Below are 56973 nucleotides of genomic sequence, written 5' to 3'. Positions count from 1 at the left end.
CGTAATACGTTAATTATTATGACTTCTAACGTGGGTGCTGAAGCGCTTAAACGTAACTCGACGTTAGGATTCACGGCAGTTCAAGACGGGGGAGCAGAGTATTCCAACATGAAGGATAAAGTAATGGGGGAACTTAAGAAGACCTTCCGCCCAGAATTCTTGAACCGGATTGATGAAATTATTGTATTCCATTCCTTAGAAGAGAAACATATTGCGGAGATTGTTACGCTGATGTCTGAGGAACTTCGTAAACGACTACGAGAATACGATGTGGAATTCATATTAACAGATGAAGCCAAAGCGTTCTTGGCCAAAGAAGGTTATGATCCAGCCTTTGGTGCACGTCCACTTCGTAGAGCGATCCAAAAACATATTGAAGATCGTTTATCTGAAGAACTGCTCTCAGGTAAAATTAGTAAAGGCGATTCCCTAATCATTAATAAGGGAGAAGAAGGATTGATCGTTGAGAAGCAAGAACCTTCTGTTACGCAAGAATAATTAAATATAAATAAATATGATTGATTCTCGAAATAGTGCTCTTCAGTAAATGGAGGGCACTATTTCTTTTGGAAGGTAAAAGTTTGAGTTATTATTAGAAGAGATGTAAACTTTTTATGTAAACCTTACGATAATATTTATAGATGATATATCAACTTACAAAATACGGTTATATTGATTAATTGAGGAAGTGAATTATAACATGAAAAAGAAAATAATATATAAGTGTACCAGTTGTGGGCATGAGCATATAAAATGGCAAGGTTCGTGTAATGATTGTCGAGAATGGAATACGCTTGAAGAAGAAGAGACTGGCGATGTCAGTGGTGGGCAAAAAAGCATCAGTAAGAAGAAAAATGTTAAAGTAAACCGTCTAACAGATACTGTATCTCAGAACAGTGATCGGATTATCACGAAATATAATGAATTTAATCGTGTTATGGGCGGGGGTATTGTAAAAGATTCTATTACGATTATTACTGCCATTCCAGGAGCAGGGAAATCAACCCTCTTGTTGCAAATATCTGATGATATGGCGAAGCAAGGATTGAAAGTGCTATATGCTTCTGGTGAGGAAAGCGACTCTCAGATAAAAACGAGAGCAGAGCGTGTTTTGCAAGATATGCATAAAGACGTATGGGTCTACTCTGATAATAGCTTGAACAACGTTTTAGGTTGCATTGACCAAATAGACCCCGATGTTATTATCATCGATAGTATCCAAACCTTTGTATTAGATGAGTACCCTCAAAGACCTGGTTCTCCTACGCAAACCATGGAATGTGCTAATACGCTTTTGAAAATCGCCAAAGATGCGCAAAGACCAAGAGCGATTATTATGGTTGGACAGATGACCAAAGATAACGAACTAGCTGGATTGAGAGCATTAGAGCACTTGGTCGATACTGTTCTTATTCTTGAGGGAGAAGAAGGCGAAGAGTTGAAAATGCTATTTTCATCCAAAAATCGCTATGGAAGCTCTGGAGAAATAGGTTTTTTCTCAATGGGTGAGCAAGGAATGACAGCTGTCGACAATCCATCCGAATTCTTTATGACGCAAAGGGAAGATAACGATGTGATTAGTGGAAGTGCATTAACTGTCGTTAAAGAAGGTACACGACCTATCATTCTTGAGATCGAAAGCTTGGTATCATCCACGTTTATGCCGTACCCGAGTCGAATTGCTGAGTGTTTAAAGAAAGACCATGTAAATACACTTATAAGTATCATGGAACAAAGAGCCGGCATCCCTTTACACGATAAGAATGTCGTAGTCAAGACTACGGGTGGTATTCGTTTAAAAGAACAATCCTCCAACTTAGCAGCGATTATGAGTATTGTATCATCTTACAAGAATAAAGGAATTCCTAATGATACGGTTTTTATTGCCGATATAGGATTAACGGGTGAATTAAAGAAAGTGCCTACGTTAGAATTACGTATCAGAGAACTTGAACGAATGGGCTTCAAACGTGTATATGTTGCACTTAATGGATTGAAGAGTACAACCACGTTTTCTACAATAAAGGTTATTCCATGTAAGACGTTGAGCCAAGTGATCAACTCTGTATTCGGTACTTCTACGTCAAAAGGTGGACATCAACGAGCTCCTTGGGATGAGGAAGAATGATGATTACTTTCTTCTACATGATTTTTTAATAATGTTGTTCATCATCTTCTTTAAAAGGAAAGTGCTTTCCGTTATACTTAGTTGTAAGGATTTAGCATTTGAACGTTACCATTAGTTCGGTTCTCATGAATGTAAAACAGCATGAATTTTGATTGGGAATTATATAATATAAATGTTCCCTCTAAATAGATGCTCATCTCAAATAGTCGTTTTTATGAAATTTGACGACTTCGCGTATATTTTGGAGATAGCTGTGAAATGATGTCCGAATAGGGTTTGAAGGGATGGCGACATCCTAAAGGAATTGAGCTTATGGTATAACTACTGTGGCATAAGCACTTGCTGTTGCGTTAGATTAGGGGGCATTTAATGATGAAAGAGAGTAATCAAGTAGATATAATGAATGATTTACTGAGGTTAGTTGCACCTGGAACAGCCTTTAGGGATGGACTCGAAAATGTATTGCGGGCTAAGACGGGAGCACTGATCGTTGTTGGCTATAGTCCGGAGGTCATGGAGGTTGTGGATGGCGGTTTTTCAATCAACTGTGATTTCTCACCCAATTATTTATACGAGTTGGCCAAGATGGATGGAGCCATAATATTGAGTGAGGATCTCAAGCGGATCTTGTATGCCAATACTCAGTTAATCCCTGACTCCTCCATTGGATCCTCCGAAACAGGAATTCGGCATAGAACGGCAGAACGTGTGGCTAAGCAAACAGGTAAGCTGGTCGTTTCTATCTCGCAGCGGCGTAATATTATTACGTTGTATCAGGGCGCTTTACGTTATTCACTTAAAGAGATTGGTGTTATCCTTACTAAAGCCAATCAAGCCATACAGACGCTGGAGAGATATAGAGCTGTCTTGAATCAATCACTCACTAATTTATCGGCTTCTGAGTTCGAAGAACTCGTAACGATTCCAGAAGTGGTTAATGTGATTCAAAGGGTGGAAATGGTGCTCCGGATCAAGACAGAGATTAAACGTTACATTACTGAGTTAGGCAATGAGGGACGTCTCATCAGTTTGCAGATGGAAGAACTAGTAAGTAACATGGAAGTGGAAGCTTGGCTGTTATTTAGGGACTATGCACGTGATGATAATGAAGATAAAATCCGTGAGATCATTGCGGGACTCAAACGTGCTTCTGATGATGAATTACTGGATCTACACTATATCACTCGACTATTAGGGTACCCAGCGTCGTTTGTGACATCGGAGGAATCCATCGTTCCACGAGGATATAGAGTTTTAAATAAGATCCCACGATTGCCAAATGTAATCATTCATAATCTTTTGGAGCACTTCGAACAGTTGCCACAAATTATGACTGCAACCATTGAACAATTGGATGAAGTGGATGGCATTGGTGAGGTTAGAGCAAGGAATATTAAGGATGGCCTCAATCGTTTACAAGAGCAAGTATTCATTGACAGGCAGGTTTAAATGCCATACAATCAATGGATGATATGGGGTATATTTAACTAATTGAGGTGAATAAATGATAACGAAGTCAATTCCGAATATGTTTACTTTAGGTAATCTAGCCCTCGGAATGATTGCGATGATGATGGCACTGAATGAAAAATTTAGTATGGCTGCGATCATGATCATTATTGCGATGCTACTCGATGGCCTAGATGGTCGCGTGGCAAGAGCGCTTCATGTGCAAAGCGAGTTCGGGAAAGAGCTTGATTCCCTTTCGGATGTTATTTCTTTTGGTGCAGCACCTGCACTTATTATGTATATGGTTACATTGCAAGTTTTACCAGATCCAATAGCTTGGAGTGCTACAGCCATTTTCCCTATGTGTGGTGCACTACGGTTAGCTCGTTTTAATGTTCGAAAAGGGATGCCAGGTTATTTTACTGGATTACCGATTCCTGCCGCGGGTGGAGTATTAGCAACATTATCTCTTTTTCATCATGAGATTTCTGGTACTTATATGATTATTGCCATGCTTTTGCTATCTTATTTGATGGTCAGTACGGTAAGATATCCCAATTTCAAAAAAGTGGGTCTTCCGAAGAAAGTTGTTATAGGTGCACCGATTGTTATCGTAGTGGCTGTAGCGATTGCTGTTGTGTTTCCGGATCAAATATCTAAGTTAATCTTTATACCACTTGTCATATATGCGGTTTACGGTGTGAAGCAGAGTATCGAGAGATCTCTGAGACGTCGTAATCACAAGAAGAAAGAAGAAGATTCTCTTCATTCTGATCGTTAAATGAGGTCTTTCAGTCCTCTATGTATGTACAAATAAAAAGCATTTATTTCATGCCTTATGGCAGTGAGATAAATGCTTTTTTTTATGTTGGAATCATGTCGATAATACCTTTTAAGACATATTGAATAGTCCAAGAGTGGAACATTTCTTCGATTCATCTCGAACGACTTCATCCATATTAATATCAAGCAAGTTACAGAGAGCTGACAAGTAGAACATGTTACGCCCTAATTCGGTACTGATGATCTCTTTGCAGTTCTCACATAAGTGCCCATGTACATGAGTTCCTAATACTTCTTTCGTGGACGCTAGATCTGATTCTGGTTCAAATGCTTGCTTACTAGCGTGGAGTTCGATACAACCACAATCCGTAATGGCTTTGGCGACAGCCCTGTTCAATGATGCGCTACTCTGTCCATTCTTAGACATCACATCGAGTAGACTACGGTGACGGAGCAGCAGGTCGGATATTTGATCTTGGAATTCCTGTAAACTGACTGTACTCATTTTTCCAATCACCTCTATATAATTTATGAATTGAATTCATTATATGCCAGTGCAATGTTTATTTTCAACCCAAAAAGAGACACATCGAAGAAAGAATAGTATGTCTTATTCACGATTAAGAAAAATTGGGAAATTAGGGTTATGCTCCGTGAAATTGGATCATACTGGATAAAGATATCTATGAAAGCTATATATTTTGAAGGAGATGTGGGATCTGATGTTAAAAAAAGCTATTTTAGTATTCATTGGACTATGTGGTGCATGGTTTGGATATACGTTTTATCAAATGTTAGGAAAGTCATTCCCTGAATGGATAACCCTATTTGGTGAAAATGACGCTGTTCGGGGTGGTTTGGTCTTTGCGACGTTAGGCGCGATATTATTTATGTTCATCGGCTCCATGAGCTACCCAATCGTATTTAACAAATTACAAGCTATTGTCGTGTCTTTTTCTAAAATGCCGATGAATGAGTTGACTGCTGGAGCGGCAGGGCTGACAGGTGGCCTTCTGCTGGCTCTGTTACTGTATCCTAGCCTCGCATGGCTTGGGAAAGCAGGACAAATGATAGAAGTGGGTATAACTCTGATATGCGGCTACATGGGCCTTAGAGTCGGTATGGAGAAGAAAGAGGAACTTGCAACGTTATGGACCTCAGGAAGATGGGGGCGTGCTGAGTTATCCGATGAAAGAATGCTGGAGGAACATAAAATACTTGATACGAGCGTGATTATTGATGGACGGATTGCTGATATTTGCAAAACGGGTTTTATCGAGGGGACAATTGTTATTCCCGAGTTCGTACTCGAAGAGCTTCAACATATCGCAGATTCGTCAGATTTACTCAAACGTAATCGGGGGCGCAGAGGTCTTGATATTTTGAATAAAATCCAGAAAGAGTTAGCTATAAAGGTACTTATTTACGAAGGGGATTTTGAAGAAATATCAGAAGTGGATAGCAAGCTTGTTAAGTTGGCTAAAGTATTAAAGGGGAAAGTGGTCACTAACGACTACAACTTGAACAAAGTATGTGAGCTGCAAGGTGTGTCTGTCCTGAACATCAATGATCTAGCGAATGCAGTCAAACCTGTCGTTCTTCCTGGGGAAGAAATTATGGTGCAAGTGATCAAAGATGGTAAAGAACATGGACAAGGTGTCGCCTATTTAGATGATGGTACGATGATTGTCGTAGAAGGTGGACGTGAATATATTGGCTCGCTTATGGAAGTGCTAGTGACGAGTGTTCTACAGACCTCTGCGGGACGTATGATCTTTGCGAAACCAAAACTGTTGGAAAAAGCCCAGTAAAAACGGTATGATGGAGATAACTATTTCCTTACTACTTGGGAATGAAGACAGGGGTATAATTATGGACAACAGTTTGGGGATCGTTATTGTATCAGCAGGTAAAGGTTCCCGAATGGGTACCCTTGAAAGTAAACAGTACTTGTTGCTACAGGACAAGCCCATTTTGATTCATACATTAGAAGTATTCAACAGTATGCCTCAAGTCAAAGAGATTGTTCTGGTAACGGGTCAGGATGATGTGAGGCGTGTCCAAGAATGGGTACACGAGTATAAGATGGACAAGGTGATCAAGGTGATCCCCGGTGGAAGTGAGAGACAACATTCCGTATATCAGGGCCTATTAGAGATTGGGACGGAATGGGTCATGATCCATGACGGTGTACGCCCCTTTGTAGACCAAGCCGACATTGAGGCTTGTTATCAGATGGCACTTCGCACTGGCGCTGCTGTATTAGCAGTACCTGTGAAGGATACAATTAAACAAGTTGATGGATCCGGTATCATTGTCGCAACACCAGATCGTCAAAGTCTGTGGGCTATTCAGACCCCACAGACTTTTCGTGTTTCTGATCTTCTTAGGTCTCATCAAGAGGCACAGAGAAGCGGGTTTGTGGGAACGGATGACTCTATGTTAGTGGAACGAATGGGTATTCCGGTGGCTGTCGTAAAGGGGAGTTATTCCAACATCAAGATTACGACACCCGATGATTTAGAATATGCTGCATTTATAGAGATACGAAAGGGAGAGGGATAGTCATGATAAGAGTAGGACAAGGTTTTGATGTACATCAACTAGTTGAGGGCAGGCCGTGTATTATTGGTGGAGTTACGATTCCATATGAGTTAGGTTTAGTTGGACACTCGGATGCAGACGTGCTTCTGCATGCTGTCACAGATGCTATTCTTGGTGCACTTGGGCTTGGTGACATTGGTAAGCACTTCCCGGATACCGATCCTGATTATAAGGATGCCGACAGTCTCAAATTACTAGTACAGGTATGGAATCTTGCCAAAGAGAGAGGTTATCGACTTGGTAATATAGACTCCACCATTATTGCTCAGAAACCTAAGATGGCCCCTTACATTCCTCAAATGATGGAGGTCATTGCAAAGGCGCTTGATGCAGATGTCTCTCAAGTCAACGTTAAAGCAACAACGACGGAGCAGTTAGGGTTCACAGGCCGTGGCGAAGGGATTGCCGCCCAATCTGTTGTATGCTTAACCCAAAATATGCTATCATCTTGAAATATAAGTGAAGGCTTGATATATACGAAGCGGAGGAATTAGATATGACCAGTGGAGTGCGCGTGCGATATGCACCTAGTCCAACAGGACATTTACATATTGGTAATGCAAGAACAGCTCTTTTTAACTATTTATTTGCTCGTCATTTGGGCGGGAAGTTTATTATTCGCATTGAAGATACTGACGTGAAACGTAACGTTGAAGGTGGAGAAGAGAGCCAACTTAAATATTTGAAGTGGTTGGGAATAGAATGGGATGAAAGTATAGATGTAGGTGGGGCATACGGGCCGTATCGCCAGACGGAACGATTGGATATTTATCGTACCTATTGGCAGGAACTGCTGGATAAGGGTCTTGCTTATCGTTGTTACTGCACAGAAGAGGAGTTAGAACAGGAGCGGGAGGAACAGGCTGCTCGTGGGGAAACTCCACGTTATTCTGGTAAACATCGTGACTTAACAGAAGAACAACAACGTGCGTTTGAAGCGGAAGGTCGCATTGCGAGTATACGTTTTCGCGTACCGGAAGATAAGACGTATACCTTCAATGATATCGTTAAAGGAACGATTTCCTTTACTACACAGGATACAGGGGATTTCGTTATTGTAAAGAAAGATGGTATTCCAACGTATAACTTCGCGGTCGTGCTCGATGATCACTTGATGGAGATCTCCCATGTATTACGTGGAGAAGATCATGTCTCTAATACGCCGCGTCAATTGATGATCTACGAAGCTCTTGGATGGGAAGCTCCGCAATTTGGTCATATGACTTTGATTGTAAATGAGAATCATAAGAAGCTCAGTAAGAGGGATGAGTCTATTGTCCAGTTCATTGAACAGTATGATCAATTAGGCTTTCTACCAGAAGCATTATTTAACTTTATATCCTTGCTTGGATGGTCACCTGAGGGCGAGGAAGAAATGTTCGTAAAAGACGAGCTGATCACTATTTTTAACGCAGAACGTTTGTCTAAGAGTCCTGCTGTATTTGATCAAAATAAACTTGCCTTTATGAACAATCATTATATCAAACATGCGGATCCAGATCGGGTAGCTAAGCTAGCTATTCCACATCTTCAACGTACCGGTTGTTTGCCTCAGGAGTTGACTGCTGAACAGGAAGCATGGGCGAAGTCTTTGGTTGCCCTTTATCAAGAACAATTGAACTCCGCTTCTAATATTGTGGAACTGTCGGAGATGTTCTTCCGCTCCAATATCGAATTAGACGATGAAGCGAGAGCTATCCTTGCAGAAGAACAAGTACCAACTGTACTAGCGGCATTTCTTGCTAAGGTGGAAGCTACGGATGAATTTACCCCAGCTAATATGGCTGTATTAATTAAAGAAGTACAGAAAGAGACTGGATTTAAGGGCAAGCAGTTGTTCATGCCGATTCGTGTGGCGTTAACAGGTCAGACGCATGGTCGAGATTTGAACCAAACCATCTACCTTCTTGGGTTAGATCGTGTACAGAATCGTCTGAAGTCACAAATTTAGAGTTGTAGCATAACGTATGACAAGATAATTATTCTTATCTACTCCTTGTCAGTTCCTTGTCTTTTCGTTATAATACATCCAATAACTTTATGATTATATCGTGAATAATATGAATAGTTGTTAATAGCTGGGATCAGGAAAAGTACGTTACTTTGGCATTTTCCAGAGAGGATAACCGTAGGGATTTCATTTGTTTTCCCTTATGGCTGTGAGTTATCCATGTGTCGGTAATCGAAATGCACCTGTGAGCTGCAGGGCCGAGCGAAGGAGCGAATATAAGTTACTCTAGCGTTAGGCCGTGCCGGATCGTCTTCCGTTATAAGGCAATAAGAGGAGATGCATAGTCATGTTAATGTGTACGATATTAACAAGCATCTCAAGCAGAGTGGAACCACGGTAAACGTCTCTGCAGCGAAAGCTGCAGGGGCGTTTTTTGAGTTCTAAAACGATTTGCGCAGACACTATTATTCTCGCAGAACATGGAGTCCTACACTGGGTCTTTATCGAGCAGGTTCTAAATGGTCATCGTGATAAGTTAAGGTGTTATGGGGAGCACAAGGAGAGCTGAAAAGCGTCGAAGAGGGGAATAATATGTTTAAGAACATGAAATCAGATATCCAAGCGGTATTTGAGAACGATCCTGCAGCTAGACGATTATTTGAAGTTATCTTCACCTATTCGGGACTCCACGCGATTTGGGCACAAAGAGTTGCCCATGCTTTGTACAAACGTCGTTGGTTTACATTGGCACGTATTATCTCACAATGTAGCCGGTTTATGACGGGAATTGAAATTCACCCAGGTGCAACCATCGGAAAAAGATTATTTATCGATCATGGGATGGGAGTCGTGATCGGCGAGACTTGTGAAATCGGAGACGACGTGGTGATCTATCAAGGGGTAACTCTTGGAGGGACTGGCAAGGAGAAAGGGAAACGCCATCCTACCATTGGGAATAATGTTGTTATTGCATCAGGGGCCAAAGTATTGGGTTCTTTTACAGTAGGCGACCAATGTAACATTGGAGCTAACTCCGTTGTTCTGAAGGAGGTTCCATCTAATAGTACCGTGGTGGGTATCCCAGGTAGGATTGTTAAGAAGGATGGTAGACGTATTGATCGCCTAAGTCATCAATTACCGGATCCCGTCGTCGATGCAATGCGTTTACTCCAATTAGAGATTGAGGAACTACGCATGGAACTGGACCGCGTAAAGCGCGAAAGGCATCAATTACATGAACAAGAGTTATCTACTCATAGCGAATAATGTACAAGAATAAGAACGGGAGGATTATGTTCATATGGCTCTTAAAATTTATAATACGCTGACCCGAAATAAAGATCTCTTTGTACCACAGGAACCTGGTAAGGTGAAAATGTATGTATGCGGACCAACCGTGTACGACTTTATTCATATCGGAAATGCACGTCCTATGATTGTGTTTGATGTGGTTCGAACATATTTGGAGCAACTGGGTAATGAAGTGAACTACGTTGTTAACTTCACGGATATTGATGATAAGCTAATTCGTAAAGCGGAACAAACAGGCAGTACAGTACCGGAGGTAGCTGATACCTTTATCGGTGCTTACTACGAAGATCTTGAGGGTCTTGGTCTTACTCGCGCAACTTTGAATCCACGTGTAACCGAAAATATGGATTCTATCCTTGAATTTATTCAGGAGCTTGAGCAGAAGGGGTTTGCTTATGAGAATGGTGGAGATGTATTCTTCCATACTCATAAATTTAAAGATTATGGTAAGTTGTCTCACCAGAATATCGAAGAACTGCAGTTCGGCATTCGAATTGGAGTCGATGAACGTAAAGAACATCCAGAGGATTTCGTACTTTGGAAGGCAGCCAAGCCAGGAGAAATCGCTTGGTCTAGTCCATGGGGTGATGGAAGACCGGGATGGCATATTGAATGTTCAGCAATGGCTCGCAGATACCTAGGAGATACTATCGATATTCATGGCGGAGGACAGGATCTACAATTCCCACATCATGAATGTGAAGTAGCCCAGACCGAAGCATTAACAGGCGAGAAATTCGCTAATTATTGGATGCATAATGGATACATTAACATTAATAATGAAAAAATGTCCAAATCGCTAGGCAATGGTATATTGGTTAAAGATTTGCGCAAACAGTATAAATGGGAGTCCATTCGCTACTTTATGCTATCTAGCCAATATCGTAACCCACTTAATTTCAACGATGAGACAATTGATCAAGCGGAGAAGAGCACAGAACGAATCCGCAATGCTGTAGACAATGTTAAACATCGCTTGACGGCGGTAGTGGAAGATAAGGGACATAACGTTAATGAGTCTTTACAGGTCAGACTGACTGATATACTAGCTACTTATCATGCTAAAATGCAGGATGATTTCAATACACCGGATGCGATTACAGCTATATTTGAATGGGTATATGAAGCTAACGCATTATTACAGGAACCAGTAGTGAAAGCTGTCGACTTGCACGCTCTACTTCAAACCTTTAATGAGATGAATCAAGTGCTAAGACTTTATGCTGTCCATGAAGGGGAACTCATCGATGAAGAAATTGAAAATTTGATCGTCGAAAGAGTCAATGCCCGCAAGGACAAGAATTGGAGTCGTGCAGATGAAATTAGAGATCTGCTTGATTCTCGTGGAATTGTTCTAGAGGATACTGCGCAAGGAATGCGCTGGCGGCGCAAATGATGGGCGGGTCTGATAAAGAGCTACTTGGGGGAGAACAGGATCTATGGTATCCTTTTCCTCCTTCTAAGCAGCCTAAGTTAATCCCACCGATTGTATTAGCCTATATAGGGGATGCGCTTTATGAAGTAGCCGTAAGACAATACTTGATTTCCAAAGCTAATTTAAGACCGCATCATCTTCATCGTTCTGCAACTAAAATGGTGTCGGCCAAAGCACAAAGTAAAATTGTTACACATTTAGATGCTATCTTAACAGACGATGAGCGAGATGTAGTAAGACAGGGACGTAATGCGAAATCGGGAAGCGTACCGAAAAATGCGGATGTACTGGAATATCGTCATGCGACAGCGTTTGAAGCTTTAATTGGTTATTTGTACTATACGAAACAGAGTGCAAGAATGGATGAATTAATTGAATTGAGTATTAAATATATAGATGAACAGAGTTAATTTTAACTCAACAGAAGGAGGAAGAACCATGGAAAATAATGATATGATCGCAGGTAAACATTCTGTAACCGAAGCTCTTCGTTCAGGAAGAAGCATTAATAAAATATGGATCTCTGAAAATGCTCAAAAGCATTTAACACTTCCTATTATGGCGGAAGCCAAAAAACGTGGCGTTGTTATTCAACAAGTAGACAAGCGTAAACTGGATCAACTCGTTCCAGATGTGCAACATCAAGGGGTGGTTGCTCAAGTTGCACCGTACGAGTACGCGGAAGTTGATGACATTATCGCGATTGCTGAACAAAAAGGCGAGAAACCCTTTTTAATTCTACTCGATGAAATTGAAGATCCTCATAATTTGGGCTCCATCTTGCGTACGGCTGATTGTACTGGTGCACATGGTGTGATTATTCCTAAACGTAGATCAGCACAAGTTACGGCGACGGTATCCAAGACTTCTGCTGGAGCGGTTGAATATGTCCCTGTCGCTCAAGTGACTAACTTAGGGCAAACCATTGATAAGTTGAAGGAAATGGGTGTCTGGGTTGTAGGTACAGATGTTGAAGCTGTACAGGAAATCTATGAGACAGATGTGTTCGAAGGACCTGTGGCTGTGGTTATAGGCAATGAAGGTCAGGGAATGGGCCGTTTAATTAAAGAGAAATGCGATGTATTAGTAAAACTGCCAATGGCAGGTAAAATTAATTCGCTCAATGCCTCCGTGGCGGCTGGAGTAGTTATGTATGAAGTGCTGCGCAGACGTCATAACCAAGGGTAATCTTGTATGGTAGATTTGCGAGATGTGCTTCTTGTTGATGCATACAACATGATCGGTGGATGGTCTGAGCTTTCACAAATAGCGACAATCAATCTGCAGGAAGCTAGGGACCGCCTTCTTGAACGAATGGCAGATTATCAGGCATTCTCGGGCAAACATGTTATTGTAGTCTTTGATGCTTATCGTGTTCCAGGATTGGGGAAGTCCTTCTCGCAAAGCAAAATAGAAGTGTATTTCACGAAAGAAAAAGAAACAGCAGATGAGACCATTGAACGCTTGGTAGGTGAAATGACTCGGAAGAGACGTCAGATTTATGTGGCAACAAGTGATCTAATTGAGCAACATGTTATATTCGCTAAGGGAGCACTTCGGCTTTCGGCTCGTGAATTACTTATTGAGGTAGAGAATAGTGAACACGAGATTAAGAAGCGAATTGAACAAGACAACAGTAGATCTAATCGAAATACATTAGATGGTAAATTGAGTCCAGATCAGCGTAAACTATTTGAACGTTGGCGTCGCGAGTAATGGAAAGAGTATATTTTCTAATTCCTAGCGCTGGACAATGTTGTATAAATGACATTAATATGGTTGACGTTCATAGGTTACATAATATATACTGATCCTATATTTCACAGAGTAACGGTGTACCTTGCGTTGCAGCCGGGGGGATTCTGGTGAGTGTCGACCTGAAGGATTCAATGTTGTCAGAATATATGTGCCTCAGTGATGAGGACATTGTCGAAGCTTTCCGCTTAGGCGAAAGTGAAGCTCTGGAGTTCTTGATCAACAAGTATAGGAATTTTGTGCGCGCTAAAGCCAGGTCTTATTTTTTGATCGGTGCTGATCGTGAGGATATCGTCCAAGAAGGAATGATTGGTTTATACAAGTCGATACGAGATTTCAAAGGGGATAAGCAGTCCTCGTTTAAAGCCTTCGCCGAACTATGCATTACAAGACAGATCATTACGGCGATTAAGACAGCAACGAGACAGAAGCACATTCCACTGAATTCATATATATCGTTGGACAAGCCCATTTATGATGAAGATTCCGACCGGACGTTGCTCGATGTCATTTGTGGATCGCAAATCTGTGATCCTGAACAACTAATTATTAACAAAGAAGAGTTTGTTGGTCTTGAAGACAAAATGTCGGAAATTCTAAGTGATTTGGAACGTAAAGTTCTTATGTTGTACTTGGACGGTCGATCGTATCAGGAAATTTCGGTTGATCTTAAGAGGCATGTGAAATCGATTGACAACGCTCTCCAGCGTGTGAAACGTAAGTTGGAGAGATACTTAGAAGTAAGAGATAACTGAACAGACGCTTTATATAAAGGGAAGGCTCGATCTTGAGTCTTTTTTTTTCTCACAAGAAATACAATGTTTAGTCCCTGTAAGAATGACCATACTAGTGAATGATTGCAGGCAGTTAGTCATAGAGAAAATAGGGTTGAGACGGCCTATAATAAGGAATTGTGTATACTTCTATTACCTTCATTCTTTCGTTGACATGGTATGACCCATGTGATAAAGTGTTTTAGGTAGGCCTAAATTCGCGTGGTTTTAATGAATGAGAAAGCAGAAGTCATCATGTATTCTTTCTTATTCATCTCGCAGAAACGGCTTTTTCCTTTCAGCAATGAAGGTTTGAGTGTTTCTAATTGGGATCAATATAGAGTCTTCTTTAAGAAGGCATCTACGGGAGGTGTACATCATGCGGGTAATTATTACTTTGGCTTGTACAAATTGCAAGCAAAGAAACTACGCTACCACGAAGAACAAGCGGAACAACCCCGACCGCATGGAGATGAAGAAATTTTGCAAGTATTGCAACGTGCAAACTCCTCATCGCGAAACCAGATAAGATAGTCTTATTGGAGGTGTAGTCGGTCGTGAAACGCAGCTTCAAGTCTCTTTTTTCCTTTTTCTCAGAAAGCTGGGCGGAACTTAAAAAGGTTCGCTGGCCCAATCGTAAAGAACTGACGAACTATACGCTTATTGTTGTTGGAACGGTTACGTTTGTCACAATTTATTTTTGGGTACTAGACATCGGTATTTCCGCTGTGATCGAAGCGATTATTTAAGAAGGGTCCCAGGTGGCTTGATATGGAGAAAAGATGGTATGTCGTTCATACCTATTCAGGGTATGAGAATAAGGTCAAGGCCAATTTGGAAAAACGCGTTGAGTCCATGGGTATGGAAGATAAGATATTCCGCGTTCTTGTTCCTATGGAAGAAGAAATTGTAAACAAAGACGGTAAGAAAAAAACCGTTATGCGTAAAGTTTACCCCGGATATGTCATTGTCGAAATGATCCAGACTGATGATTCTTGGTATGTTGTTCGCAATACACCAGGAGTTACAGGTTTTGTAGGTTCAACAGGGTCAGGTTCTAAACCTACAGCTCTGCTTCCAGAAGAAATGGAATCAATCCTTAAACACATGGGAATGACTGAACCGAAAGCCCTAGTCGAGTTCGAACTTAAGGAATCCGTTAAGATTAAAGTCGGTCCTTTTGCGAACTTCGTTGGCACCGTGGAAGAAATTTTGGTAGACAAGAGTAAAGTTAAGGTACACGTCAACATGTTTGGACGGGAAACCCCGGTTGAGTTGGATTTCACTCAAGTGGAGAAGATTGAATAATCTCAGGTTTCTTGTGGGAGGGCAGAGATGTCCGCTTAACCACTATTGATTCAAGGAGGTGTTTTACATGGCTAAAAAGGTAATCAAAATGGTGAAACTGCAGATTCCTGCAGGTAAAGCGAATCCGGCACCGCCGGTAGGTCCAGCATTGGGTCAAGCAGGTGTCAACATTATGGCATTCTGTAAAGAGTTCAATGCGCGCACAGCTGATCAAGCTGGATTGATTATTCCAGTTGAGATCTCGGTGTTCGAAGATCGTTCCTTTACATTTATCACCAAAACTCCACCTGCTGCAGTTCTACTTCGTGTAGCTGCTAAGATTGAGAAGGGTTCTGGCGAACCTAACAAGAAAAAAGTTGCAACGGTTAAACGTGCAGTAGTACGCGAAATCGCTGAAACAAAAATGCCTGACCTTAATGCTGCATCCGTAGAGGCTGCTATGCGTATGGTTGAAGGTACTGCCCGCAGTATGGGTATCACGATCGAAGATTAATTTTAGGTTTTTCTGCTTCACGCAGGTCTGAATAAGACCGGCATATGTGGGAGGAATTTCCGTTAAAACCACAAAGGAGGAACATTTCATGGCTAAACATGGTAAGAAGTACCAAGAAGCTGCAAAGCTTATTGATAACGAAACAGTATATGAGCCTGCTGAAGCCGTACAATTGGTGAAAAAGGCAGCGACTGCTAAATTTGACGAAACTGTCGAAGCGGCTGTTCGTTTGGGTGTAGACCCTCGTAAACAAGACCAAGCGGTTCGTGGTGTAGTTGTCTTGCCTCACGGTACAGGTAAAACACAACGCGTATTGGTTTTTGCAAAAGGTGATAAAGCGAAAGAAGCGGAAGCGGCTGGTGCAGATTTTGTTGGTGATTTAGATATGATCAACAAAATTCAACAAGGCTGGTTTGATTTCGATGTCTGCGTAGCAACACCTGATATGATGAGTGAGGTTGGTAAATTGGGTCGTTTGCTTGGTGGTAAAGGTCTAATGCCTAACCCTAAAGCTGGCACAGTTACTTTCGACGTTACTAAAGCTGTTCAAGAAATTAAAGCTGGTAAAATCGAATACCGTCTCGATAAAGCAGGTCAAATTCACGCGCCAATCGGCAAAGTTTCATTCAGTGAAGAACAATTGAATGAGAACCTTAAGTCTTTGCTTGATGCGTTAAACCGTGCAAAACCAGCATCTGCTAAAGGTGTGTATCTGAAGGGAATTGCTATTTCCTCAACGATGGGTCCAAGTGCACGTGTAAATACAGCTTCTTACAAATAATACATGTTGACGTGTTCAATGATGTTTGTTATTCTGTAATAGTTGTGTGAATGACTTGAGATTAATCTTAAAGTTGAATATGCTTACCGTAGACAGTAGGTGCCAATAGGCTTAATTTCCTACCGAGGTGTTGTGATAGAACGTCAGCAGTGATTGGATGAAAGTCCTTGCAAATGATGATTCATCAGGCCTTCGTAGATTCTACGGAGGCTTTTTACTTGCCTAAGTAGAATGTCAGAATCGCGAACTCGTGATTCTGTATAGTAAACTATCAGGAGGTGTACAAATTGGCAAATACAAAAGTAATTAAAGCTAAACAAGAAGCAGTAGACGCTGTAACAGCAAAACTACGCGGAAGCGTAACGACTGTTGTTGCTGACTATCGTGGATTGAATGTTGCTCAAATCACTGAATTGCGTAAGCAACTTCGTGAAGCAGGGATTGAATTTTCAGTATTGAAAAACTCCTTGTTACGTCGTGCGACTGCTGCTACAGATCTTACAGAATTGGATGCAATTCTTACGGGTCCGACAGTTGTAGCATTCGGTGGAGAAGATGTTGTAGCACCTGCTAAAATTCTTAACGATTTCGCTAAGAAGAATACAGCATTGCAATTGAAAGGTGCCGTAGTAGAAGGTAAAGTCATTAACGTTGATCAAATTAAAGCGTTGGCTGAACTTCCTTCTCGCGACGGACTTCTTTCTATGCTTCTCAGCGTGCTTCAAGCGCCTGTGCGTAACTTCGCACTTGCTGTTAAAGCTGTTGCTGAAAAAGAAGAACAAAGCGCGTAAGCACATTGTTCTTCGAAAGTTCCATCATAAAAAAATGATTTTAATATAAAATTGGAGGTTCACCCACATGAGTAATGAACAAATTTTGGAAGCCATTAAAGGTATGTCTGTATTGGAATTGAACGATCTTGTAAAAGCAATCGAAGAAGAATTCGGCGTAACTGCTGCTGCTCCAGTAGCTGCTGCAGGTGCTGCTGCTGTTGAAGCAGAAGAGCAATCCGAATTTGACGTAGTCTTGATGAGCGCTGGCGCTTCCAAGATCAACGTAATCAAAGCAGTTCGCGAAATCACTGGTCTTGGTTTGAAAGAAGCTAAAGACTTGGTAGACAACGCTCCAAAAGCTTTGAAAGAAAAAGTTTCTAAAGAAGAAGCAGAAACAATTAAAGCTAAATTGGAAGAAGCAGGCGCGAACGTAGAAGTTAAGTAATTTCTTTACTTCGCAAGCAGCTTAAACTTTCTTATAGTTTAAAAAAAACAAACCCCTTGAACTAAATTCAAGGGGTTTGTTTTAATTAATAGATTGATGTCTAAATTATAGACAATGGGAAAAAATAGAATGGAACGCCAGATTCGGAGGATTAGGATGCCGCAGCACTATTATTCGAACCAACCGGATGCACAGCACGACCGCAGAACAATTGAAGAACAATTAAAGGGATCGACGTATCGATTTATAAGTGATGCTGGAGTATTTTCGAAAAAAGGCGTGGATTTCGGAAGCAAAGTATTGATTGAAGCAATGGAATTTTCGTCTGGATCAGAGGTACTTGATGTTGGATGTGGCTATGGCCCAATGGGACTTGCTGCAGCGCGGATAGCTCATGATGGTCATGTGACGATGGTCGATGTCAATAGCCGAGCAGTCGAGTTAGCCAAAGAAAATGCTCTGTTAAACGGGATCACGAATGTTTCTATTATGGAGAGTGATTTATTCACGGCGGTCAAAGGTAAAAGCTTCGATGTTATTCTAACTAATCCTCCGATCCGTGCTGGAAAAGATACGGTGCATGCCATTTTTGAACAGGCTTTTGAACATTTGCGGGAAGGCGGAGCGCTGTGGGTAGTGATTCAGAAAAAGCAGGGTGCTCCATCGGCAAAAGAAAAGCTAACGAAATTGTTCGGAGAAGTGCAGGAAGTTACGAAGGATAAGGGTTATCGTATATTTAAGGCTTTGAAACCTTTGAAATAATCCGCAATAGGACTATTGACTTGATATTTCATATATGATACTATTATGGAATGTCAGTATTAGGATAGGCTTCTTGTCTTTAGTTTGCTCAAATGTCAAGTGCTTTGTTAGAGTTAAATAACATAGCCATGCATGTGTTGAAATGCAATGCAGATGTTAAGCAAGTCTGTTGAACGTGAAGTCCAAGTGATGTAAGAAACCACGGTAAGATGCTCTTTGTTCGAAAGAATTCGGGTAAGGGCTTTTCTTTATTTGTGGAAGAACGCTCTGTATGGTTCCATTATAATTGTCCAAACAGAGGTTCGCAATGTATTTTTAAAGTGAGTAGACATGAGGGGTGAGTTAAAGTTGGCAGGACATCTTGTTCAGTATGGTCGACGCACTCGGCGAAGTTATGCACGAATTAACGAAGTACTCGAAATTCCGAACCTGATTGAAATCCAACAAAAATCTTATGATTGGTTTTTGGAGGAAGGATTACGGGAGATGTTTCACGATATTTCGCCGATCCAAGATTTCACAGGTAATTTGGTGCTGGAGTTTATTGACTACAGCCTAGGTGAACCAAAATACAACATTGACGATGCAAAAGAGCGTGACGTCACGTATGCGGCACCACTACGGGTTAAAGTGAGACTCATTAACAGGGAAACGGGAGAAGTCAAAGAACAGGAAGTGTTCATGGGAGACTTCCCACTAATGACGGAGACCGGTACATTTATTATTAATGGTGCAGAACGGGTAATTGTCAGCCAGTTGGTTCGCTCTCCTAGCGTCTATTTCAGCACCAAAATTGACAAAAACGGTAAACGGAATTACACAGCTACCGTAATCCCAAACCGTGGAGCATGGCTGGAACTGGAAACGGATGCGAAGGACATCATGTATGTCCGTATTGATCGTACACGTAAAATACCAGTGACTGTATTACTTCGAGCGCTAGGTTTTGGTAGTGATGCTGAAATTCTTGATTTGCTTGGAAATGATGAATATATTCAGAACACATTAGACAAAGACAGCACGGATTCAACGGAAAAAGCGCTCATTGAAATTTATGAACGTCTTCGTCCGGGTGAGCCACCAACTTTGGATAATGCAAAGAGTCTGTTAGTAGCTCGATTCTTTGATCCTAAACGTTACGATCTTGCTAATGTAGGTCGTTACAAAATCAATAAAAAATTGCACATTAAGAATCGCTTGTTCAATCAAAAGTTGGCTCAGAATCTAGTTGATCCGGAAACGGGAGAAATTCTAGCTGAATCCGGTCAAATGGTAGACCGTCGTTTGTTGGATGAATTGCTTCCTCATTTAGAGAATGGTGTTGGTCTCAAAACGTACCATGTTGCTAATGGAGCGTTGGACGCAGGTGAAGTTCCACTGCAAAGCATCGATGTCTTCTCTCCTATTGAAGAGGGCAAAATTATCAAAGTGATTGCTAATGCTAATATCGATAAATCAGTTAAAAATATAACACCTGCTGACATTATCTCCTCCATCAGTTATTTCATTGATTTGCTGCATGGTGTAGGTAATACGGATGATATCGACCATTTAGGTAACCGTCGTCTGCGTTCTGTTGGTGAGTTGTTACAAAACCAATTCCGTATTGGTCTTTCTAGAATGGAACGTGTCGTTCGTGAAAGAATGTCCATTCAGGATGCGAATGTTATCACGCCACAAGCGTTGATTAATATTCGACCAGTGATTGCGTCAATTAAGGAGTTCTTCGGTAGTTCACAGTTGTCACAGTTTATGGATCAAACCAATCCGCTTGGTGAATTGACGCACAAACGTCGTCTATCTGCTTTGGGACCCGGGGGTCTGACTCGTGAACGTGCTGGATTTGAAGTGCGTGACGTCCATCCAAGTCATTATGGCCGGATGTGTCCGATCGAAACACCAGAAGGTCCGAACATCGGATTGATTAACTCGTTGTCAACATTTGCACGTGTTAATGAATACGGCTTTATTGAAGCTCCATATCGTTGGGTTGATCCGAAGACGGGTATCGTTACGGAGCAAATCGATTATCTAACTGCTGATGAAGAAGATAACTATATTGTCGCGCAAGCGAACGCTAAATTGACAGAAGAAAGCAAGTTTGAAGACGATATTGTTATCGTTCGTTATAACAAACAAGCGGATAACATTCTATCAATGCCAAGTGATCGCGTCGATTATATGGATGTATCTCCTAAACAAGTAGTGTCGGTCGCAACCGCGCTTATCCCGTTCCTTGAGAACGATGACTCCAACCGTGCCCTAATGGGATCAAACATGCAGCGTCAAGCGGTGCCATTGCTTATTCCTAAGGCTCCATTGGTTGGTACGGGAATGGAACATAAAGCAGCGAAAGACTCTGGTGTATGTATTGTGTCCAAACATGACGGTATTATCGAGAGATCAACAGCGAATGATATCTGGATTCGCCGCGTGGAACTTGTAGATGGTAAAGAAGTGAAGGGCGATCTCGTTAAACATAAATTGCATAAATTTATGCGCTCCAATCAGGGTACTTGTATTAACCAACGTCCAATCGTCAAAAGAGGCGACAGTGTAAAAGTAGGAGATATCCTAGCGGATGGTCCTTCTACTGAAATGGGCGAAATTGCTTTGGGTCGTAACGTAGTCGTGGCTTTCATGACTTGGGAAGGTTACAACTATGAGGATGCGATCCTTCTAAGTGAGAAAATGGTTAAGGAAGACGTATACACTTCGATCCATATTGAAGAATATGAATCAGAGGCTCGTGATACGAAACTTGGACCTGAAGAAATTACTCGTGATATTCCTAATGTTGGGGAAGATGCACTTCGCAATCTTGATGAACGAGGCATTATCCGCATTGGTGCGGAAATTAGTGCCGGAGACATCTTGGTAGGTAAAGTTACACCGAAGGGTGTGACGGAGCTGACTGCGGAAGAACGCCTACTCCATGCTATCTTTGGTGAGAAGGCTCGTGAGGTACGTGATACCTCTTTACGCGTTCCACATGGTAGTGATGGTATTATCGTCGATGTGAAAGTATTTACTCGTGAGAACGGTGATGAATTACCTCCAGGTGTTAACCAAATGGTTCGTGTATATATTGCACAGAAACGTAAAATCTCTGAAGGTGACAAAATGGCAGGGCGCCACGGTAATAAAGGTGTCGTTGCTCGTATTTTACCAGAAGAAGATATGCCGTTCCTTCCTGATGGAACTCCAGTACAGGTCGTTCTAAACCCTCTAGGGGTACCTTCACGTATGAACGTTGGACAATTGCTCGAAGTACACTTAGGTATGGCAGCAATGCGCCTTGGTATTCACGTAGCAACACCAGTATTTGATGGTGCTAACGAGAACGATGTATTTGATACGATGGAAGAGTCAGGCATGAATCGTAATGGTAAGACGAAATTGTATGATGGTCGTACAGGTGATATGTTCGAACGTGAAGTTACTGTCGGCGTCATGCATATGATCAAACTTGCGCACATGGTTGATGATAAAATCCATGCTCGTTCCACTGGTCCTTACTCACTTGTTACACAACAGCCGCTGGGTGGTAAAGCTCAGTTCGGTGGTCAACGTTTCGGTGAGATGGAAGTTTGGGCACTTGAAGCTTATGGTGCCGCTTATACGCTACAAGAAATCTTGACAGTTAAATCCGATGATGTTGTTGGTCGGGTGAAGACTTACGAATCCATTGTTAAGGGTGAGAATGTTCCGGAACCTGGTGTTCCTGAATCATTCAAGGTTCTAATTAAAGAGCTTCAATCACTAGGAATGGACGTTAAGATCCTTAGTGGTGACGAACAAGAAATCGAGATGAGAGAACTCGATGACGAAGATGAGGCGGCAGGAGATAAGCTGAGTCTCAACTTGGAAGGCGCGGAAGTCGGAGTGGAATAATGTATCGTGATCGGCAGTAAGGATTACCTTGCTGCCCGACTCACGTCATCAAATAATATAGTACTAGATTAAGGAGGGTTGCTCCTTGTTGGATGTTAACAATTTTGAATACATGAAAATCGGGCTCGCTTCTCCCGAAAAGATTCGGTCATGGTCCCGCGGAGAAGTTAAAAAGCCGGAAACGATTAACTATCGTACGTTAAAACCGGAAAAAGAAGGTCTGTTCTGTGAAAAGATCTTTGGACCAACGAAAGACTGGGAATGTCATTGTGGTAAGTACAAGCGTGTCCGTTATAAAGGCGTAGTATGCGATCGCTGTGGCGTTGAAGTCACTCGTGCGAAAGTACGTCGTGAACGTATGGGACACATTGAACTTGCTGCTCCTGTATCTCATATCTGGTATTTCAAAGGTATCCCTAGCCGTATGGGTCTGGCTCTGGATATGTCTCCAAGATCGCTTGAAGAGATCATTTACTTCGCATCTTATGTTGTAACGGATCCTGGTGAAACTCCACTAGAGAGAAAACAACTCTTGTCTGAAAAAGAATATCGTAGTTATCGTGAGAAATATGGCTACGGATTCCATGCTGGCATGGGTGCAGAAGCTGTAAAGAAACTTTTACAGGATATCGATGTTGATAAAGAACTCGTATTCTTAAAAGAAGAACTTCGCACTGCACAAGGTCAACGTCGTAATCGTGCGATTAAACGCCTTGAGGTCATTGAAGCATTCCGTAATTCGGGGAACAAGCCTGAATGGATGATCATGGATGTACTACCGGTTATTCCTCCAGAACTTCGTCCGATGGTACAGTTGGATGGTGGACGTTTCGCAACGTCTGACTTGAATGACTTGTATCGCCGTGTTATTAACCGTAACAATCGTTTGAAACGTCTATTGGATCTCGGAGCACCTGACATTATCGTTCAGAACGAGAAACGTATGCTTCAAGAAGCAGTAGATGCTCTTATTGATAATGGACGTCGTGGTCGTCCTGTTACGGGTCCAGGTAATCGTCCGTTGAAATCCCTCAGCCACATGCTGAAAGGTAAACAAGGGCGTTTCCGTCAGAATCTACTCGGTAAACGTGTCGACTATTCTGGTCGTTCTGTTATCGTTGTTGGACCATACCTTAAGATGTATCAATGTGGTCTGCCTAAGAAAATGGCACTGGAATTGTTTAAACCTTTCGTAATGAAAGAATTGGTTAACAAGGGTCTTGCTCATAACATTAAGAGTGCGAAACGCAAAGTTGAACGCGTAAGCCCTGAAGTATGGGATGTATTAGAAGAAGTCATTAAAGAGCATCCAGTTCTACTTAACCGCGCTCCTACGCTTCACCGTCTCGGTATCCAAGCGTTTGAACCGATCCTAGTAGAAGGTCATGCTATTCGACTTCATCCACTCGTATGTACGGCTTACAATGCCGACTTTGATGGTGACCAAATGGCTGTTCACGTTCCGTTGTCTGCGGAAGCTCAGGCTGAAGCACGTATTCTTATGTTGGCATCAGGTAACATACTGAATCCGAAAGACGGTAAACCAGTCGTAACACCATCTCAAGATATGGTTCTTGGTACATTCTACCTCACGATGGATAATAAAGAAGAAAAAGGATCAGGAATGATTCTTCGTACAGTGAATGATGCTGTATCTGCTTATCAACGTGGAACAGCGGGTCTACATGCGCGTGTGGCTATTCCTGTTAAAGCATTGGGTAAAACCAACTTTACAGAGAAGCAACAAAATGCGATGTTAATTACGACTATAGGTAAAATTATCTTCAACGAAATCTATCCAAGCAGCTTCCCATATATTAACGAAGCAACTCGTGATAACTTGTTCAACGGTACACCTGAACGTTACTTCGTGTATGAGAAAGGTGCAGATATTCGTGCACTGATTGATAGTCTTCCAATTGCTGGAGCAGTCGGTAAGGAATACCTCGGACAGATTATTGCTCGTTGTTTCGAGACATACCACACGACTAAAACATCAGTTATTTTGGATCAAATTAAACAACTCGGATTTACGTATTCTACACGTTCGGGGATTACAGTAGCTGTATCAGACGTTATCGTACCTAAAGAGAAGGATGAGATTCTTCTTGCATCTGATGCTAAGGTTAGTGTTGTTACGAATCAGTATCGCCGTGGTTTGATTACGAATGAAGAGCGTTACGACCGAGTTATCGGTATTTGGTCTAAGACAAAAGATGAGATTACAGAAGTGCTTATGAAATCCATGGATCGATATAACAATATTATGCTCATGGTTGATTCTAAAGCACGTGGTAATAAATCGCAGATCACACAGTTGGGCGGAATGCGCGGACTGATGGCCAATCCATCGGGACGTATCATCGAGTTACCAATCAAATCGAACTTCCGTGAAGGTCTGACGGTACTTGAATACTTCCTATCTACTCACGGAGCGCGTAAAGGTCTTGCCGATACTGCACTGCGTACAGCCGATTCAGGTTATCTAACACGTCGTCTCGTTGATGTGGCACAAGATGTTATTGTGCGCGAAGAGGATTGTGGTACAGATAAAGGCTTTAGCGTAGCGAAGATTCAAGACGGTAAAGAAGTCATCGAAGATCTGTATGACCGTATTGAAGGTCGTTATTGCTTCGAGACGGTTCGTCATCCACAGACCGGAGAGGTTATTGTTAACCGCAATGATCTAATCGACTCTGACAAAGCAACTGCTATTGTAGAAGCAGGAGTTGAAAAACTTCAAATTCGTTCTGTTCTAAGTTGTCGTGCTCGTCATGGTGTATGTAAAACTTGTTACGGTCGGAACTTGGCAACTGGGAAGCATGTTGAGATTGGTGAAGCGGTTGGTATTATCGCAGCACAATCCATCGGTGAACCAGGAACCCAGCTTACAATGCGTACCTTCCATACCGGGGGTGTTGCGGGAGACGATATCACACAAGGTTTGCCGCGTATTCAAGAGCTATTTGAGGCTCGTATACCAAAAGGGCAAGCAACAATCAGTGAAATCGATGGTGTCGTTAAAGAAATTCGTGAAACGAAAGATCGTCGTGAGATCGAAGTTCAGGGTGAAGCAGAAACCAAAACTTATTTGGTTACTTATGGATCTCGTCTTCGTGTTAGTGAAGGCCAAGAAATTGAGGCTGGTGACGAACTCACTGACGGTTCGATCGATCCGAAAGAAATTCTACGTATTAAGGGTATTCGTGGTGTACAGAACTACATCTTGCAGGAAGTACAACGTGTATACCGTAACCAAGGCGTAGAAATCAACGATAAGCATATTGAAGTCATGATTAAACAAATGCTTCGTAAGATTCGAATTGTCGATGCAGGAGAGACTACGCTTCTTCCTGGGGCATTCTCGGATATTCATGAATATGAAGCAGCTAACAAAGTGGCTATCATTTCTGGTAAAGAACCTGCAGTTGCCAAACCAGTTCTTCTAGGTATTACGAAAGCTTCTCTAGAGACGGATTCATTCTTGTCGGCGGCTTCTTTCCAAGAAACGACTCGTGTATTGACAGACGCTGCGATTAAGGGCAAAGTTGATAAACTTCTCGGCCTGAAAGAAAATGTTATCATCGGTAAGTTAATACCGGCGGGAACAGGCTTGAATCGTTACCGGAGCGTGACTTACGCTGATCCAGAATTGCTGAATAAGGCTCCTAATGCATTGGAACCAGTTACTGTTGAATAATTGAGGTGGTTCCTGTGAAGTCTTACTTGAAGTAGGGTTTGACTTCACAGCGCCAACTTCATTTATCTAGATAATATAACAAATGCCTTGACATCAATGATATGAGATGCTAATATATCATAGGTGCGTGAGTAACTGCATTATTCCTGTTCTTTTGGAGGATTCGTAAAGATGTCTAATGATAAAGGATTACAGGATGCTCATGTTAGAATCGGCACCAAACAAACCATGCGTACCGTTGAGTGTGGTCAAGCTACTGAAGTATATGTAGCGTTAGATGCGGATAACCGGCTTATTTCAAAGATTGTAGCACTGTGTGAAAAGCATAGCGTCAACATAACGTATGTGGATACCATGATTGAATTGGGCGAAGCATGCAGTATTGAAGTGGGTGCAGCTATGGCTGCCGTCATTAAACAATAGTTGTAAGAAGTTTTTGTGAGAAAGATACAAATTCTTATCGCAAAGACTTTTCATTTGTCCTTTTATGAACCACCTGGGTCTGTGGGCTTGGGATGCGGTTATAAATGGACAGTAATATAGGAAGGGGGTGGCAACAACATGCCAACAATTAATCAGCTAGTTCGTAAAGGACGCCAATCTAAGATTTACAAGTCTAAATCCCCTGCTTTACAAAAAGGGTATAACGCTTTGAAGCGTGAAGAGACTGGATTAAGCGCTCCACAAAAACGTGGTGTATGTACTCGTGTAGGTACTATGACTCCACGTAAACCAAACTCCGCACTTCGTAAATATGCCCGTGTTCGTTTGACGAACCGCATAGAGGTGACTGCTTATATCCCAGGAATCGGACACAACTTGCAAGAGCACAGTGTCGTATTGGTTCGTGGAGGAAAAGTAAAAGACCTTGCAGGAGTACGTTATCACATCGTTCGCGGTGCTCTTGATACTGCAGGTGTTAACAACCGGATGCAAGCTCGTTCCAAATACGGTACGAAACGTCCGAAAGTCAAAAAATAATAGTGAATTCAATAGAATTCGATGATTTGAGAAAGGGGGATATCCATGCCACGCAAGGGTCCAGTTACTAAAAGAGACGTTTTACCAGATCCGTTGTACAATAGCAAGCTAGTTACTCGTCTAATCAACCGCATTATGTTGGATGGTAAGAGAGGTACTGCTGCAACAATTCTATATAACGCGTTCAAGCTTATTCAAGAACGTACGGAGAAAGATCCGATGGAAGTGTTTGAAACAGCTATTAAGAACATCATGCCAGTTCTAGAAGTTAAAGCTCGTCGTGTAGGGGGTTCTACCTACCAGGTACCACTAGAAGTGAAACCTGAAAGACGTACTGCTCTAGGTTTACGTTGGCTCGTGAACTACTCCCGCAACCGCGGAGAGAAGACTATGGAAGAACGTTTGGCTGCAGAAATTATTGATGCTTCTAACAACACAGGCGCTTCTGTTAAGAAACGCGAAGATACACACAAAATGGCTGAAGCGAACAAAGCGTTTGCTCACTATCGTTGGTAGAATTGTTTTAAAAATAACTTTGTTATTGAAGGGAGACTGTTTTTATGGCAAGAGAGTTCTCCTTGAGTAATACACGTAATATTGGGATCATGGCTCATATTGACGCTGGTAAGACTACTACCACTGAACGGATATTGTTCTACACAGGTATAACGCACAAAATTGGTGAGGTTCACCAAGGGGCTGCGACTATGGACTGGATGGAGCAAGAACAGGAGCGCGGAATTACAATTACTTCCGCTGCTACTACCGCTTCTTGGAAGGGTCACCGCGTTAATATCATTGATACCCCGGGACACGTTGACTTCACTGTTGAAGTTGAACGGTCCCTTCGTGTATTGGATGGGGCAGTAGGTGTGTTCAGTGCAAAAGAGGGCGTAGAACCTCAGTCCGAAACCGTATGGAGACAGGCTGACCGTTATGGCGTACCACGTATTGCATATGTGAACAAGATGGATATTATCGGTGCTGATTATCTAAATGTTATCGAATCTATGCGGGATCGTCTTAATGCGAATGCAGTAGCGATTCAACTTCCGATCGGTGCAGAAAGTGAATTCATCGGGATAATTGACCTTATTGAGCAAAAAGCTCATATGTATAAGGATGACCTAGGTCAGAATATTGAAGTAATTGAAGTTCCAGAAGAATTCAAAGCGAAAGTTGAAGAACTTCGTGCAACCTTGATAGAAAAGGTTGCTGAATTGGACGAAGAACTTACAATGAAGTACCTTGAAGGCGAAGAAATTTCAATTCCAGAATTGAAAAAAGCTCTTCGTAAAGGTGTTGTTGAAACGAAGATTTTCCCAGTTATCTGTGGATCTTCTTATCGCAACAAGGGTGTTCAATTAATGATGGATGCTGTAGTTGATTATCTTCCAGCTCCAACTGACGTTCCGGCTATTGTTGGTCACCTTGATGATGGTACTGAAACACTTCGTAAGTCTGATGATAAAGAGCCGTTCTCGGCGCTTGCATTTAAAATCATGACTGACCCTTACGTTGGTAAACTTACGTTCTTCCGTGTATATTCCGGTGTTCTTCAATCCGGTTCATATGTACTGAATGCAACGAAAGGTAAACGCGAACGTATCGGACGTATCCTTCAAATGCATGCTAACAGCCGTCAAGAAATTTCCGAAGTTTACTGCGGAGATATCGCTTCAGCTGTTGGATTGAAAGATACAAGTACAGGTGATACACTTTGTGATGAGAAACATCCAGTAATTCTAGAGTCAATGAACTTCCCTGAACCAGTTATTTCGATCGCAGTTGAACCTAAAACGAAGGCTGACCAAGATAAGATGGGTGTAGCACTCGGTAAGTTGACTGAAGAAGATCCTACACTTCGTGCTCATACAGATGAAGAAACTGGCCAGACGATTCTAGCGGGTATGGGTGAACTTCACCTTGATATCATCATCGATCGTATGCGTCGTGAGTTTAACGTAGAAACCAATGTGGGTAAACCACAGGTTGCTTATCGTGAAACATTCCGTGCAGCAGCACGTGTTGAAGGTAAGTTCGTACGTCAATCTGGAGGTCGTGGACAATACGGTCACGTATGGGTTGAATTCGAACCACTTGAAGCAGGTACTGGTAATACTTTCGAGAGCAAGGTTGTCGGTGGATCTGTTCCTAGAGAATATATCGCTCCAGCTCTTGCAGGGATTGAAGAAGGAATGAAGAGCGGTGTCATCGCAGGCTTCCCGCTTGTTGATGTTAAAGCTACCGTTGTTGATGGTTCATACCATGATGTCGATTCCAATGAAATGGCATTTAAAGTTGCAGGTTCTCTAGCGCTTAAAGCTGCTAAAGACAAGTGTAAGCCTGTCCTTCTTGAGCCTATCATGAAAGTTGAAGTTGTTGTACCAGAAGAGTATATGGGTGATGTTATGGGCATGCTGAACTCCCGTCGCGGACGGATTGAAGGTATGGATTCCCGTGCAGGCGGCCAAATCATTCGTGCTAAGGTGCCATTGTCCGAAATGTTTGGATATTCTACAACTCTTCGCTCAGGTACTCAAGGTCGCGGTGTGTTCTCAATGGAGCTTTCTCATTATGAAGAAGTTCCGAAGAGTATCTCTGAAGAAATTATCTCCAAGACTAAGGGTGGAGAATAATCACCACTTTTTTTCACAGAACGAAGTGAGAGAAGTGATTCTTTTACTTCGGACTGTATAAACATAAACAATTTATTTATTGAAGGAGGAAGTGTTTAAAATGGCAAAGGCTAAATTTGAACGCAATAAAACACACGTAAATATCGGTACTATTGGTCACGTCGATCATGGTAAAACGACTCTTACTGCAGCAATTACAACTGTATTGTCCAAAACTTACGGGGGTGCTGCTGTAGCATTCGATCAAATCGATAAAGCTCCAGAAGAGCGCGAACGTGGTATTACAATCTCTACAGCTCACGTTGAATATGAAACTCCTACGCGTCACTATGCACACGTAGACTGCCCAGGTCACGCCGATTATGTTAAAAACATGATCACTGGTGCTGCTCAAATGGACGGAGCTATCCTAGTTGTTTCTGCAGCTGATGGTCCTATGCCACAGACTCGCGAGCATATCCTATTGTCTCGTCAAGTTGGTGTTCCATACATCGTTGTATTCTTGAACAAATGTGACGTTGTAGAAGACGCTGAGCTTCTTGAACTAGTTGAAATGGAAGTTCGTGACTTGTTGAACGAATATGATTTCCCAGGCGATGACACTCCAATTTTCCAAGGTTCAGCTCGTGAAGCTTTGGCTAATCCAGACGGAGAATGGGCTAAGAAAATCGTTGAAATGTTCGAAGTAATCGATACTTATGTGCCAGATCCAGTACGTGATACTGACAAACCTTTCTTGATGCCTATCGAAGATGTATTCTCCATCACTGGTCGCGGTACCGTTGCTACAGGTCGTGTAGAACGCGGAACTGTAAAAGTTGGAGAAGAAATCGAAATTATTGGTATTCATGAAGAATCCAAGAAATCAGTAGTAACTGGTGTAGAAATGTTCCGCAAATTGCTTGATTCCGCTCAAGCTGGTGACAACATTGGAGCATTGCTTCGTGGTGTTGACCGTACAATGATCGAGCGTGGTCAAGTACTTGCTAAACCAGGTACAGTTAAACCACACACAGAATTTTCTGCACAAATCTACGTGTTGACTAAAGAAGAAGGCGGACGTCATAAACCATTCTTCACTGGTTACCGTCCACAGTTCTACTTCCGTACAACTGACGTAACTGGCGTTATCACTTTGCCAGAAGGTTCTGAAATGGTTATGCCTGGGGATAACATCACTGTAACTGTTACATTGATCAACCCAATCGCGATTGAAGAAGGTACTAAATTCTCAATTCGTGAAGGCGGACGTACTGTTGGTGCAGGCGCTGTAGCAACAATCACTAAATAATAAAGACTTAGGTCTTGAATCATAAGCAACAGTGTACTGTAACGAGCAACATTGTGATGTGAACGCAAGTCAACAGAGGATTCTATCCTTTAAACGATAGAATCCTCTGTTTTTAATTTTAAAGCAGATATGGGTAAAATTACTGGCGAACTGATTCATAAAATGAATAGTTTAAGGTTGCCTAGTTAGTGAATAAAGTGTATTATATAAACTTAGCCACGAGGTAATAACTAAAGTTTCTATTTAATACTTGCTTTATACCCAAGTATTCTATATAATAATGAATGTTGTTCTGAGACGTTGCGATGAAGCGAGAGGTTACTGACACACCTGGCCCCTTTGCCATGGAGCGGTTGTCTAGAAAATTTTCGTGGAGTATGTCCGATACCAAATTGGGCGATAGAAGGAGGGACTAAAATGGCAAAGCAAAAAATTCGTATTCGTTTGAAGGCTTACGATCACAGAATTCTTGATCAATCCGCTGAGAAAATTGTTGAAACTGCAAAACGTTCGGGTGCTAGTGTTTCTGGACCGATTCCACTTCCAACTGAAAAACAAATCATTACCATTCTCCGTGCGGTACACAAGTATAAGGATTCTCGGGAACAGTTTGAACAACGCACTCATAAGCGTTTGATCGACATCGTTAACCCGACTCCACAAACTGTGGATGCCTTAATGCGCTTGGACCTGCCGTCCGGTGTAGATATTGAAATTAAATTGTAATATTGAATTAACTAGTATGAATTTATAAAGGAAACGAGGTGTCAACATGAAAGGTATCTTAGGAAAAAAACTCGGGATGACTCAAGTATTTACCGCTGAAGGTAATGTAATTCCTGTAACAGTAATTGAAGCAGGACCTTGTGTTGTTTTGCAAAAGAAAGACCTAGAGAATGATGGTTATGAAGCAGTTCAACTAGGCTTTTCCGATAAAAAGGAAAGAAACGCGATCAAGCCAGAAATAGGCCATGCGAAAAAGGCAAATACTGCGCCTAAGCGCTACGTTCGCGAAATTCGCGGGATTGACTCCACGAGTGTTGAAGTGGGTCATGAGTTGAAGGCTGATGTCTTCACAGAAGGTGAATTTGTTGACGTAACAGGTACTTCTAAAGGTAAAGGATTTCAAGGTGTAATCAAGCGTTGGAATCAAAGCCGCGGACCAATGGCTCACGGATCGCGTTATCACCGTAGACCAGGTTCCATGGGTTCCATTCAAGCGAACCGTGTACCGAAGGGCAAACGCCTACCGGGTCATATGGGACATACGACAATTACAGTTCAAGGCCTTGAAGTGATCAAAGTAGACGTAGAACGTAATGTTTTACTTGTAAAAGGTGCTGTACCAGGGCCTAAGAACAGCTTTGTGAAAATTAAAGAAACGGTGAAGAAATAATCACCATAGAAAGGAGGAACAGCAATGCCTAAAGTAGTGCTTTTTAATGTAGGTGGAAGTGAAGTAGGAGAAGTGGAATTGAGTGACACTGTATTCGGTATTGAACCGCATGTACATGTTATGAATCAAGCTGTCTTGTTACAAAGAGCTTCTCTACGTCGTGGTACTCATAAAGTTAAAGGACGTTCTGAAGTACGCGGCGGCGGACGTAAGCCTTGGAAACAAAAAGGTACAGGTCGCGCTCGTCAAGGATCTATTCGTTCGCCACAATGGAAAGGCGGCGGCGTAGTATTCGGACCAACACCACGCAGTTATACTTTCAAACTGCCTAAGAAGGTTCGTCGTTTGGCAATTAAATCCGCATTGTCTTCCAAAGTATTGGATAATAACATTATCGTTCTGGATGCATTGACGTTGAATTCGCCAAAAACGAAAGAATTTGCAGCGATTTTAAGCAACTTGAAAGTCGATCGTAAAGCTCTAATTGTTACACCGAGTTATGATGATGCAGTATCTATGTCTGCTCGTAACATTCCTGGTGTGAAAATTGTAGCAGCGGACGGCATTAATGTCCTTGACGTACTATTGTACGACAAGTTGATCATTACGAAGGAAGCAGTTCATAAGGTAGAGGAGGTGTTCGCGTAATGAAGGATCCTCGCGATGTGATCAAACGTCCGGTTATTACGGAACGTACGTCCGAATTTATGAGCGATATGAAATATGCTTTTGAAGTGGACATCCGTGCCAATAAAACCGAAATTAAACAAGCTATTGAAGCTATTTTTAAAGTAAAAGTTACAAATGTTAATACAATGCGTGTACCACAAAAGCCTAAACGTTACGGTAAATATTCTGGTTACACTTCAGAGTGGAAGAAAGCAATCGTATCGCTTAGCAAAGATAGCAAGCCGTTAGAATTTTTTGAAGCAGTAGAGTAGTGAAATCGCTAAAGTAAGGAGGGAAATTCAGTGCCAATTAAAAAGTATAAACCTACTTCCCCGGCTAGAAGACACATGTCCGTGTCGACGTTTGAAGAAATCACAACAAACGAACCGGAAAAATCCTTGTTGTCTCCCCTTTTCAAACATGCGGGACGTAATAACCAAGGTAAAATTACAGTTCGTCACCATGGCGGCGGACACAAACGTAAATACCGTATTATTGATTTCAAACGGACTAAAGACGGCATACCAGGTCGCGTTGCTACGATTGAATACGATCCGAACCGTACTTCCAATATTGCTTTGATCCACTATGCAGACGGAGAGAAACGTTATATTATCGCTCCTCAAGGTCTAAAAGTTGGAGATCAAATCGAATCAGGACCAGCATCCGATATCAAAATTGGTAACACACTTCCTATGGAGAACATTCCAGTAGGTACAGTTATCCACAATATCGAATTGCAACCAGGTAAAGGTGGACAATTAGTACGTGCAGCAGGTACTGAAGCTCAACTTCTTGGTAAAGAAGAAAAATACGTATCCGTACGTTTGTCTTCTGGTGAAGTTCGTAAATTGTTGAAAGTTTGTCGCGCTACAATTGGTTCTGTAGGTAATGCGGATCACGAACTAATTAAAATCGGTAAAGCAGGACGTAGCCGTTGGATGGGACGTCGCCCTGAAGTACGCGGAGTAGTAATGAACCCGAACGATCACCCACACGGTGGTGGTGAAGGACGCGCTCCAATCGGACGTAAATCTCCATTGTCTCCATGGGGTAAACCAACCCTTGGTTACAAAACGCGTAAAAAAGGTAAAGCTTCTGACAAATATATCGTTCGCCGCCGCACAAAATAATGCACGCTGTGCATAACTTTGTGAAGTGCCGAAAGTAACGAGAAGATTTGATGAAGGGAGGATGCACATATGAGTCGCAGTTTAAAAAAGGGACCTTTCATTGATGGTTACCTGTTGAAAAAAGTTGATGTTATGAACGCATCAGAGAAAAAGGCTGTTATTAAGACTTGGTCTCGTCGTTCCACTATTTTTCCACAGTTCATCGGACTTACATTTGGCGTATATGATGGACGTAAGCACGTTCCAGTATACGTAACGGAAGATATGGTAGGACACAAATTGGGCGAGTTCGCTCCAACACGTACTTACAGAAGTCATTCGGATGATGATAAGAAAACAAGAAGATAATATTTCAAGCTCTTTGTCTGAGAGGAGGTAATACAATGGAAGCAAAAGCACATGCTAAATCTATTCGGATTTCTTCCCGTAAAGTTCAATTAGTAATTGACTTGATTCGTGGTAAAGAAGTTGGCGCTGCAATCGCAATTCTTCGTCATACTCCGAAAGCCGCTTCCCCGGTTGTGGAAAAGTTGTTGAACTCAGCTATCGCAAATGCTGAACACAACTATTCACTAGATGTTAACAAATTGTTTGTTAGTGAAGTTTATGTCAACCAAGGACCGACGATGAAACGTTTCCGTCCTCGTGCGATGGGACGCGCTAGCAAGATCAATAAGCGTACTAGCCACATTTCTTTGGTGGTATCTGAGAAATAAGGAGGGATAACGAGTGGGCCAAAAAGTAAATCCTATAGGACTACGTGTAGGCATTATTCGTGATTGGGAATCTAAATGGTTTGCCGGTAAAGAGTTCGGTACTCTTTTAATCGAAGACGTTAAAATTCGCGAATACGTTAAAAATAAATTAAAAGATTCAGCTGTTTCGCACATCGAAATTGAGCGTGCAGCTAATCGTGTGAACGTTACTATTCATACAGCTAAACCAGGAATGGTAATCGGTAAGGGCGGTGCTGAAGTAGAAGTACTTCGTACTCAAATTGCTAAGATTTCTGCTGGTAAGAAAGTTCACATCAACATTTCTGAAATTAAACACCCTGAACTAGATGCTATTCTTGTTGCAGAAAGCATTGCACAACAATTGGAACGTCGTGTTTCCTTCCGTCGTGCTTTGAAACAAGCAATGCAAAGAACTATGCGTTCTGGTGCTAAAGGGATTAAAACACAAGTAGGCGGACGTCTTGGCGGTGCTGAGATTGCTCGTTCAGAAGGCTACAGCGAAGGAACTGTTCCACTTCATACGCTTCGTGCTGATATTGACTACGGTACAGCTGAAGCAGCTACTACTTTCGGTCTAATCGGAGTTAAAGTATGGATCTATCGTGGAGAGGTTCTTCCTACGGCTAAGAAACAGGCTGCGCAGGAAGGAGGCAACTAATCATGTTGGTACCAAAACGTGTAAAACACCGCAAGCAACAACGCGGACACATGAGAGGTCAAGCTAAAGGCGGAACTGAATTGAACTTCGGTGAATTCGGTCTTGTAGCACTTGAGCCATCATGGATTACTAACCGTCAGATTGAAGCTGCGCGTATTGCTATGACGCGTTACATCAAACGTGGTGGTAAAGTATGGATCAAAATTTTCCCGGATAAGCCAATCACACAGAAGCCTCTAGAAGTACGTATGGGTAGTGGTAAAGGTAACGTGGAAAAATGGGTTGCAGTTGTAAAACCTGGTAAGATTATGTTTGAACTTGGTGGTGTACCAGAAGAGATCGCTCGTGAAGCGATGCGTCTTGCTTCTCATAAACTACCGATCAAAACTAAGTTTATCAAACGTGAAGAAGTGGGTGGTGAAGCAAATGAAAGCTAGTGAACTTCGTAACCTAACCTCTGCTGAGATAGAACAAAAAGTATCCGGATTTAAAGAAGAACTCTTTAATCTCCGTTTTCAACTGGCTACTGGTCAGCTTGACAACCCGACTCGGATTCGTGATGTTCGTAAAGAAATAGCTCGTGCTAAAACTATTATCCATGAAAGACTACTTGGAATTAGTTAATTGAATCGGACTAAACTTGTCTATATTCAGGAAGGAGGCTTACAATGAGCGAGGAACGTAATGCACGTAAAGTACAAGTCGGTAAAGTAGTCAGCGATAAAATGGATAAAACTATTGTTATTGCTGTTGAATCTCATAAAAAGCACAACTTGTATCACAAGAGCATTAAACACACTAAGAAGTTTAAGGCACATGATGAGAACAATACTGCTAAAATCGGGGATATCGTTAAAGTTATGGAGACCCGTCCGCTATCTAAGGATAAACGCTGGAGATTAGTCGAAATCGTGGAAAAAGCGATTATCATCTAAACCCTTTTAAACGTTTTTTTCGAAAGGAGGAAATATAAATGATTCAACCATTTACACGTTTGCATGTAGCCGACAACTCCGGAGCGAAGGAACTTATGTGTATCCGCGTTTTAGGAGGAACTGGTCGTCGTACAGCAGCAATTGGTGACTTGATCGTATGTGCTGTTAAAGCAGCAACACCAGGCGGCGTTGTCAAAAAAGGTGATGTAGTAAGAGCTGTTGTAGTTCGTACTAAACGTACTGTTCGTCGTAAAGACGGTTCGTATATCGCATTTGATGAAAATGCAGCAGTTGTAGTTAAAGACGATAAGAGCCCACGTGGAACTCGTATTTTTGGACCTGTTGCTCGCGAACTTCGCGACAGAGACTTCATGAAAATCGTTTCCTTGGCACCGGAAGTTATCTAATTTTCAAATAACCTTAAACTTGCAAGGAATAGCAAGCCGCAGGAGGTGTAACAAATGCCAAAAGTGAAAAAAGTTCTGGAATCCCACAGCCATAAATTGCATGTCAAAAAAGATGATGTAGTCATGGTGATCAGCGGGAAAGACAAAGGTAAAAAAGGTCGTATCATTGCTTCTTATCCTCGTCAAAACCGGGTCTTGGTTGAAGGTGTGAACATGATGAAGAAACATCAAAAACCTAACCAATCTAACCCGCAAGGCGGTATCATCGAGCAAGAAGCTGCTATTCACGTTTCTAACGTGATGCATATCGATCCAAAGAGCGGAAGCGTAACTCGTATCGGATACAAAGTATTGGATAACGGACAAAAGGTTCGCGTAGCGAAAAAATCCGGAGAAGTTATCGACTAATCGAATATTGATGAAAGGAGGTTTGTGATTCATGGCAGTAAGACTAAAAGATCGTTACTTGAACGAAATTACACCTGCTTTGATGCAGAAGTTTAACTATACAACAGTGATGCAAGTACCTAAGATTGAGAAGGTTGTTATCAACATGGGTGTTGGTGAAGCAGTTTCTAACTCTAAAGTTCTTGATGCAGCTGTAAATGATATGCAATTGATTTCTGGTCAAAAACCAATTATCACTCGTGCTAAGAAATCCATCGCTGGATTCAAATTGCGTGAAAACATGCCAATCGGTGTGAAAGTAACGTTACGTGGAGAACGCATGTATTATTTCTTGGACAAATTGTTTAACATTACTCTTGCTCGTGTCCGTGACTTCCACGGTGTTTCCACTAAAGCCTTTGATGGCCGTGGTAACTATACACTTGGACTCAAGGAACAATTGATTTTCCCTGAGATTGAGTATGATAAGGTAGATAAAGTCCGTGGTATGGATATCGTTATTGTAACGACAGCCAATACTGATGAAGAGTCGCGCGAGCTTCTCACGCAAATGGGAATGCCTTTTGCAAAGTAATTCCGCAAATCCATTTCTCCGAAAATTATTAGGAGGTGTCAGTCTAAGTGGCAAAAACTTCGATGATAGTAAAACAACAACGTACGCCTAAGTTTAAAGTACGTGGATATACTCGTTGCGAACGTTGTGGTCGTCCACATTCAGTACTGCAGAAGTTCAAAATTTGCAGAATTTGTTTCCGTGAATTAGCTTATAAGGGCCAGATTCCTGGCGTGAAAAAAGCAAGCTGGTAAGAAGTCCATAAACGGGAAGGAGGTTTACACACATGACTATGTCTGATCCAATTGCAGATATGCTAACTCGTATTCGTAACGCTAATACAGTACGTCACGAAACGGTAGAAATGCCTGCTTCAACGATGAAGAAACAAATCGCTGATATTTTGAAGCGTGAAGGATTCATCCGCGACGCAGAAGTTGTCGCTGATAACAAACAAGGGATTATCCGTATTTTCTTGAAATATGGACAAAACAATGAGCGTGTTATCACAGGTTTGAAAAGAATTAGTAAACCAGGCCTTCGCGTGTACACTAAGAGCAACGAAGTTCCTCGTGTACTCGGCGGTCTAGGTATCGCGATTATCTCCACTTCAAAGGGAGTTATGACCGATAAAGAAGCTCGTCAATCTAAATCTGGCGGAGAAGTTGTCTGCTACGTATGGTAATATAATGTCACAAGACAAGGAGGTGCAACATATATGTCTCGTATTGGTCGCAAACCAATCGCAGTACCAAGTGGTGTAGAAATCACTTTGGATAACACTGTTATAACTGTTAAAGGACCTAAAGGAACTTTAACTCGTGAACTTCATAAAGACATGAAGGTAACAGTTGATAATAATGAAATTCTTGTTGAACGTCCTTCTGACAATAAAACGCATCGTTCTCTTCACGGCACGACACGCAGCGTTGTCAGCAACATGGTTACTGGTGTAACTGAAGGTTTCTTTAAAAACCTAGAATTGGTTGGGGTCGGATATCGCGCAAGCAAATCCGGAGATAAAATCGTTCTAAACGTAGGTTACTCACACCCAGTTGAAATTACTCCAGAACCAGGTATTGAATTTGAAGTACCTGTGAATACAAAGATCACTGTTAGAGGGATCGATAAAGAACGTGTAGGAGCTTATGCTGCTAACATCCGTTCGGTACGTGAGCCTGAACCTTACAAAGGTAAAGGGATTAAGTATGAAGGTGAACGCATTATCCGTAAGGAAGGTAAAGCTGGTAAGAAAAAATAGGTTATTTTTTCTTATTCCAGATTTACCATGTGCGTCTTAACGTGATGCTTTGAAGGTAAACTGAAAGGAGTGAAATGGAAGTCATGATTAATAAAGAAGATAAGAACAAGGCACGTGTAAGAAGACATCTTCGTGTTCGTAAGAAAATTACTGGAACCGTTGAACGTCCACGTCTTAACGTTTTCCGTTCTTCCAAACATATCTATGCTCAATTGATTGATGACGTTGCTGGTGTTACATTGGTAGCAGCATCAACAGTTGATAAAGAATTGAGTGAAGGAATTACTAATGGCGCTAACGTAGAGTCAGCTCGTAAAGTTGGCGAATTGGTTGCTAAACGTGCAAAAGATAAGGGCTATGCTTCGGTCGTATTTGACCGCGGAGGTTACTTATATCACGGACGAATTCAAGCACTTGCAGATGCAGCTCGTGAAGCAGGCTTAGAATTCTAAGATATTTTTTAAAAAGGAGGTTAACGACTTGCGTGTAGATCCGAATACTTTAGAACTGACTGAAAGAGTTGTAAATATTAACCGCGTAGCAAAAGTTGTAAAAGGCGGACGCCGTTTTAGCTTTAGCGCGTTGGTAGTTGTCGGCGATGGCAAAGGTTATGTTGGCGCCGGTATCGGTAAAGCAGGCGAAGTACCTGATGCGATTCGCAAAGGTATTGAAGATGCTAAGAAAAATCTAATTCATGTTCCACTTGTTGGAACATCTATTCCTCACACTGTAACAGGTAAATTCGGAGCTGGTCGCGTCTTTATGAAACCAGCATCAGAAGGTACTGGAGTTATCGCTGGCGGTCCTGTACGTGCAGTACTTGAACTTGCTGGTGTGGGTGATATCTTGACAAAATCTCTGGGTTCTTCGAACTCCATGAATATGGTCAACGCAACTTTAGAGGGCTTGTCCCGTCTGAAACGCGCTGAGGATGTTGCGAAATTACGCGGCAAATCCGTCGAAGAATTGCTCGGTTAAGGAGTGAATGTCATGACAAAATTACAAATCACCCTCGTTCGTAGTTTGATTGGTCGTCCTGAAGATCAGCGTGCGACTGTCAACACACTTGGCTTGAAAAAAATCAACAAAACTGTTGTTCATAACGACAATCCTGCGATTCGCGGAATGATCAATAAAGTGTCCCATTTAGTATCAGTAACAGAAATCGAAGGTTAATCAACAAGATTAACCTACAAATCTTAAGGAGGTGCAACGAACGATGAAATTACATGAGCTTTCCTCTGCCCCTGGTTCCCGTAAAGAACGCAAACGTGTTGGACGCGGTACTAGTAGTGGTACAGGTAAAACATCAGGTCGTGGCCACAAAGGTCAAAACTCTCGTTCCGGCGGTGGAGTTCGCCCTGGTTTCGAAGGTGGACAAAACCCGTTGTATCGTCGCTTACCTAAACGCGGGTTTACTAACCCTACGCGTAAAGAATATGCGATCGTGAACATCGAAGATCTTAACAACTTCGCAGCAGATACAGAAGTAACTCCAGAATTTTTGTTCGAAAACGGAATCGTGAAAAATGCTAAAAGCGGAATCAAGATTCTTGGCAACGGCGAAGTAACAGTTAAGCTGTCTGTCAAAGCGAATAAGTTTTCTCAATCTGCGGTGGAGAAAATCGAGGCTGCCGGCGGTAAAACCGAGGTGATCTAATGTTTAAGACGATCAAAAATATTTGGCACATTGAGGACCTACGCAAAAGAATCGGATTTACTCTATTCGTACTATTCATTTATCGTATAGGTAGCTTCGTACCAGTACCTGGTGTCGATAAATCAGTTTTAGCGAATACTAACAATGCTGGTGCAGATTTGTTTGGACTTCTCAATACGTTCTCGGGTGGCGCGTTAATGCAATTCTCAATATTCGCCCTCGGGATCACGCCATATATTACAGCATCCATCATCGTGCAATTGCTCTCAATGGATGTTATACCAAAGCTTTCCGAGTGGGCCAAACAAGGTGAACACGGTAAGAAGAAATCAGCACAATTGACGCGATATGGTACAATCGTATTGGGTATAATTCAGGCGTTTGCTATGTCCATCGGGTTTAACCGTATGTATGGCACTGTCATGATTCCTAATGCAACATTTGCTAAATATGTACTGATTGCTATTGTCTTGACGGCGGGTACTGCCTTCCTGATGTGGTTAGGTGAGCAAATTACGGAAAGAGGTATTGGAAATGGTATATCGATGCTTATCTTTGCTGGTATCGTAGCTAACATTCCAACCTATATTCGTACAACGTCTCAGTCTTCCTTCATCCAAGATAATCAAATCTTCATGAACTCGTTGAAGACGATATTGCTAGTTCTCGTAATTGTATTGATTGTTGTCGGCGTTATATATGTCCAACAAGCGATTCGTAAGATTCCAGTACAATACGCTAAACGTGTCGTTGGAAACAAAATGTATGGAGGACAAAATACGCATATACCGCTTAAGATCAATGCTGCGGGCGTAATTCCAGTCATCTTCGCCATATCATTGCTTCAATTCCCAGTAATCATTGCGAGCTTCTGGACCCCAAACGCATGGGCTGAATGGGTTAAGATTAACTTAAGTCATGATCAACCATTGGGTATGGTCTTGTATGTTATCATGATCATTGGATTTACATTCTTTTATACTTTTGTACAGATGAATCCTCAACAAATGGCTGAAAATATGAAGAAAAATGGTGGATATATTCCTGGGATTCGTCCTGGTAAAGCAACTGAGAAATATATGACGCGTGTTATGTCTCGTTTGACAATGTCAGGCGCTATATTCCTAGCTGTTATATCGTTGACACCAATCTTCTTAGGTTCGTTGGCTGGATTGCCTAAATCCGTGCAAATCGGGGGTACAGCACTCCTCATCGTTATCGGTGTTGCGCTGGATACTATGAAGCAAATCGAAGGTCAATTGATCAAACGTCATTACAAAGGTTTCATTAATAAATAAAAGGTCCGGTGAAGTTTTTTAAACTTCCTGGTACCTGCATTTCTTGAAATAGAAATTCTTGGGGGAGTGATAAACGTGAACATTCTTTTCATGGGACCTCCTGGAGCAGGTAAAGGAACACAAGCAGCGGCCATCGTTAATGAATTCGGTATTCCTCATATCTCAACAGGCGATGCATTTCGTCTAGCGATTAAACAGGAAACACCGATTGGAGTTAAGGCCAAAGGATATATGGATCAGGGCTTACTTGTACCGGATGATGTTACAATTGGTATTGTGGGTGAACGTCTACAGCAGTCCGATTGCGAAAAAGGTTTTTTGTTGGATGGATTTCCAAGAACCCTTTCGCAAGCGGAAGCGCTGGAAGAAATACTATCCCGTTTAAATACTCAACTGGATTACGTTGTTAACTTGAAAGTTGATCGCGATAAATTAATGGCGCGTTTGACTGGAAGACGGATTTGTAAAGAATGTGGATCCTCTTATCATGTGATCTTTAACCCGTCTAAACAGGAAGGTGTTTGTGATATTGACGGAGGGGAATTATACCAACGCTCGGATGATAACGAAGAGAGTGTAGGTAAAAGACTTGACGAATATATTAACAAAACAGCACCACTCCTAGATTTTTATCAGGAAAAAGGTTTATTGCGTCAGATCGATGGTGAAATGGAAATTGATGCGGTTACAACTGAAATCGTATCAATATTGCGAGGTTAGGTGTAATGATCATAGTTAAGTCCAAAACGGAACGTGGGCTTATGAGCGAGGCAGGGCAAGTTATGGCTACAAGTCAACTTGCTGAACCGTACATTCGCAATCAAGCTTTAGTGCCGTCAGCTAAGGACTACAATGGTTTCCTTACTAGCATTTGCACTTCGGTCTTAGTCCCTGGATCCTCCGGTAATCGCAAGTTAAACGAAGACCACATTGTTATGTTAGACACCAGAGCGGATGACAGTGGTTTCACAAAACTGAAGTGGTAGGTGATTGTTTATGAACAACCAATCCATACCGCATATTGGTCAAATTGTGAAGATACTGAGAGGCAAGGATGCTGGACAACTAGCTGTAGTCCTGACCCAAGCCGATAACAAGTTCGTCTATATTGCGGATGGGGATAAACGTAAGTTTGATCAAGCGAAGAAGAAAAACCTTCTTCACTTGGAAGCCCAATCGTATATTAGCAGTGAGGTTGCAAACAGTTTAATGGAAAACGGTCGGGTCACAAACGGAAAGCTGCGTTATGCAGTGATGATGTTTAGACTATCTACCGAATCAAATGCTGAACAGAGAGGAGACTAATTGTGGCTAAAGAAGACGTAATTGAAGTAGAAGGTACGGTCCTTGAACTGCTTCCAAATGCAACGTTCAAGGTTGAACTTGAGAACGGTCATCAAATACTTGGTCATGTTTCAGGAAAGCTACGGATGCACTTTATTCGTATTCTGACTGGAGACAAAGTGGTCGTACAGTTATCACCATATGATCTAACCAAAGGTCGTATAACTTACCGTAAATAATGCAACGTACACATTAAGATTTTGGCTGAAACCTGTTTTGCCCGGCAAAATAGAGCTGATTCTTATGAAGAAAGTTTCTTGTATAGAGCTTTCTAAATGCTTTCGATGTCAGTTTTGCAATGCAAAACTTGGTATATGCTTTCGAAGTCAGTTTTGCTTCGCAAAACTTTGAGGAGGTAATTAACATGAAGGTAAGACCTTCTGTAAAACCCATGTGCGAAAAATGCAAAGTCATTCGTCGTAAAGGGACAGTAATGGTGATTTGTGAAAATCCGAAACATAAACAAAAACAAGGTTAAAGAAGGGGGTGTAGCGTAAAATGGCTCGTATAGCTGGAGTGGATTTACCACGTGATAAGCGCGTTGAGATCGCCTTGACTTACATTTTCGGAATCGGTAGAACGACTTCCCAGAAAATTTTAGAAGAAACAGGCATCAGTTCAGAAACTCGCGTTAGAGATCTAACTGAAGATGAAGTCAGCAAATTGCGTGAAACGATCGACAAAACAGTCAAGGTTGAAGGTGACTTGCGTCGTGAAATTTCCTTGAATATTAAACGTCTAGTTGAAATTGGTTGCTATCGTGGTGTGCGTCATCGCCGTGGGTTGCCGGTTCGTGGACAACGTACTAAGACGAATGCACGTACACGCAAAGGCCCTCGTCGTACGGTAGCGAACAAGAAGAAATAATAAGGGGGGATAAAAGACAATGGCAAAACCAAAAAAAGTCGTGCGTACTAAACGCCGCGATCGTAAAAATATTGAATCTGGCGTGGCACATATTCGTTCCACGTTCAACAATACGATTGTAACGATCACTGATCCACACGGTAATGCAATCTCATGGGCTAGTTCAGGCGGACTAGGATTCAGAGGTTCACGTAAGTCCACTCCATTTGCTGCACAAATGGCCGCTGAAACAGCAGCTAAAGCAGCTATGGAACATGGAATGAAATCAGTTGAAGTTATGGTTAAAGGTCCTGGAGCTGGTCGTGAAGCTGCGATTCGTTCTTTGCAAGCTGCTGGTCTGGAAGTCAACCTAATTAAGGATGTAACTCCAGTTCCACATAACGGGTGCCGCCCACCAAAACGTCGTCGTGTCTAATTAAGTCAACCAGAACAATGTGGTATAAAACCCGCGCGTTTTGCTAACAATGGTTGTTTAGGTATACCACAGGATACTCTAGACAAGATGACTGTTATATAGGAGCGACGTTTGAAGGAGGGTACATGCGTGATTGAAATCGAAAAGCCGAAAATTGAGACCATTGACGTCAATGAAAATGGTACTTATGGTAAATTCGTAGTAGAACCACTAGAACGCGGTTATGGTCAGACTTTGGGGAATTCACTTCGCCGAATCTTACTATCATCGCTGCCTGGTGCAGCTGTTACATCGGTTCAGATTGACGGTGTTCTACATGAATTCACAACAGTGCCAGGAGTAATGGAAGACGTAACGGAGATTATTCTAAACTTGAAAGCTCTATCCCTCAAAATTCATTCTGACGAAGAGAAAGTGTTCGAGATTGATGCTGAAGGCGAAGGAGTTATCACAGCTGCGGATATCCGTGCGGACAGTGATGTTGAAATTCTAAATCCTGATCTTCACATTGCGACATTGGGTCCTGGATCCAGACTACACATGCGTATTTTTGCAAGTCGTGGACGTGGTTATGTTCAAGCAGATCGGAACAAACGTGATGACCAACCGATCGGCGTCATTCCGGTTGATTCCATCTACACTCCGATCTCACGCGTCAATTATGGCGTTGAGAACACACGTGTTGGTCAAGTGACTAACTACGACAAGCTTACAATGGAAATCTGGACTGACGGAAGCGTTAGACCAGAAGAAGCTGTTAGTCTTGGAGCTAAAATTTTGACCGAGCATGTGAATCTATTCGTTGGTTTGACTGACGAAGCTAAAGATGCTGAAATTATGGTCGAAAAAGAAGAAGACAAAAAAGAAAAAGTGCTTGAGATGACGATCGAAGAGCTCGATCTATCAGTCCGTTCTTATAACTGCCTCAAGCGTGCTGGTATCAATACAGTACAAGAACTTACAACAAAGACCGAAGAAGATATGATGAAGGTTCGTAACTTGGGCCGCAAATCTTTGGAGGAAGTACAAGAAAAGCTCGAGGAACTCGGTTTGGGACTTCGGACTGAAGAATAGCTTCTAAGATTGTTAGTGAAGGAGGGAAAAACATGGCATACCAAAAGTTGGGCCGCGATGCTAGCGCACGTAAAGCATTATTTCGTGACTTGGTAACGGACCTATTCTTATATGAACGCATCCAAACAACGGAAGCGAAAGCTAAAGAAGTTCGTTCGATCGCTGAGAAGTTGATCACGAAAGCGAAAAAGGGAGACCTTCACGCTCGTCGTCAAGTAGCAGCATTCGTACGTCGTGAAACATTGGATGGCGAGCAAGATGCTATTCAAAAATTGTTTACGGATTTGGCACCTCGTTACTCAGAGCGTCCAGGTGGATACACTCGTATCCTAAAACTAGGACCTCGTCGTGGCGATTCTGCGCCAATGGTTTACTTGGAATTAGTAGACCGCGCGTAAATATCGAAATGTTGAAAGGGTAAGCAGTAATCGTTGATTCTGTATTAACCCTTTTTTCACTTCATTTCGGAATAGAGGAAGCTCCGAAAGGAGCTTCTTTTTTAAAATATAAGAGAGTATAAGTTTCACTTGATACTCTACTTCTTACATTTCCGAAGAGACGGATACCCGCCCTTAAGGGTCGGTGTAGCCGTTTCTTCTTGAATGATAAGAAAGTGTAAGTTCCAGAACCTTTGCTTATCATTCAAGCAGCTATGGGGTACCGTCTTAAATTTAACGGTGATCGGATCTATTTGATGATTAAGCTTTGCTAAATGAGGTGATGTTACTTTGCGCAACTTATGTATGAAGGTCAGTTACGAGGGAACGAATTATAACGGCTTTCAGACACAAACGGATGGCAGAACGGTTCAGGATCACCTTGAGAAGGCAATTAAGATGCTTACAGGTGATGAGGTGAAGATTATAGCTTCAGGGCGGACAGATGCAGGTGTACACGCCTACGGTCAGGTATTCAATTTCCAATCTCTATCTGCTATTCCCGTAGAACGGTGGGCAATGGCCCTGAACACAAGGCTTCCAGCGGATATCGTGGTTAGAGAGGCAATAGAAGTACCGGAACTTTTTCACTCTCGTCGATCAGCCAAACGTAAAACATACCGTTACACAGTAAATGCTAATCAATTTATTGATGTATTTACGCGTCATACCCAACTTCATCATCATGGGAGATTGGATATCGCAGCAATGCAGAGGGCTATTAAGCACTTTATAGGAACACATGACTTCACATCATTTGCTTCCCGTAATTCTGCGAAGACATGTCATGTTCGCACATTGTTTGACGCTTATATTGAAGTGGATGATTCGATGTGTAGGTCAGCTTCCAGAGATCAAGGCGTTATTCATACGTATGTAACAGGAAGTGGCTTCTTGCAGCACATGGTTCGTATTATGATGGGAACATTACTGGAAGTTGGAGAAGGGAAGAAGTCTCCTGATGACATACCAGTCATTTTGGCGGCTTTAGATCGGACACAAGCCGGTCCAACAGCGGAAGGAAAGGGCCTTACGCTTTGGGATGTAGATTACAGTGATCATATGAAAAAAACTTTATAAATCTCTTGCGATTTGCTTGTGGATACTGTAGAATAAAAATTGTGTTTTCTTAATGGCTTTCCCACAGCCCCAAATAAGATGATCACAATTATGCTTTAAATTAATTGATAACATTTACTAACTACTATGAACGAAGATAAATGAAATATGTTTGATTTTCGGACGATAACAAGGAGGAACTATTTTATGCGTACCACCTATATGGCTAAGCCAAATGAAGTAGAGCGCAACTGGCACATCATCGATGCTGATGGTAAAACGCTAGGTCGTTTGGCAACTGAGGTTGCTGCTCTTATTCGCGGCAAACACAAGCCACAATTTACAACACACGTTGACTCTGGCGACTTTGTTGTCGTAATCAACGCTGAGAAGATCCATTTGACAGGAAGAAAGTTGACTGACAAGAAATACTACCGTCACTCCCAGCACACTGGTGGTTTGAAAGTAACTACAGCTCAAGAAATGCTGAAGACTTTCCCTGAACGTGTTATTGAAGCAGCCGTTAAAGGTATGATTCCTAAGACACGTATGGGCGACAAGATGAAGCTTAGACTTAAAGTTTATGCAGGTACAGAACATCCACACGCAGCACAAAATCCAGAAGTTTACGAACTTCGCGGCTAATTTAAAAGGAGGACAGTTTCATGGCACAAGTACAATACTATGGGACAGGTCGTCGTAAACATTCGGTAGCACGTGTTCGTCTTATACCGGGTGAAGGACGCATTGTCATTAATAAACGCGACATTAATGAATATTTCGGTCTAGAAACACTTAAGTTGATTGTTAAGCAACCTCTTAACTTAACAGAAACACTTGGCAAATACGATGTTCTCGTAATTGCTCATGGTGGAGGAACATCAGGTCAAGCTGGAGCAATTCGTCACGGGATTTCTCGTGCATTGCTTAAAGTAGATCCTGAAATGCGTTCTTCTCTTAAGAAAGCAGGATTCTTAACTCGTGACCCACGTATGAAAGAACGTAAGAAATACGGACTTAAAGCAGCTCGTCGTGCTCCTCAGTTCTCCAAACGTTAATATTATTTCACAAAAAGACCTATTCTCACGAATGGGTCTTTTTGTGTTTTTTTATTACTACAATAAAGTAGATTAGGCGAATACATATTGACACATTCAACTGGTAATATTTATAATAAGATATAATTCATATGAAATTAGTTGGAATTTCTTTTTATTATTTCTAATGTATTGGGGGAGACAAATTCATGAATTTATTAGAGAAAGAGCAACTCATCAAAGAAAAGTCAGAAGAGTTTGAGCTTGCTTTACCTGAGGATGTCATAAGATGGGCCATTGATACCTTTCCGAACATTACATTTGCCTGCAGCTTTGGGGCAGAAGACGTTGTACTCGTTGATATGATTCAAAAAATAAGTCCTTCAACAGATATTTTTTATTTAGATACGGATTTTCATTTTAAAGAAACGTATGAGACACGAGATCAAATGGCACAGAAATATGGATTGGAATTTGTTCGTGTATCTCCTAAATTAACGCCTGAAGAGCAGGCATCGCAACATGGAGAAGCTTTATGGACTATCGACGCTAACCAGTGCTGTAACATTCGGAAGGTTGAGCCACTTACTCGTATCCTGTCTCAATATGATGCATGGATAACGGGTATTCGACGTGATCAGGCACCAACACGTGCCAATACAAAGAAAGTAGAATATGACGCTAAATTTGGGCTGATTAAATTTAATCCTATAGCTTCATGGACGACGGATGATGTGTGGAATTACATCCGGAGTAATGATGTGCTGTATAATCCACTTCATGATCAGAATTATCCTAGCATTGGATGCGAATATTGTACCCGTCCAGTTATGCCTGGCGAAGACCCACGTGCAGGTCGTTGGGCTGGAAATGAGAAGACAGAATGCGGACTTCATAAGTAATTTCTTCATGAAAGTAACATGAAATTAAATACAAGGAGCGAAATCAATGACTTCGATATTACCGCATGGTGGAAAATTAATTCAACGGCTTGTTCAGGGTGAGGAAAGAGAATCACTACTACAGGTTGCTCAAGGTCTCCAACAAATTGCTATTAACACATGGACAATATCAGATTTAGATCTTATTGGAGTTGGTGCCTTTTCGCCACTTACTGGTTTTTTGAATGAAGATGATTATCGATCCGTCATTTCTACGATGAGACTTGCGGATGGCACTGTATGGTCTATTCCAATTACACTGGCTGTAGATGCGCCTAAAGCGGAGAAACTATCTCTTGGTGAACAAGTTGCGCTTGTAGGGGATACGGACGGAATTATCTACGGTACGCTTACTGTGGAGAGTATATATACCGTAGATCAAGCAGAAGAAGCGCTCAATGTCTTTAAGACCAATGATCCTGAGCATCCAGGGGTCAAAAAGTTGATAGAACGTTCTACTACCTACGTAGGTGGTTCAATACAAGTCTTGAATAGACCTGAACCTGCTAAATTCAAAGAATTCTATTACGATCCTGCGGAGACACGTCGTTTGTTTGCAGAGAAAGCTTGGAAGACAGTCGTTGGATTCCAAACTAGAAATCCTGTTCATCGCGCGCATGAATATATTCAGAAGAGTGCAATGGAGATCGTGGATGCCTTATTCTTAAATCCGCTTGTGGGTGAGACGAAATCAGATGATGTACCTGCTAATGTACGGATGAAGAGTTATTTAACACTTTTGGAAAATTATTATCCTGAGGATCGTGCATTTCTTGGCGTGTTCCCAGCGGCTATGAGATATGCTGGACCACGTGAAGCTATCTTTCATGCTATTGTTCGGAAGAACTATGGATGTACTCACTTCATCGTGGGACGAGATCACGCGGGTGTAGGAGATTATTATGGAACTTATGAAGCTCAAGACATATTTAAGAATTTCACGGCAGAAGAATTAGATATTACGCCTTTATTTTTTGAACATAGCTTCTTCTGTACGAAATGCGGAAATATGGCTTCGAGCAAAACATGTCCTCATGGAAGTGAAGATCATCTGACCCTATCGGGAACGAAAGTTCGGGGATTATTACGTGAGGGGCTCTGTCCTCCACCGGAGTTTACACGTCCTGAAGTTGCCAAGGTTCTTATCGAAGGAATGGCTGAGCAAGTTACGATATAATGTACTATTTGTCCACCCCCACCCATATAGATGTTTAAGAGTCTATAGGACAGGAGGTGGCCTTTTTTATGTCCAAGCCTAAGTCAGGTACGATAGCGGTATGGATTCGGCTTAGAACGATCAAAAAGCTACTATTTGCACTATGTTTATTGATTGTTTTTGTAGGTATAGTTACATACGAAGTTCCTACCGAAAAAACAACGAAGTACTGGAGTTTACCTTTAGCTGGGAAAGTAATTGTCTTAGATGCTGGTCATGGGGGAGTGGATGGGGGAGCTGTAAGTCGACAAGGTGTGATTGAGAAAGATATAAACCTAGCCATTACGCTATACCTACGTGATTACCTGCAGGAGGCTGGAGCCGTTGTGAAGATGACGCGTGAAGGAGATTATGATCTGGCGTCTCCGGATACCAAAGGATATTCGAAGCGTAAAACGGAGGACTTGAAGCAACGTGTGAAGAAAATAGAAGAGCAACAACCATATCTATTTGTTAGTGTTCACATGAACAGTATTCCTTCAAACCGCTGGCGTGGAGCTCAAGTGTTCTATTATCCTAATCACCCAGACAATGCTAACCTGGCCACTTTAATGCAAGAAGAAATGAGACGTAATTTGGAGAACACGGATCGTATTGCCAAAACGGCAAATACGGTGTATTTGCTTAAAGCTCTAAAAATTCCAGCAACTCTGGTAGAAGTTGGTTTTCTCTCTCATGCTGAAGAAGCGATGTTGTTAAAAGATGTGGAATACCAGCGGAAAGTTGCTGCTTCCATTTACAAAGGGATTTTGCGATATAGTTCAGGTGAGAAATCCAAGGTGTCGTCAGAATCAGATGGGTAAGATATAATAGTTATATATGCCAATATACGAAGCAGGGGTGCTGCCATCATGATATCAAGAGAGCAAGTACAGGAAATTCTATACTCGATGGGTGAACCTACAAGCGGTAAAAGCCTGATCGATCTACAACTTATTAGAGATATTGTAATAAAGGAAAACAAGATCTCTCTTTCTGTCATTTATCTTGACACTAGTGAAACGTATCGTGCTGACCTCGAAAAGGAGATCCATCATCGCTTAGAGAAGTTGGGGCCAGAGGAAATTCATATTCGTCTACGTGAAGCTACGGATTATGATCGTAAGTTAGCTTTTGGAGAAAAGATGTCAGATGAAGATGAAGCCGTCTTGAAAAAGGGTCATGCTGCTGGATTAGAGGACCATGCCCTAATTAAAGAGGATTCGGGCGTACACTTCATTGCTATAGCTAGTGGTAAGGGAGGCGTTGGTAAATCAACGGTAACTGTTAACTTAGCTGTAGCATTAGCCCGTCAAGGCAAGCGTGTGGGGCTGATTGATGCTGATATATATGGTTTCAGTATTCCAGATATGATGGGATTGGAAGAAGGACCTATCGTTGAAGATGAGGTAATCTTACCAGTTGAACGTTTTGGCGTAAAAGTGATGTCTATGGGGTTCTTTATTCGTGAGAATAATCCAGTAATTTGGCGTGGACCTATGTTAGGGAAGATGTTACGTCAATTTCTTAGTGATGTGGGTTGGGGAGAATTGGATTACTTACTCCTTGACTTACCTCCGGGAACGGGTGACGTTGCCCTGGATGTCCACCAAATGCTGCCTCAGTGCAAAGAGATCATTGTGACAACACCACATGCGACTGCGGCCTTTGTAGCCGCTAGAGCAGGCGCTATGGCTATTCAAACGAATCATGAAATATTGGGTGTAGTTGAGAATATGTCATATTATGAGTGTTCAAGTTGTGGGGATCGTGATTATGTGTTTGGTAGAGGTGGGGGAGGACGATTGGCTGAAACGCTTCACACGGAGCTAATAGCTCAATTACCTCTAGGAGTTCCTAATAATCACATATCAGAACCAGATTTCTCGCCTTCTATCTATAAGTTCGATACAACAAGTGGTAAAATCTACGATGAGATTGCCACGACCGTTATTTCTAAATGCGAAAAGGACTGACCTCATTCGTAATGAGTCAGTCCGATTCCAACCAGCCTAGCTGATGAATGAAGATATTACCGATTAGCTCCCGAAAGGGGGCTAATTTTATTACACTTATTCAACCGCCACCTTCAGAATCTTTCCCTCCGCCACTTTCTTCACTACCGCCACTATCCTTCTTTTTCTTTTCATCTTTTGGTTGTAGTTCACTTTTGACGACGGATTTAAGTAATTCCAATACTTCCATTTTGAAAAGTGGATTTTGCATCGCTTCTGTCATTATCGTCATCGTCTGTTTACGGAAATCAGGTGATTTAGTAAGCTCTAGAAACATTTTTGAGACCTCAGGGGATTTCATGATGTCAGAGACCGACTTTTGATAGGTTGGATCTTTAATCAATTGCTGATGTAACTCTTTACTTTGTGAGCTAATCGCTTTGGCGAAATCACCGGCGAATTTGGGATCTTTCATTATCTTTTCGATTTTTTTTTCATATTCGGGAGCTGTAATTGCATCCTTTACTGCAGTACGAATCTCTTTGGATGAGGCTGATGACAACATTTTCATCCCCATGGTACCACCAGATTCACCTCCGTTTAGAGCTTCCTCAACAGCTTTTTTTCCATCATCGCTCTTGAGAATATCCACCACCATGGATTTCATTTCTTTATATCCCATTGGGGAAGATGAGCTACCTTGTTCAGATCCACAAGCTGTAAGAGCAGTAACAAGAACACAAATCAGTCCAATAATGCGTATATCCGTTCTTTTCATCTAGTTTGTCCTCCTTAACATGGATACTGTTTGTAGTATGTGAAGGTGAAATCATAAATATGTTCGGAGGTAATGGTTTTTTTATGAGAACGTTGGTAAAATAAACTGTTAATGGGGGTGATTTTTTGACTTTAAGAAAATGGTTTAAGTTATTTTGGGAAACATTATTAGTGGGTGCAGTGGCTTCCATTATTACAGGAATCGGATTGCAGGTCGCAAGTGGGGGAATATCTTTCAATGGATTCTACGATTATGTTGCGTTCTTCGTAATTTTGTTTGGATATGGAATGCTTGCCAGTGTATATTCTCAATTGGGTTTCTTTGCTTATCTGATTCTGAATTATATGGGGAATGGCGTATTTTCCAAAAAAGGATGGCAGTACATACAGTTAGTTCTAACCGTCTTAGCTTTACTTGAGTTGCTGTTCTTCCGTACGTTTGTTGGTGGGGAGAGTGGAAAGTGGTCTGACCTTGTACTAGGTGGAGTTATTTTAATCGTGTCAGTCGCAGTAGCTTACTTTAAAGCACGTATGACGAATGCTTCAGCTTGGATTCCAACGTTGTTCTTCCTTATCGCGGTTACCATTATAGAAATTGTAGGTGGTCTTAAAATTAATGTAGACAATGCTACAGCACTTCTTGTTATTCCCTTATTAGCATGTAATGCATTTCAGATTTTAATTCTTCATCGTATTGTAGTAAACAAAAAGAGCTAAGTTACTTAGCTCTTTTTGTATAACACGACGGATTGTTAGCGGCTTATTCACTTTGTGGATGGACTAGCTGATTTTCTTGTCTAAAGTCCTGTCAGGTCTAAGTCCTCGATGGATACTTGTGTCGATGCTTGATCACGGACCTCAGTTCCTTTGGTATCCGTTTGGTTAATCAAGTCAGAGACGGTAACGAATTCATATCCTTGTTTACGAAGCTGATCAATAATAAGGGGAAGTGCTTCATGTGTTTGTTTAGACGAATCACTAGCATGCAACAATACGATATCACCAGGGTGAGCTTTACTAACCACACGGTCAACGATATTTTGTACTCCAATATTCTTCCAGTCTAAGGAATCTGTATCCCACTGGATCACTTTATAATTCATACTTTCCGCAATACGCAATACTCTTTTGTCAAAATCACCGTTCGGTAATCGGAGTAAGTTAGGCGCTTTACCGGTCATATCGCTTAATACAGAATTAGCTGTTGCGATCTGTTTGCGAATCTCCTCATCACTAAGAGTAGTGTAATTCACATGCTTATGACCATGACTCCCAATTTCAAAACCGCTATCCTTAATATCCTTTACAATGTCTGGATGGCTTTTACTCCATGGAGAGGAGAGAAAGAACGTGGATTTCTGTACTTTTTTCTCCTTCAGAATCTTAATGATAGGAGCTGGTCGGGTATCGCCCCAACTTATATCGAAGGTCAAAGCAATCACTTTCTTGTTTGTAGGTACGCTGTAAATCGCTGAAGGAGCCCCTTCAGAGAATACAGTAATTTGATCCCGTTCAATGTACACAACTCCAATTGCAAATACCACAGCTGCTGTAACGAGCAAATAACGTTTAATTTTCTTCCAGCTCAACACATAAAAAAATGAATTCATTGGATAAAGCGCTCCTCTCATGCACGAATGCTTGTTTACTCAAATTGTATGCTCGTACTTGGGGGTTATTACTATATGAGAGGCTTGCGACGAAGTTTTGTCCCAAATACTTAAGGAGTGGGCTTGAGAAGTAGTTATGTAGCAAAACTTTTAGAATATGCTTACGAGGTTAGTTTTGTACCAAAACTTTTAGGATTACGCTTACGAAGTTAGTTTTGTACCAAAACTTTAGGAGGTTACTCATGTTTAGATTCTCAGCTTTTATAAAAGATATTACTTTGATTAAAAGGACGATGATGGTATCGACATTGATATTTATCATTGGGATTGTAGTGGGTTGGCTTAGCACAGAGACAATAGCAGCGTTTGTTAACCAACAGATTGAGGGGATTCGTCAGATTAGTCAGAACTTAAGTGAGTCAGAACGACCACAGTGGAGCTTTTTTGTGTTTATTTTTTTGAATAACAGCATAAAAGCCGTATTAATCATATTTTTCGGTATTTTTCTAGGTATACTCCCGATTATTTTTCTAATGATCAACGGTATGGTTCTTGGATATTTGGTACATCATCTATCAGCACAAGGTGAAAGTATGTTTGATGTAATTGTAAAGGGCTTGTTACCGCATGGGATTATTGAGATTCCAGCTATTATTATTGCATGTGCTTTTGGACTTCGATTAGGAACGTTAGTGTGGATTAGTATAGGGCAATGGAATCGTGAGAAGAGGGCTAATCTGGGAGACGTGTGGAGCGGGTTCTTTAAAAGAGTGGGACCTATTTCGCTGTGGATCGTGATATTACTGTTCATAGCGGCAATTATCGAAAGCACAATAACATTCTGGTTAATGCGGTGAGAATAAATTTTACTGTTATGCTCATATTTTTTCCCAAATATGAGCATAACAGTAAAACAGCTATACGGATTGTTCTGGAGTAACCCAGCCTGTTATCCGTTAGTTACATAATCGAGGAGGCAATAATATATGCTGGGTATGCTATTCAATGATAGAGAGTGTAAGGAACTAGATTATGTTCTTCGTAAAGAACTAGATGAAATGTTAATGGACCTAGGTGACAAACGTTTAGATCAAGATATCAAGCAATCAATTGCTAAGCGTTATAAAGTTGTGTTTCGTATGTATGCTCGTTTTGCCCCCCCAAAGGAACTCTCCAAATATGCACGTAACAACCGATTCCCCCAATTGAAGCATTAAAATTATAAAAAAGTGTTGACTAACTTGTTTGAAATATGATAAATTAATTCTCGCTTCCTTAGTGATTAGGAAGTTGCGAGATCAATCGATACAAATCGAATTGAAAATCGCTTCAAAAAAACTTCTTGCATTATCGATACACAGTATGATATGATATAGAAGTTGTCGCCGAGAACAACTGGTGACAAACGAAAGAAAATATTGATCTTTGAAAACTGAACAACGAGTGAGTAGATTTCACGAAAGTGAAATCAAAACAAATGAGAAATCATTTGATAGAGAAAGAAATTTCTCGTCAGTTTGTTTTAAATGAGCATAATCGCTCTTTTCATAGATCGTTCCAAATCGCTGCAAAGCTGATTTGAAACGATCTACTATATGGAGAGTTTGATCCTGGCTCAGGACGAACGCTGGCGGCATGCCTAATACATGCAAGTCGAGCGGAGTTGTTTTGGAAGCTTGCTTCCAAAACAACTTAGCGGCGGACGGGTGAGTAACACGTAGGTAACCTGCCTATAAGACTGGGATAACTACCGGAAACGGTAGCTAATACCGGATAATTTGTTTCTTCTCATGAAGAGACACTGAAAGGCGGAGTAATCTGCCACTTATAGATGGGCCTGCGGCGCATTAGCTAGTTGGTGAGGTAACGGCTCACCAAGGCGACGATGCGT

Annotated in this window: 73 protein-coding genes, 1 rRNA gene and 1 other annotated feature (1 of these 75 only partly in view); of the genes, 71 read left to right on the top strand and 3 right to left on the bottom strand. The window is 41.7% G+C overall.

Going from position 1 to position 56973, the window contains the following annotated elements; all coding sequences use genetic code 11:
- The 4 genes from clpC to pssA form a co-directional block, all read left to right on the top strand.
- On the top strand, positions 1–498 hold the 3' portion of the coding sequence (clpC, locus tag PGLA_RS22555) for an ATP-dependent protease ATP-binding subunit ClpC (RefSeq protein ID WP_068537380.1). It extends 1947 nt beyond the left edge of the window; only the last 498 of its 2445 coding nucleotides appear in the window; its start codon lies beyond the left edge, outside the window; its stop codon occupies positions 496–498.
- A gap of 202 nt (positions 499–700) precedes the next feature.
- Positions 701–2128, top strand: coding sequence for a DNA repair protein RadA (gene radA, locus PGLA_RS22550; protein WP_068537379.1), 1428 nt, complete (start codon positions 701–703; stop codon positions 2126–2128).
- A 372-nt stretch (positions 2129–2500) separates the two neighbouring features.
- Positions 2501–3577: a DNA integrity scanning diadenylate cyclase DisA gene (gene disA, locus PGLA_RS22545; RefSeq protein ID WP_068537388.1), complete on the top strand. Its 1077-nt coding sequence runs from the start codon at positions 2501–2503 to the stop codon at positions 3575–3577.
- A gap of 55 nt (positions 3578–3632) precedes the next feature.
- Complete coding sequence (gene pssA, locus PGLA_RS22540) at positions 3633–4358, top strand: CDP-diacylglycerol--serine O-phosphatidyltransferase (RefSeq protein ID WP_068537378.1); 726 nt, start codon at positions 3633–3635, stop codon at positions 4356–4358.
- Positions 4359–4469: 111 nt separating this feature from the next.
- Here the strand turns inward: pssA and PGLA_RS22535 are convergent, their stop codons facing one another.
- The gene (locus tag PGLA_RS22535; protein ID WP_068537376.1) at positions 4470–4865 is read right to left on the bottom strand and encodes a nucleoside triphosphate pyrophosphohydrolase family protein; all 396 of its coding nucleotides are present in this window, start codon (positions 4863–4865) and stop codon (positions 4470–4472) included.
- A gap of 217 nt (positions 4866–5082) precedes the next feature.
- On the opposite strand from PGLA_RS22535, the gene PGLA_RS22530 reads away from it, so the two are divergent.
- From PGLA_RS22530 to PGLA_RS22220, 63 genes are all read left to right on the top strand, one after another.
- Positions 5083–6171 carry a PIN/TRAM domain-containing protein gene (locus PGLA_RS22530; RefSeq protein ID WP_068537375.1) on the top strand — a complete coding sequence of 363 codons (1089 nt, stop codon included), beginning with the start codon at positions 5083–5085 and terminating at the stop codon, positions 6169–6171.
- A 61-nt stretch (positions 6172–6232) separates the two neighbouring features.
- Positions 6233–6925: a 2-C-methyl-D-erythritol 4-phosphate cytidylyltransferase gene (gene ispD, locus PGLA_RS22525; protein ID WP_068537373.1), complete on the top strand. Its 693-nt coding sequence runs from the start codon at positions 6233–6235 to the stop codon at positions 6923–6925.
- Between the two features lie 2 nt (positions 6926–6927).
- Positions 6928–7416 (top strand): 2-C-methyl-D-erythritol 2,4-cyclodiphosphate synthase, encoded by a 489-nt coding sequence (ispF, locus tag PGLA_RS22520; protein ID WP_068537372.1) that lies wholly within the window; start codon positions 6928–6930, stop codon positions 7414–7416.
- A gap of 44 nt (positions 7417–7460) precedes the next feature.
- Positions 7461–8915, top strand: coding sequence for a glutamate--tRNA ligase (gltX, locus tag PGLA_RS22515; RefSeq protein ID WP_068537370.1), 1455 nt, complete (start codon positions 7461–7463; stop codon positions 8913–8915).
- 564 nt (positions 8916–9479) lie between these two features.
- Complete coding sequence (cysE, locus tag PGLA_RS22510; protein WP_281197450.1) at positions 9480–10181, top strand: serine O-acetyltransferase; 702 nt, start codon at positions 9480–9482, stop codon at positions 10179–10181.
- A gap of 34 nt (positions 10182–10215) precedes the next feature.
- The gene (cysS, locus tag PGLA_RS22505) at positions 10216–11622 is read left to right on the top strand and encodes a cysteine--tRNA ligase (RefSeq protein WP_068537367.1); all 1407 of its coding nucleotides are present in this window, start codon (positions 10216–10218) and stop codon (positions 11620–11622) included.
- Positions 11619–12071: a Mini-ribonuclease 3 gene (locus PGLA_RS22500; protein WP_068537365.1), complete on the top strand. Its 453-nt coding sequence runs from the start codon at positions 11619–11621 to the stop codon at positions 12069–12071. Before cysS ends, PGLA_RS22500 begins: the two co-directional genes overlap by 4 nt.
- A gap of 28 nt (positions 12072–12099) precedes the next feature.
- A complete protein-coding gene (rlmB, locus tag PGLA_RS22495) occupies positions 12100–12849 on the top strand; it encodes a 23S rRNA (guanosine(2251)-2'-O)-methyltransferase RlmB (RefSeq protein ID WP_068537364.1) in 750 nt (249 codons plus the stop codon).
- Between the two features lie 6 nt (positions 12850–12855).
- Complete coding sequence (locus PGLA_RS22490) at positions 12856–13377, top strand: NYN domain-containing protein (RefSeq protein WP_068537362.1); 522 nt, start codon at positions 12856–12858, stop codon at positions 13375–13377.
- Between the two features lie 149 nt (positions 13378–13526).
- Complete coding sequence (gene sigH / locus PGLA_RS22485) at positions 13527–14171, top strand: RNA polymerase sporulation sigma factor SigH (RefSeq protein ID WP_068537361.1); 645 nt, start codon at positions 13527–13529, stop codon at positions 14169–14171.
- A 397-nt stretch (positions 14172–14568) separates the two neighbouring features.
- The gene (rpmG, locus tag PGLA_RS27170; RefSeq protein ID WP_076577037.1) at positions 14569–14718 is read left to right on the top strand and encodes a 50S ribosomal protein L33; all 150 of its coding nucleotides are present in this window, start codon (positions 14569–14571) and stop codon (positions 14716–14718) included.
- 28 nt (positions 14719–14746) lie between these two features.
- Positions 14747–14938 (top strand): preprotein translocase subunit SecE, encoded by a 192-nt coding sequence (secE, locus tag PGLA_RS22475; protein WP_068537358.1) that lies wholly within the window; start codon positions 14747–14749, stop codon positions 14936–14938.
- A 22-nt stretch (positions 14939–14960) separates the two neighbouring features.
- A complete protein-coding gene (nusG, locus tag PGLA_RS22470; protein ID WP_068537356.1) occupies positions 14961–15497 on the top strand; it encodes a transcription termination/antitermination protein NusG in 537 nt (178 codons plus the stop codon).
- A gap of 67 nt (positions 15498–15564) precedes the next feature.
- On the top strand, positions 15565–15990 hold the full coding sequence (rplK, locus tag PGLA_RS22465) for a 50S ribosomal protein L11 (protein ID WP_068537355.1): 426 nt from the start codon (positions 15565–15567) through the stop codon (positions 15988–15990).
- Between the two features lie 88 nt (positions 15991–16078).
- Positions 16079–16771 carry a 50S ribosomal protein L1 gene (gene rplA / locus PGLA_RS22460; protein WP_068537353.1) on the top strand — a complete coding sequence of 231 codons (693 nt, stop codon included), beginning with the start codon at positions 16079–16081 and terminating at the stop codon, positions 16769–16771.
- Between the two features lie 68 nt (positions 16772–16839).
- Positions 16840–16997: a sequence feature (ribosomal protein L10 leader region), on the top strand.
- A gap of 61 nt (positions 16998–17058) precedes the next feature.
- The gene (gene rplJ / locus PGLA_RS22455) at positions 17059–17562 is read left to right on the top strand and encodes a 50S ribosomal protein L10 (protein ID WP_068537352.1); all 504 of its coding nucleotides are present in this window, start codon (positions 17059–17061) and stop codon (positions 17560–17562) included.
- A 67-nt stretch (positions 17563–17629) separates the two neighbouring features.
- Complete coding sequence (gene rplL, locus PGLA_RS22450; RefSeq protein WP_068537350.1) at positions 17630–17989, top strand: 50S ribosomal protein L7/L12; 360 nt, start codon at positions 17630–17632, stop codon at positions 17987–17989.
- A gap of 156 nt (positions 17990–18145) precedes the next feature.
- Positions 18146–18751, top strand: a complete 606-nt coding sequence (locus tag PGLA_RS22445) for a class I SAM-dependent methyltransferase (RefSeq protein WP_068537348.1) — start codon at positions 18146–18148, stop codon at positions 18749–18751.
- Between the two features lie 348 nt (positions 18752–19099).
- Positions 19100–22645: a DNA-directed RNA polymerase subunit beta gene (gene rpoB, locus PGLA_RS22440; protein ID WP_068537346.1), complete on the top strand. Its 3546-nt coding sequence runs from the start codon at positions 19100–19102 to the stop codon at positions 22643–22645.
- 85 nt (positions 22646–22730) lie between these two features.
- Positions 22731–26345 carry a DNA-directed RNA polymerase subunit beta' gene (rpoC, locus tag PGLA_RS22435; protein ID WP_068537343.1) on the top strand — a complete coding sequence of 1205 codons (3615 nt, stop codon included), beginning with the start codon at positions 22731–22733 and terminating at the stop codon, positions 26343–26345.
- A gap of 171 nt (positions 26346–26516) precedes the next feature.
- Positions 26517–26768, top strand: a complete 252-nt coding sequence (locus tag PGLA_RS22430; RefSeq protein ID WP_068537341.1) for a ribosomal L7Ae/L30e/S12e/Gadd45 family protein — start codon at positions 26517–26519, stop codon at positions 26766–26768.
- A gap of 138 nt (positions 26769–26906) precedes the next feature.
- Positions 26907–27326, top strand: a complete 420-nt coding sequence (gene rpsL / locus PGLA_RS22425; RefSeq protein WP_068537339.1) for a 30S ribosomal protein S12 — start codon at positions 26907–26909, stop codon at positions 27324–27326.
- A gap of 45 nt (positions 27327–27371) precedes the next feature.
- Positions 27372–27842, top strand: coding sequence for a 30S ribosomal protein S7 (gene rpsG / locus PGLA_RS22420; protein ID WP_068537335.1), 471 nt, complete (start codon positions 27372–27374; stop codon positions 27840–27842).
- Between the two features lie 44 nt (positions 27843–27886).
- Complete coding sequence (gene fusA / locus PGLA_RS22415) at positions 27887–29965, top strand: elongation factor G (protein ID WP_068537333.1); 2079 nt, start codon at positions 27887–27889, stop codon at positions 29963–29965.
- Between the two features lie 100 nt (positions 29966–30065).
- The gene (gene tuf / locus PGLA_RS22410; protein ID WP_068537331.1) at positions 30066–31256 is read left to right on the top strand and encodes an elongation factor Tu; all 1191 of its coding nucleotides are present in this window, start codon (positions 30066–30068) and stop codon (positions 31254–31256) included.
- 417 nt (positions 31257–31673) lie between these two features.
- Positions 31674–31982 (top strand): 30S ribosomal protein S10, encoded by a 309-nt coding sequence (gene rpsJ, locus PGLA_RS22405; protein ID WP_036652923.1) that lies wholly within the window; start codon positions 31674–31676, stop codon positions 31980–31982.
- Positions 31983–32028: 46 nt separating this feature from the next.
- Complete coding sequence (gene rplC / locus PGLA_RS22400; protein ID WP_068537329.1) at positions 32029–32652, top strand: 50S ribosomal protein L3; 624 nt, start codon at positions 32029–32031, stop codon at positions 32650–32652.
- A gap of 24 nt (positions 32653–32676) precedes the next feature.
- Positions 32677–33300, top strand: coding sequence for a 50S ribosomal protein L4 (rplD, locus tag PGLA_RS22395; protein ID WP_068537327.1), 624 nt, complete (start codon positions 32677–32679; stop codon positions 33298–33300).
- On the top strand, positions 33300–33593 hold the full coding sequence (gene rplW / locus PGLA_RS22390; RefSeq protein ID WP_068537324.1) for a 50S ribosomal protein L23: 294 nt from the start codon (positions 33300–33302) through the stop codon (positions 33591–33593). The genes rplD and rplW overlap by 1 nt, the downstream gene beginning before the upstream one ends.
- Positions 33594–33623: 30 nt before the next feature.
- Positions 33624–34454, top strand: coding sequence for a 50S ribosomal protein L2 (gene rplB, locus PGLA_RS22385; RefSeq protein ID WP_068537322.1), 831 nt, complete (start codon positions 33624–33626; stop codon positions 34452–34454).
- 69 nt (positions 34455–34523) lie between these two features.
- Positions 34524–34802, top strand: coding sequence for a 30S ribosomal protein S19 (rpsS, locus tag PGLA_RS22380; RefSeq protein WP_068537320.1), 279 nt, complete (start codon positions 34524–34526; stop codon positions 34800–34802).
- 35 nt (positions 34803–34837) lie between these two features.
- Positions 34838–35170 carry a 50S ribosomal protein L22 gene (gene rplV / locus PGLA_RS22375; RefSeq protein ID WP_068537318.1) on the top strand — a complete coding sequence of 111 codons (333 nt, stop codon included), beginning with the start codon at positions 34838–34840 and terminating at the stop codon, positions 35168–35170.
- 13 nt (positions 35171–35183) lie between these two features.
- The gene (gene rpsC / locus PGLA_RS22370; protein ID WP_068537316.1) at positions 35184–35849 is read left to right on the top strand and encodes a 30S ribosomal protein S3; all 666 of its coding nucleotides are present in this window, start codon (positions 35184–35186) and stop codon (positions 35847–35849) included.
- A gap of 2 nt (positions 35850–35851) precedes the next feature.
- Positions 35852–36286, top strand: coding sequence for a 50S ribosomal protein L16 (rplP, locus tag PGLA_RS22365; protein ID WP_068537314.1), 435 nt, complete (start codon positions 35852–35854; stop codon positions 36284–36286).
- Positions 36276–36473, top strand: a complete 198-nt coding sequence (gene rpmC / locus PGLA_RS22360) for a 50S ribosomal protein L29 (RefSeq protein WP_068537312.1) — start codon at positions 36276–36278, stop codon at positions 36471–36473. The genes rplP and rpmC overlap by 11 nt, the downstream gene beginning before the upstream one ends.
- Before the next feature lie 44 nt (positions 36474–36517).
- A complete protein-coding gene (gene rpsQ / locus PGLA_RS22355) occupies positions 36518–36784 on the top strand; it encodes a 30S ribosomal protein S17 (RefSeq protein ID WP_068537310.1) in 267 nt (88 codons plus the stop codon).
- Positions 36785–36822: 38 nt separating this feature from the next.
- Complete coding sequence (gene rplN / locus PGLA_RS22350; RefSeq protein WP_068537308.1) at positions 36823–37191, top strand: 50S ribosomal protein L14; 369 nt, start codon at positions 36823–36825, stop codon at positions 37189–37191.
- A 54-nt stretch (positions 37192–37245) separates the two neighbouring features.
- On the top strand, positions 37246–37599 hold the full coding sequence (gene rplX, locus PGLA_RS22345) for a 50S ribosomal protein L24 (RefSeq protein ID WP_068650939.1): 354 nt from the start codon (positions 37246–37248) through the stop codon (positions 37597–37599).
- A gap of 31 nt (positions 37600–37630) precedes the next feature.
- On the top strand, positions 37631–38173 hold the full coding sequence (gene rplE, locus PGLA_RS22340) for a 50S ribosomal protein L5 (protein ID WP_068537306.1): 543 nt from the start codon (positions 37631–37633) through the stop codon (positions 38171–38173).
- 47 nt (positions 38174–38220) lie between these two features.
- Positions 38221–38406 (top strand): type Z 30S ribosomal protein S14, encoded by a 186-nt coding sequence (locus PGLA_RS22335; protein WP_068537304.1) that lies wholly within the window; start codon positions 38221–38223, stop codon positions 38404–38406.
- Positions 38407–38438: 32 nt separating this feature from the next.
- Positions 38439–38837 (top strand): 30S ribosomal protein S8, encoded by a 399-nt coding sequence (rpsH, locus tag PGLA_RS22330; protein WP_068537302.1) that lies wholly within the window; start codon positions 38439–38441, stop codon positions 38835–38837.
- Between the two features lie 33 nt (positions 38838–38870).
- Entirely contained in the window at positions 38871–39413 is a 543-nt protein-coding gene (gene rplF, locus PGLA_RS22325) for a 50S ribosomal protein L6 (RefSeq protein WP_068537301.1), read from the top strand.
- Positions 39414–39496: 83 nt separating this feature from the next.
- A complete protein-coding gene (rplR, locus tag PGLA_RS22320; protein WP_076577040.1) occupies positions 39497–39865 on the top strand; it encodes a 50S ribosomal protein L18 in 369 nt (122 codons plus the stop codon).
- 28 nt (positions 39866–39893) lie between these two features.
- Positions 39894–40391, top strand: a complete 498-nt coding sequence (rpsE, locus tag PGLA_RS22315) for a 30S ribosomal protein S5 (protein ID WP_068537297.1) — start codon at positions 39894–39896, stop codon at positions 40389–40391.
- A gap of 12 nt (positions 40392–40403) precedes the next feature.
- Positions 40404–40589: a 50S ribosomal protein L30 gene (gene rpmD, locus PGLA_RS22310; protein ID WP_068537295.1), complete on the top strand. Its 186-nt coding sequence runs from the start codon at positions 40404–40406 to the stop codon at positions 40587–40589.
- Positions 40590–40632: 43 nt separating this feature from the next.
- On the top strand, positions 40633–41073 hold the full coding sequence (rplO, locus tag PGLA_RS22305; protein WP_068537293.1) for a 50S ribosomal protein L15: 441 nt from the start codon (positions 40633–40635) through the stop codon (positions 41071–41073).
- Positions 41073–42371, top strand: a complete 1299-nt coding sequence (gene secY, locus PGLA_RS22300; protein WP_068537291.1) for a preprotein translocase subunit SecY — start codon at positions 41073–41075, stop codon at positions 42369–42371. The genes rplO and secY overlap by 1 nt, the downstream gene beginning before the upstream one ends.
- 75 nt (positions 42372–42446) lie before the next feature.
- Entirely contained in the window at positions 42447–43091 is a 645-nt protein-coding gene (locus tag PGLA_RS22295; RefSeq protein WP_068537289.1) for an adenylate kinase, read from the top strand.
- A 5-nt stretch (positions 43092–43096) separates the two neighbouring features.
- A complete protein-coding gene (locus PGLA_RS22290) occupies positions 43097–43357 on the top strand; it encodes a M24 family metallopeptidase (protein WP_068537287.1) in 261 nt (86 codons plus the stop codon).
- 10 nt (positions 43358–43367) lie between these two features.
- Positions 43368–43676 (top strand): KOW domain-containing RNA-binding protein, encoded by a 309-nt coding sequence (locus PGLA_RS22285; protein WP_068537286.1) that lies wholly within the window; start codon positions 43368–43370, stop codon positions 43674–43676.
- 2 nt (positions 43677–43678) lie between these two features.
- A complete protein-coding gene (gene infA, locus PGLA_RS22280; protein ID WP_068537283.1) occupies positions 43679–43894 on the top strand; it encodes a translation initiation factor IF-1 in 216 nt (71 codons plus the stop codon).
- A 185-nt stretch (positions 43895–44079) separates the two neighbouring features.
- Complete coding sequence (rpmJ, locus tag PGLA_RS22275) at positions 44080–44193, top strand: 50S ribosomal protein L36 (protein ID WP_026688601.1); 114 nt, start codon at positions 44080–44082, stop codon at positions 44191–44193.
- Positions 44194–44213: 20 nt separating this feature from the next.
- The gene (gene rpsM / locus PGLA_RS22270) at positions 44214–44582 is read left to right on the top strand and encodes a 30S ribosomal protein S13 (RefSeq protein ID WP_068537280.1); all 369 of its coding nucleotides are present in this window, start codon (positions 44214–44216) and stop codon (positions 44580–44582) included.
- Positions 44583–44601: 19 nt separating this feature from the next.
- Positions 44602–44997, top strand: a complete 396-nt coding sequence (gene rpsK, locus PGLA_RS22265; protein WP_068537278.1) for a 30S ribosomal protein S11 — start codon at positions 44602–44604, stop codon at positions 44995–44997.
- 129 nt (positions 44998–45126) lie between these two features.
- Positions 45127–46071, top strand: coding sequence for a DNA-directed RNA polymerase subunit alpha (locus PGLA_RS22260; protein ID WP_068537275.1), 945 nt, complete (start codon positions 45127–45129; stop codon positions 46069–46071).
- A gap of 32 nt (positions 46072–46103) precedes the next feature.
- Complete coding sequence (gene rplQ, locus PGLA_RS22255; protein WP_068537272.1) at positions 46104–46469, top strand: 50S ribosomal protein L17; 366 nt, start codon at positions 46104–46106, stop codon at positions 46467–46469.
- A 330-nt stretch (positions 46470–46799) separates the two neighbouring features.
- Positions 46800–47588, top strand: coding sequence for a tRNA pseudouridine(38-40) synthase TruA (truA, locus tag PGLA_RS22250; protein WP_068537270.1), 789 nt, complete (start codon positions 46800–46802; stop codon positions 47586–47588).
- Between the two features lie 186 nt (positions 47589–47774).
- A complete protein-coding gene (rplM, locus tag PGLA_RS22245; RefSeq protein ID WP_068537268.1) occupies positions 47775–48212 on the top strand; it encodes a 50S ribosomal protein L13 in 438 nt (145 codons plus the stop codon).
- A gap of 20 nt (positions 48213–48232) precedes the next feature.
- Positions 48233–48625, top strand: coding sequence for a 30S ribosomal protein S9 (rpsI, locus tag PGLA_RS22240; protein WP_068537266.1), 393 nt, complete (start codon positions 48233–48235; stop codon positions 48623–48625).
- A 188-nt stretch (positions 48626–48813) separates the two neighbouring features.
- The gene (locus PGLA_RS22235) at positions 48814–49506 is read left to right on the top strand and encodes a phosphoadenylyl-sulfate reductase (protein ID WP_068537263.1); all 693 of its coding nucleotides are present in this window, start codon (positions 48814–48816) and stop codon (positions 49504–49506) included.
- A 46-nt stretch (positions 49507–49552) separates the two neighbouring features.
- Entirely contained in the window at positions 49553–50722 is a 1170-nt protein-coding gene (gene sat / locus PGLA_RS22230) for a sulfate adenylyltransferase (RefSeq protein WP_068537261.1), read from the top strand.
- A 68-nt stretch (positions 50723–50790) separates the two neighbouring features.
- Positions 50791–51564: an N-acetylmuramoyl-L-alanine amidase CwlD gene (gene cwlD / locus PGLA_RS22225; RefSeq protein WP_068537259.1), complete on the top strand. Its 774-nt coding sequence runs from the start codon at positions 50791–50793 to the stop codon at positions 51562–51564.
- A gap of 48 nt (positions 51565–51612) precedes the next feature.
- On the top strand, positions 51613–52716 hold the full coding sequence (locus PGLA_RS22220) for an Mrp/NBP35 family ATP-binding protein (protein WP_068537258.1): 1104 nt from the start codon (positions 51613–51615) through the stop codon (positions 52714–52716).
- Positions 52717–52816: 100 nt separating this feature from the next.
- Here the strand turns inward: PGLA_RS22220 and gerD are convergent, their stop codons facing one another.
- Positions 52817–53473, bottom strand: a complete 657-nt coding sequence (gene gerD, locus PGLA_RS22215) for a spore germination lipoprotein GerD (protein ID WP_068537256.1) — start codon at positions 53471–53473, stop codon at positions 52817–52819.
- A 125-nt stretch (positions 53474–53598) separates the two neighbouring features.
- On the opposite strand from gerD, the gene PGLA_RS22210 reads away from it, so the two are divergent.
- Positions 53599–54189: a KinB-signaling pathway activation protein gene (locus PGLA_RS22210; RefSeq protein WP_068537253.1), complete on the top strand. Its 591-nt coding sequence runs from the start codon at positions 53599–53601 to the stop codon at positions 54187–54189.
- 80 nt (positions 54190–54269) lie between these two features.
- Here the strand turns inward: PGLA_RS22210 and pdaB are convergent, their stop codons facing one another.
- Complete coding sequence (gene pdaB / locus PGLA_RS22205) at positions 54270–55082, bottom strand: polysaccharide deacetylase family sporulation protein PdaB (RefSeq protein WP_068537252.1); 813 nt, start codon at positions 55080–55082, stop codon at positions 54270–54272.
- Positions 55083–55324: 242 nt separating this feature from the next.
- Between pdaB and PGLA_RS22200 the strand changes: the two genes are divergently transcribed.
- From PGLA_RS22200 to PGLA_RS22190, 3 genes are all read left to right on the top strand, one after another.
- Entirely contained in the window at positions 55325–55939 is a 615-nt protein-coding gene (locus PGLA_RS22200; RefSeq protein WP_068537250.1) for a stage II sporulation protein M, read from the top strand.
- 129 nt (positions 55940–56068) lie between these two features.
- Positions 56069–56299, top strand: coding sequence for a hypothetical protein (locus tag PGLA_RS22195; RefSeq protein ID WP_068537248.1), 231 nt, complete (start codon positions 56069–56071; stop codon positions 56297–56299).
- Between the two features lie 375 nt (positions 56300–56674).
- Positions 56675–56973 (top strand): 16S ribosomal RNA (locus PGLA_RS22190); the annotation flags it as partial.

Source organism: Paenibacillus glacialis, assembly GCF_001637205.1.
In the GTDB taxonomy this organism is placed as follows: domain Bacteria; phylum Bacillota; class Bacilli; order Paenibacillales; family Paenibacillaceae; genus Paenibacillus_AQ; species Paenibacillus_AQ glacialis.
Note: the sequence above shows the minus strand (reverse complement) of the source record. Positions and strands in the feature narration are given on the sequence as shown.

Bases quoted from the DNA above. Each gene is read 5' to 3' on its own strand.
- radA (WP_068537379.1), top strand. From the start codon at position 701: ATGAAAAAGAAAATAATATATAAGTGTACCAGTTGTGGGCATGAGCAT.
- disA (WP_068537388.1), top strand. From the start codon at position 2,501: ATGAAAGAGAGTAATCAAGTAGATATAATGAATGATTTACTGAGGTTA.
- pssA (WP_068537378.1), top strand. From the start codon at position 3,633: ATGATAACGAAGTCAATTCCGAATATGTTTACTTTAGGTAATCTAGCC.
- PGLA_RS22535 (WP_068537376.1), bottom strand. From the start codon at position 4,865: ATGAGTACAGTCAGTTTACAGGAATTCCAAGATCAAATATCCGACCTG.
- PGLA_RS22530 (WP_068537375.1), top strand. From the start codon at position 5,083: ATGTTAAAAAAAGCTATTTTAGTATTCATTGGACTATGTGGTGCATGG.
- ispD (WP_068537373.1), top strand. From the start codon at position 6,233: ATGGACAACAGTTTGGGGATCGTTATTGTATCAGCAGGTAAAGGTTCC.
- ispF (WP_068537372.1), top strand. From the start codon at position 6,928: ATGATAAGAGTAGGACAAGGTTTTGATGTACATCAACTAGTTGAGGGC.
- gltX (WP_068537370.1), top strand. From the start codon at position 7,461: ATGACCAGTGGAGTGCGCGTGCGATATGCACCTAGTCCAACAGGACAT.
- cysS (WP_068537367.1), top strand. From the start codon at position 10,216: ATGGCTCTTAAAATTTATAATACGCTGACCCGAAATAAAGATCTCTTT.
- PGLA_RS22500 (WP_068537365.1), top strand. From the start codon at position 11,619: ATGATGGGCGGGTCTGATAAAGAGCTACTTGGGGGAGAACAGGATCTA.
- rlmB (WP_068537364.1), top strand. From the start codon at position 12,100: ATGGAAAATAATGATATGATCGCAGGTAAACATTCTGTAACCGAAGCT.
- PGLA_RS22490 (WP_068537362.1), top strand. From the start codon at position 12,856: ATGGTAGATTTGCGAGATGTGCTTCTTGTTGATGCATACAACATGATC.
- rpmG (WP_076577037.1), top strand. From the start codon at position 14,569: ATGCGGGTAATTATTACTTTGGCTTGTACAAATTGCAAGCAAAGAAAC.
- nusG (WP_068537356.1), top strand. From the start codon at position 14,961: ATGGAGAAAAGATGGTATGTCGTTCATACCTATTCAGGGTATGAGAAT.
- rplK (WP_068537355.1), top strand. From the start codon at position 15,565: ATGGCTAAAAAGGTAATCAAAATGGTGAAACTGCAGATTCCTGCAGGT.
- rplA (WP_068537353.1), top strand. From the start codon at position 16,079: ATGGCTAAACATGGTAAGAAGTACCAAGAAGCTGCAAAGCTTATTGAT.
- rplL (WP_068537350.1), top strand. From the start codon at position 17,630: ATGAGTAATGAACAAATTTTGGAAGCCATTAAAGGTATGTCTGTATTG.
- PGLA_RS22445 (WP_068537348.1), top strand. From the start codon at position 18,146: ATGCCGCAGCACTATTATTCGAACCAACCGGATGCACAGCACGACCGC.
- PGLA_RS22430 (WP_068537341.1), top strand. From the start codon at position 26,517: ATGTCTAATGATAAAGGATTACAGGATGCTCATGTTAGAATCGGCACC.
- rpsL (WP_068537339.1), top strand. From the start codon at position 26,907: ATGCCAACAATTAATCAGCTAGTTCGTAAAGGACGCCAATCTAAGATT.
- rpsG (WP_068537335.1), top strand. From the start codon at position 27,372: ATGCCACGCAAGGGTCCAGTTACTAAAAGAGACGTTTTACCAGATCCG.
- fusA (WP_068537333.1), top strand. From the start codon at position 27,887: ATGGCAAGAGAGTTCTCCTTGAGTAATACACGTAATATTGGGATCATG.
- tuf (WP_068537331.1), top strand. From the start codon at position 30,066: ATGGCAAAGGCTAAATTTGAACGCAATAAAACACACGTAAATATCGGT.
- rpsJ (WP_036652923.1), top strand. From the start codon at position 31,674: ATGGCAAAGCAAAAAATTCGTATTCGTTTGAAGGCTTACGATCACAGA.
- rplC (WP_068537329.1), top strand. From the start codon at position 32,029: ATGAAAGGTATCTTAGGAAAAAAACTCGGGATGACTCAAGTATTTACC.
- rplD (WP_068537327.1), top strand. From the start codon at position 32,677: ATGCCTAAAGTAGTGCTTTTTAATGTAGGTGGAAGTGAAGTAGGAGAA.
- rplW (WP_068537324.1), top strand. From the start codon at position 33,300: ATGAAGGATCCTCGCGATGTGATCAAACGTCCGGTTATTACGGAACGT.
- rpsS (WP_068537320.1), top strand. From the start codon at position 34,524: ATGAGTCGCAGTTTAAAAAAGGGACCTTTCATTGATGGTTACCTGTTG.
- rplV (WP_068537318.1), top strand. From the start codon at position 34,838: ATGGAAGCAAAAGCACATGCTAAATCTATTCGGATTTCTTCCCGTAAA.
- rplP (WP_068537314.1), top strand. From the start codon at position 35,852: ATGTTGGTACCAAAACGTGTAAAACACCGCAAGCAACAACGCGGACAC.
- rpmC (WP_068537312.1), top strand. From the start codon at position 36,276: ATGAAAGCTAGTGAACTTCGTAACCTAACCTCTGCTGAGATAGAACAA.
- rpsQ (WP_068537310.1), top strand. From the start codon at position 36,518: ATGAGCGAGGAACGTAATGCACGTAAAGTACAAGTCGGTAAAGTAGTC.
- rplN (WP_068537308.1), top strand. From the start codon at position 36,823: ATGATTCAACCATTTACACGTTTGCATGTAGCCGACAACTCCGGAGCG.
- rplX (WP_068650939.1), top strand. From the start codon at position 37,246: ATGCCAAAAGTGAAAAAAGTTCTGGAATCCCACAGCCATAAATTGCAT.
- rplE (WP_068537306.1), top strand. From the start codon at position 37,631: ATGGCAGTAAGACTAAAAGATCGTTACTTGAACGAAATTACACCTGCT.
- rpsH (WP_068537302.1), top strand. From the start codon at position 38,439: ATGACTATGTCTGATCCAATTGCAGATATGCTAACTCGTATTCGTAAC.
- rplF (WP_068537301.1), top strand. From the start codon at position 38,871: ATGTCTCGTATTGGTCGCAAACCAATCGCAGTACCAAGTGGTGTAGAA.
- rplR (WP_076577040.1), top strand. From the start codon at position 39,497: ATGATTAATAAAGAAGATAAGAACAAGGCACGTGTAAGAAGACATCTT.
- rpmD (WP_068537295.1), top strand. From the start codon at position 40,404: ATGACAAAATTACAAATCACCCTCGTTCGTAGTTTGATTGGTCGTCCT.
- rplO (WP_068537293.1), top strand. From the start codon at position 40,633: ATGAAATTACATGAGCTTTCCTCTGCCCCTGGTTCCCGTAAAGAACGC.
- secY (WP_068537291.1), top strand. From the start codon at position 41,073: ATGTTTAAGACGATCAAAAATATTTGGCACATTGAGGACCTACGCAAA.
- PGLA_RS22290 (WP_068537287.1), top strand. From the start codon at position 43,097: ATGATCATAGTTAAGTCCAAAACGGAACGTGGGCTTATGAGCGAGGCA.
- PGLA_RS22285 (WP_068537286.1), top strand. From the start codon at position 43,368: ATGAACAACCAATCCATACCGCATATTGGTCAAATTGTGAAGATACTG.
- rpmJ (WP_026688601.1), top strand. From the start codon at position 44,080: ATGAAGGTAAGACCTTCTGTAAAACCCATGTGCGAAAAATGCAAAGTC.
- rpsM (WP_068537280.1), top strand. From the start codon at position 44,214: ATGGCTCGTATAGCTGGAGTGGATTTACCACGTGATAAGCGCGTTGAG.
- rpsK (WP_068537278.1), top strand. From the start codon at position 44,602: ATGGCAAAACCAAAAAAAGTCGTGCGTACTAAACGCCGCGATCGTAAA.
- rplQ (WP_068537272.1), top strand. From the start codon at position 46,104: ATGGCATACCAAAAGTTGGGCCGCGATGCTAGCGCACGTAAAGCATTA.
- rplM (WP_068537268.1), top strand. From the start codon at position 47,775: ATGCGTACCACCTATATGGCTAAGCCAAATGAAGTAGAGCGCAACTGG.
- rpsI (WP_068537266.1), top strand. From the start codon at position 48,233: ATGGCACAAGTACAATACTATGGGACAGGTCGTCGTAAACATTCGGTA.
- PGLA_RS22235 (WP_068537263.1), top strand. From the start codon at position 48,814: ATGAATTTATTAGAGAAAGAGCAACTCATCAAAGAAAAGTCAGAAGAG.
- sat (WP_068537261.1), top strand. From the start codon at position 49,553: ATGACTTCGATATTACCGCATGGTGGAAAATTAATTCAACGGCTTGTT.
- cwlD (WP_068537259.1), top strand. From the start codon at position 50,791: ATGTCCAAGCCTAAGTCAGGTACGATAGCGGTATGGATTCGGCTTAGA.
- PGLA_RS22220 (WP_068537258.1), top strand. From the start codon at position 51,613: ATGATATCAAGAGAGCAAGTACAGGAAATTCTATACTCGATGGGTGAA.
- gerD (WP_068537256.1), bottom strand. From the start codon at position 53,473: ATGAAAAGAACGGATATACGCATTATTGGACTGATTTGTGTTCTTGTT.
- pdaB (WP_068537252.1), bottom strand. From the start codon at position 55,082: ATGAATTCATTTTTTTATGTGTTGAGCTGGAAGAAAATTAAACGTTAT.
- PGLA_RS22200 (WP_068537250.1), top strand. From the start codon at position 55,325: ATGTTTAGATTCTCAGCTTTTATAAAAGATATTACTTTGATTAAAAGG.
- PGLA_RS22195 (WP_068537248.1), top strand. From the start codon at position 56,069: ATGCTGGGTATGCTATTCAATGATAGAGAGTGTAAGGAACTAGATTAT.